The following is a 57,671-nucleotide window of genomic DNA, read 5'->3' on the forward strand; positions in this document are numbered from 1 at the left end:
AGTTGAAGCCCAGTACGAGCAACGCAATCGCGATGCCCGGGAACAGTGTCAGATGGGGCGCATCGTACAAATGCGCCCTCCCCGCATCCAGCATCGTCCCCCAACTCGGGGACGGCGGCTGGACGCCGAGACCGAGAAAACTCAGCGACGCTTCCGCGATGATTGACCCGGCCATGCCGATGGTGGCCTGAACCGTCACGGCCGGCAGTGTGGCTGGAATGACGTGGCGCCACAACACGCGCCACACCGGTGCGCCGAGCGCGCGGGCGGCCTGCACGTACTCCAGCTCGCGGATCTTCAGCACTTGTCCGCGCACGAGCCGGGCGTACCCCACCCATCCAATGACCGTCAGCGCGAGTACCACATTCGTCAGGCTTGGGCCAAGCACCGCCACCAGCGCAATGGCCAGCAGGATGCCCGGGAATGCCATGAGGACGTCCATCACGCGGCCCACGATGTTGTCCACGCGCCCACCGGCGTACCCGGCCGTCGCACCAATCGCGATGCCGAGTGCGGCGGACACCGTCACAACCGACAGGCCGACGAACAGAGAGATGCGCGCACCCATGAGCAGGCGGGCAAACACGTCGCGGCCCAGCTCATCGAGGCCAAGTGGATGGGTCCACGAGGGGCCGGCCAGCCGCTGCGCCAGCAACTGCACGTTGGGATCGTGCGGCACGAGCCACGGGCCTGCGATTGCGCCAAACGCCGTCAGGCCGATGATCCAGAGACCGAGGCGACGAGTCATTCGTACCGGATCCTCGGATCAAGCCAGCCATAGGCGAGATCCACCAGCAGGTTGACGATCACATACGTCAACGCAATAAAAAGAATGCACCCCTGCACCAGGGGGTAGTCGCGAAAGTTAATCGCCTGGATCAGCAGTCGGCCGACGCCAGGCCACGCGAAGATGGTCTCGGTGATGATGGTGCCGGTGAGTACGGCGCCACACTGCAATCCGAGAATAGTCACGACCGGAATCAGGCTGTTGCGCAATGCATGTGCGATGACAGCCCGCGTCTTCGAAATGCCACGCGCGCGAGCGGCGAGGACGTAGAGTTCGCGCAGTTCTTCAATGAGGCTCGCGCGTGTCATGCGCGCCAACACCGCCGCCAGCGCCGCACCCAGCGTGACCGCCGGCAGGACGAGGTGCTTCCATGTGCCGGTGCCGGACACCGGCAACCAGCCCAGCGAGACCGCGAAGACGATGGCCAGGACCGGGCCGAGCCAGAAATTGGGCATGGAGATGCCCATCAACGAAACGGTCATGGCGGCCTGGTCGATGGCCGTGCCCCGGAACAACGCACCAATGACCCCGAGCGGAATGGCCAGGCAGACGGCAACGACGATGGCCGCGGCGGCCAACTCCATCGTGCGCGGCAGCCGCTGTCCGATTTCCTTCGCCACCGGCGTGCCGTAGCGGAATGAGGTGCCCAGGTCGCCGCGCGCAAGGCCGGCGACAAACGCGCCGTACTGGACGGGCAACGGCCGGTCCAACCCCAGGCGCTCGCGCAGCTCACCCACATCACTCGCTGACGCCGACTCGCCGAGCATCGCCAGCGCCGGGTCGCCTGGCACAAGGTGCAACAAGGAGAACACGAGCGTCGCGACACCGAACAGGACCGGCAGGGTCAGCAGCAGACGACGGATCGTGAAACGCAGCACTGCTGCCGATGATAATGGCGAAGCGGCGCGCGCGCCTAGGCTCCTTTCGAGACGTCGAGCCGCGCAATGAGCTTGGCGAGTCCTTGTCGGGACACACCTAGCTCTCGGGCTGCCGCCGCACAGTGGCCTGCGTGGCGTGCGAGCGAGGAAGCCACCACCCGGCGATCGCTGAGCCCACGCGCGGCGGCGAGCGACAGCGGAGGATCCAGAGGGCCGTCCACCGCACGGTCCGCCAGCACCGCCGCCACTTGCCGTGCGCCGATACGTCCGCGGGTCGGCCCTGACACCGCAAGCATGGCAATGACGTTCTGCAGTTCCCGGACATTGCCAGGCCACCCGTACCGGCACAGTGCGGCAAGGGCATCAGGCGCAAGCATCGCGCCCGTAGAGACCCGCGCGGCGGCGGCGCGCCAGAAGGAATGCGCCAACAGAGGAATGTCTTCGATGCGATCGCGGAGCGGTGGCACTTTCAGGCGTATGACGGCAAGGCGAAAGACCAGATCTTCGCGGTAGCTTCCCTGCCGGGCGGCCTCGGCGAGCGGACGATTGGTGGCCGTCACTAGTCTCACGTCCACCCGCCTCGACGCGTTTTCGCCGACGCGCCGAATCTCGCCCTCCTGAAGCACTCGCAGGAGCTTGGCCTGAGCGCGAGGGGACAACTCCGCCACTTCGTCCAGGAACAACGTGCCCTCATGCGCATCCTCGAGCAGGCCCACGCGCGGCCCCATCGCACCGGTGAACGCGCCGCGCACATGACCGAACAATTCGGCTTCGAGCAGTTCATCAGTGAGCGCGGCGCAATTGATGGCCGCCCAGCGCCGGTCGCGCCGCGGGCTCAAACGGTGAACGGCGCGTGCCACCAGTTCCTTGCCGGTGCCGCTCTCGCCTTCGATCAGCACGGGGAACGAGGAGCCCGCAGCGCGAGCCACCGCATCCCGAAGCGCGCGCATGACCGGACTCACACCGAGCAGGTCGGCGGCCAAGGCCTCCCCTGCACCCGAGAGCAACAGGTCGTCGAGCCGCGCCCGCAGCGCCGGTGCACACGCGGTGGCCAGCGCGTTCGCGATCGCCTGGACTTCGCCCTCATCCCGCGCGTGGCCCCGCAGCACGACGCTGCCGATACGGACGCCACCGTATCGGATGGCCGTCACCCTGGTGCCGTCTGTGAGCGGCATCGTGCTGCGGCGGTCGTCGGGATCACACGCGATCACTGTGGCGTGGTCGTGAGTCACGATCGCGACCACGTCGAGCCCCGTGTACTCCCGCGCCCACCGGCAACCGCGCCGCAACGCGGTGGCCGGGTCGTCGGCCTCATGCACTTGCTCCAACAGCGACGACACCCCCGCCCATGCCTGCATGTCCTGCCTCCCCATCCCCCACCGCCGAATGCCCTCAGCCCCACACCTGCGAATCTCCGCGAGCACCGGCTGCATCCGCATTGCACCGGCCTTTCCACTCGCCCACCGCCACAGAAGCTGCTCGGTTGGTCCACGCGGACGGACCTGCACGGTTTCCACCCAGCGCCGCGCGTCCTCGTCTGCGCCCGCCATCCTCAGTCCTTCAAGGACAAGCGTGTCGCGCCAACGCTGTGGCCCCCCACCCGCGCCGAGGCGCTTCAAGGCGTCAACCGCACCGGCGCGGTCGCCGGCGATGGCGCGAGACAGCAAACCCAGCACGGCACCCCACTCGGGGTGTGAGTCCCCGACCGCCGACGCGGCCAGATGAACCGTGGGCCAATCGCGCCGCCCCAGCGCGGCGACCGCACGCCACCCGGGATGCGCCGCAGCACGCGCCCAACGGTCCGCATCTCCCCACCGCCCCTGCCAGCACGCCAGCTCGCTCTGGGCGGCGCGAATCCAGGGTGGTATTTCAATCCCCGCAAGGGTGCATTCCACATCCACCGCTGAAAGAGCGGCTGCCGCTGCCTCCAACTCACCAATTTCCAGCCATGCATCGGCAAGAACGGACACCACGTGGCTCCTGGGTTCCAGGTCTTGAAGGTCTGCCAGCAGGCGGCGGCCTCGCGCGATCAGCGCGTCGGCCTGCGCCGCCGTGGACAGCGCCCCGAGTTGTACCAAGGCGGCGGCCGCTCCAACCTCGTCCGCTGAACGGCGCGCCCGCTCCACCTCGGCACACGTCCATCGTTGCGCCGCCAGCTGGCGGCCACGACGCTGAAACCGCAGCGCGCGTTGGGCCAGCACGCCGGCAGCAACGGGCGGCAGCGTGCCGAACGCCCGCACGTATGCGGCTGTGCCCTCACGCGCGCGGTCCGGCTGACCGGCCACCGCAACAACCGCGTGTGCGCGTGGACTCGCGTGCGCCAGTTCGCGAATCCAGCGCGCGCTGACGGGCGTCACCTCACCCCGGTGAATCAACACCACATGTCGATGCCAGAACGTTCGCCGCTGCTCTGGCGGAAGATCCGCCTTGGCGTCGACGACGATGTACCCAAGGCGTACAGCGCGAGCGGCGACGTCCTCCAGCACCTCGTCGGCCACATCGGCCGGCGCCTGCGCCACGATCCGAATTCCGGCGCCGCTTGCGTGCTCGATCGCCGCGTACCAGTTGAGCGAATCAATCTCGGGAATCGCCATGGGCCAGTTGGGTGTGCAAGAAGCAGGCCCGGTCGAAACTGGGCCATGTATGAGGCCTCGAGCACGGGACATTGCAGGAATTTCGATAGAATGACGCGGCGATGATTCGTTTTTTGACAGCAGGTGAATCACACGGCCAGGTGCTGGTCGTGGTGCTCGACGGCGTACCCGCCGGTCTCGCGCTGTCGGAGTCCACGATCAACGTCGACCTGGCTCGCCGCCAACTCGGCTACGGCCGGGGCCGCCGCATGGTCATCGAACAGGATCAGGTGGAGATCCTTTCAGGGGTGCGTGGCGGATTCACCATCGGCAGCCCCATCGCACTGCAGATTCGCAATCGCGACTGGGTCAACTGGCAGTTCACGATGAGCCCGGCCCTCGAACCCGATCCCGCGTTACCTGGTGCGCGACGCGCGGCGGTCACGCGGCCCCGCCCCGGTCATGCCGACCTTGCGGGTGGACTGAAGTACCAGCGCGCCGACATGCGCGACATTCTCGAACGCGCAAGCGCCCGTGAAACCGCCGCGCGCGTGGCCGCCGGCGCCGTGGCCCGTGCCCTCCTGGCCGCCACGGGCATCCAGGTGGCCAGCCACGTCACCGCCATTGGTGGCGCAGCGGTCGCCGATCCGCTGGCCTACGACTTCGCCCTCATCGCCGCCCTCACAGACGACGACGGGGTGCGGTGTGCGGACACGGCGGTGGGAGCTGAGATGCGCGGCCGCGTGGATGCCGCGCGGGAAAAGGGCGACACCGTTGGAGGCGCATTCGAAGTGATCGCGCACGGCGTTCCCGCAGGCCTGGGGAGTCACGCCCAGTGGGATCGCAAGCTCGACGGTCTGCTGGCCCAGTCGCTCATGTCCATCCAGGCCATCAAGGGCGTGGGGATTGGCCGAGGCCCGGATGCCGCGCACCTGCCCGGCTCGGAGGTTCACGACGAAATCCTTCTCGCGGACGGCGTCCCCTCCGGGACATTGCCCACCTTGCGACGGCCCACCAACCGCGCCGGGGGACTCGAGGGCGGCATCACCAACGGCGAAGACCTGCGGGTCTCGGCCTGGATGAAACCCATCTCCACCCTGATGGAGCCGCTGCGGTCGGTGGACCTCACCTCGATGCAGGAAGAGCCGGCCACGATTGAACGCAGCGATGTGTGCGCGGTGCCGGCGGCCGCAGTGGTCGGCGAAGCCATGGTGTGTCTGGTGCTCGCCAATGCCGTGGTCGAGAAGTTCGGCGGCGACACCATGGACGAGATCATCCGCGCGGCGCGCGACTGGGAGCGGGTGATCGCGGCGCGCCTTTCGAAGGCGCCTCGCTGATGTTGCGCCCGATCGTGAAACACGGCGAGCGCGTGCTCCAGACGCCTGCGCTGCCGGTGACACAGTTTGACGAATCGCTGCACACCCTCGTGGACGACATGTTGCAGACCATGTACGCCGCACCCGGCATCGGCCTGGCCGCGCCGCAGATCGACGTGCCTCTGCGGGTGTGCGTGATCGATCTCACCGTGGGCAAACGTGGCGGCGAGGTGATCACGCTGGTTAATCCCGTCTTCGTCGAGCGCGACGGCATGCAGCTGGAAGAAGAGGGTTGCCTGAGCGTTCCCGGATTCCAGGCCACCGTGCCGCGGCCCTCGCGCGTGGTCGTCAAGGGGCAGGACATCCACGGCAAGGAGGTTGTGGTGGAAGGCACCGGCCTGCTGGCCCGCGCGCTTCAGCACGAACTCGATCATCTCGATGGGCGCCTCTTCCTCGATCGCCTCCGCGCCCTCCAGCGCGATCTCATCGTCAAGAAGATTCGCAAGTTGCGGCGCGTCGGAAAGTGGTGAGCCCGATGCGTGTGGTGTTTTTCGGTACTCCTCAGTTCGCGGTTCCTTCACTGGCTGCCCTGCTCGATGCACATGACGTGGCGGCGGTGGTCACGCGCCCCGATCGACCACACGGGCGTGGCCAGAAGGTCAGTCCCAATCCTGTCAAGGCGCTGGCTGCCGCGCGCGGCATCCCCGTCTTGCAGCCGACGCGGCTCGACGACCCGGACTGGTTGGCGCAGATCGAAGCGCTGGGCGCAGACCTCGCGGTGGTGGTGGCCTACGGTCGGTTGCTGCCGCAGCGCCTGCTCGATATGCCGCGACTCGGATTCATCAACGTGCATGCATCGCTGCTGCCACGGTGGCGCGGCGCCGCGCCCATCCACCGCGCCGTGCTCGCAGGTGATGCCCAGACCGGTGTCACGATCATGCGGGTGGTTCTCGCACTCGATGCCGGGCCGGCTTTCGCTTCAGCCTCAACACCGATTGGTCCGACCGATACCAGCGACCTGCTCGAAACACGGCTGGCCACTCTGGGTGCCGAGCTGCTGGTGGCGACCATCGCCAACATGGCAAGCGGTGCGGTCGCTGAAATACCGCAGGATGAGTCAGGGGTGACCTACGCCGCACGGCTCGAGCGGAGCGAGAGCCAGATCGACTGGACCAGGCCTGCCGTGGAGATCGACCGGCAGATTCGGGGGTTACAACCGTGGCCCCTGGCAGCGGCGATCGTGGAAGGCCGGCGCGTCGCGTTCCTGAAGTCCTCTGTTGTGGATGCCGACTCGCCCGCCACCACGCCCGGCCAAATTCTGGAAGCCGGTGACAACGGCCTTGTGATCGCCTGCGGCACTGGCGCCGTTCGCATCACCGAAGTGCTTCCTGAAGGACGCCGCGCCATGCCGGCTTCTGCGTTCCTCCGAGGCACGCCGGTGAAAGTCGGGACCGTGGTCGCGGCCCTTCCGGAGCGGCCGGTCCAGGACGGCACGCGGTGACCAACGTCCGCGTGCTCGCAGCACGCGTGTTGCTTGGTGTACACCACGGTCGCTCCACATTGGCGACCGAGATCGACCGGGCACGGCGCAGCCTGACGGATGAACGCGACCGCGGCCTCCTCCTTGAACTGACGGCAGGCGTGTGCCGCTGGCGCGCCGAACTGGACGCGTGCCTTGAGCCGTTCAGCCAGCGCCCGCTCGACGAGATCGACCCGCCGCTCCTGGCCACACTCCGCGTGGCGATGTATCAACTTCGGCACCTCGATCGCGTGCCGGCACACGCCGTGGTCCACGAATCCGTCGAAGCGGCCCGCACCCTGGGCAATCCGCGGGCGGCGGGCTTCGTCAACGGCATTCTCCGCGCGTACCTGCGCGCGGCCGACACCGTCGCGTTGCCTCCGCGGCCCCAGGCCGAGTCCACACGCCGGCAACACCTGGCCTATCTGAGCACCACGCTTTCGCACCCTCGGTGGCTGGTGGCACGATGGCTCGATCGCTACGGGTTCGATGACACCGAGCGTTGGTGCCAGTTCAACAATTCCGCACCGGAGGTGACGGTTCGCGCGCGCCTGGCCGACTTGGATGCACTGACATTGGTGCAGGATGCCGGCGTCGCCGCCACCCGAGGACACTATGCCGCTGAGGTGGCGCGCCTCGCACCAGGACTGCTCGGCTCACTCGCACCTGACCTGCGCAAGGATCTGGTGGTGCAGGATGAGGGCTCGATCGCGGTGGCCCACGCGGTTGGAGCGAGACCCGGTGAACGGGTGCTCGACGTGTGTTCAGCGCCCGGCGGCAAAACGGTGATTCTTTGGAACGACATGGCGCATCAGGGCTGCCTGATCGCCACCGACGCGCGTGCGCCGCGGGTGCAGGTGCTGCGGCAGGTGCTGCAGGACGCCGCGGTGCCGGAGCGGATCGCCGTGGTGGACGCCACAAATCCGCTGCCGTTCGGAGATGTGTTTGACCGCGTGTTTGTGGACGTCCCCTGCTCCGGTCTCGGCACGTTGCGTCGCGACCCGGATGTGAAATGGGCGGTCACCCTCGAGTCTCTGCCCGGCCTCGCCGCGACCCAGCGCCGGATCCTGGCACATGCCGCCGCAGCGGTGCGTCCCGGGGGCACGCTGGTGTACGCCACGTGCTCTAGCGAGCCCGAAGAAAACGACGATGTGGTGGACGAATTTCTGGCGTCGAGCCCGACTTTCCACGAGCAGGCGCTCACCGGTGAACTGGCCGACGACCGCGGCCGGCTGCGCACCACGCCGACCCGCCATGGCCTCGACGCATTTTTCGCGGCGCGGTTGGTCCGGCACGAAGGCGCGTAGTACACTTTTTTCTCGTGCCCACTGCCCCGCGCCCCCTGCCATCGCCTCACGGTTCCCTGCGATCGCGCGTCTGGACTGCCGGACGATGGGCGTTGCTGCTGGCGGGGCTGGCCGCAACCTACGGAGTGTTCCTGCTCACTTCCATGCGCATCGCCATCAAAGTGCGCGAAGTGACGGTGCCAGACGTCCGTGGGCAGGCTGTGGACACGGCGTCGCAGACGCTGGAGGATCTGGGCCTGACCGTGGTGCTCGATCCCCTGCGGCGTCCCGATGCGGTGGTGCCGGCCGACCATATCTGGGCGCAGGATCCGGTGGCGGGCACTGTCATCAGGCGCCAACGCCCGGTGCGGATTCGTGTGAGCGACGGCATGCAAGCCGCGGCGGTGCCGGCCGTGATTGGAGAATCCGAACGGTCGGCGCAGATCCTGCTCGCGCAGGATCGCATTAGCCTGACGCAGACATCAGACATCAATAGTGCCGACTACGCTCCGGGCGTGGTCGTGGCCCAGGACCCGCCGGCCAAGAGCCAGGCGCCCGGGGTGGCACTGCTGGTGAACCGGGGCGAAGATGGCCTGACGTACGTGATGCCGGACCTGATTGGGACGTCCGGCGCCCGCGTGGCCGAGATCCTCAGACGCCGCCTCTTTCGCGTGACCATCGTCGGCGAGGTGCCGTACCCGGACCTGCCGTCGGGCACGGTCGTGCGACAGTCGCCGCAAGCCGGATTTCAACTCGCGCCGGGCGACCCGATCACGCTCGAGATCAGTCGATGAGTGTCCGTATTGCCCCGTCAATTCTGGCGGCGGACTTCGCGCGTCTGGGCGAACAGGTGTTGTCGGCGATCAGTGGCGGCGCCGGGCTCATTCATATCGACGTGATGGATGGCCACTTTGTGCCGAACATCACCATGGGTCCGCTCGTGGTGGCGGCGGTCAAGCGGGTCACTCCCCTGCCGCTCGATGTGCACCTGATGATCACCGACCCCGATCGGTATCTCGATGCGTTTGCGCGCGCCGGCGCCACGACCATCACGGTGCATGTGGAAGCCGCGCCCGATCTGCGCAAGACGCTGGCGCGCATTCGGGAACTCGGCATACGGGCAGGTGCGGCCATCAATCCCGACACGCCGGTCCACACACTCAGCGGCGTGGTGGACGTACTCGATCACGTCATCGTGATGTCCGTGCATCCGGGGTTCGGAGGGCAGGCCTTCATTCCGGGAAGCCTCGACAAAGTGCGCGCGGTGCGTGACCTTGTGGCCGGCGCCGGGCACGTGGTGGATATTGAGGTGGACGGCGGCGTGGACCTGACAAACGCTGCGGTGCTGGCGCAAGCGGGCGCGACGATTCTGGTGGCGGGAGCTTCCGTCTTCGGCACTCCGGACCCGGCCATCGCGACGCAGGCGCTGCTGAAAGCGGCCCGGGCCGGAGTTGCCTCCGCCTGATGCGCACGTCCACGACCACACTGCGCGTCCGCTACGCTGAAACGGATCAGATGGGCGTGGTCTATCACGCCAACTATCTGGTGTGGTTCGAGGTAGGGCGGACAGACCTGCTGCGGCAGCTGGGATGGACCTACCGGGAGATGGAAAAGACGGGCGTACGGCTGCCCGTGATTGAGGTCGAGTGCACGTACCGCAGCCCGGCGCGTTACGATGATGAGATTGAGGTGCGCACCACGGGACGGCTGTTGTCCGGTGTGCGCGTGGAATTCACGTACGAAGCGGTGGTGACGCCTGGGGGCATTTCCTCGGCCGTGGGCGTGACCCGGCATGCGGCGGTGAATTTGGATGGCCGGCCGTGTCGCCTGCCCGAACGTATTCGAGAGGCGTTTTTGTGAAGGCACTTGTGACCGGCGCCGCCGGGTTTATTGGATCGACGCTCGCCGACGCGCTCACCACGCGCGGAGTGGACGTGCTGGGCCTGGACTGTTTCACCGACTATTACGCCCGCGACATCAAGGAGGGGAATCTCGCGCCTCTGCGCGCGCGGCCGAACTTCGAGTTTGTCGAGGACACACTACAGACCGTTCCGCTCGATCCGCTCCTCGACGGTGTGACCCACGTGTTCCACCTGGCGGCACAAGCCGGGGTGCGCAAAAGCTGGGGCCGCGACTTCCTGACGTACACGACGAACAATGTGGACGCCACGCAGCGGCTGCTTGAGGCGGTGAAGGACCGGCGCCTCGAAAAATTCGTGTATGCGTCGAGTTCATCGGTCTACGGCGACAAGGCCCCCATTCCGATGCGCGAAGACGCCATGGTGCAGCCCGTCTCGCCGTATGGCGTGACCAAACTCGCCGCCGAGCACTTGTGCCTGCTCTACACGGCGAACTACGGGGTGCCTACCTCGTCGCTGCGTTTCTTCACGGTGTACGGGCCGAAACAACGCCCCGACATGGGGTTCCACCGCTTCATTCGGGCCGCGCTCACCGGCCAGCCCATCACGTTATACGGCGACGGCGAGCAGACACGCGATTTTACGTTTGTGGACGACATTGTGACGGCGCTGATTGCCGCCGGCGAGCGTGGACTGCCGGGCAGTGTCTACAACATCGGCGGCGGCAGCCGGGTGTCCATCAACCAGGTTTTGTCACTGATCCAGACCATTACCGGACGGCAGCTCGATATCCGGCGCGAGGCCAGCCAGAAGGGCGACATGCGCGACACCTTCGCCGATACGTCCAGAGCTAAGGCTGAATTGGGCTTTGTGCCGTCTACAACTCTGGAGCGAGGTCTCCAGGCCGAGGCCGAGTGGCTCTCGGCCCTGCTGGGCACGCCGCTCAGGTAAGATTGATTTCCTGCATGTTCATCCGCGCCGCTGTTGCCCGTCTTGTTTCCCCGGCCGTAGTCCTGCTTCTGGCAGTCGCGGTGTCTTCAACCGCCTGCGGCACGTCACAGGTGCTGCCCCCGGCTGGCCTCATGTCGGCCGACCAGTGGTTGTTTGAGCGTGCCACCGAGGCCCTCACCGACCGGAAGTGGTTCGCCTCACGCGAATATTTCCGCCGGCTGGTTGACGGGTATCCCCAGAGCGAACATCGTGAAGCCGCCAAACTCGGCGTCGGCGACACGTACATCGGCGAAAACTCGATCGAATCAAACATCCTCGCGATTAATGAATTCCGCGAGTTCCTGACGTTTTTCCCAGTCTCCCCGAGGGCCGATTACGCCCAGTACCGCATCGGGCTGGCGTACTCGCGCCAGATGCTGTCGCCGCAGCGCGACCAGACGGCCACCAAAGAAGCGCTTCGCGAACTTGAAGTCTTTCTCCAGCGGTACCCGGGCAGCAAGTACAAGCCGGACGTGGAAACCCTGGAGCGCGCCGCGCGCGACCGGCTGTCACAGTCGGAATACGAAATCGGCTATTTCTACGCCCGCTACAACCTCTGCGCCGGCGCCGTGGATCGCTTCCGCGCCGTGCTCGTCGCCGACCCGGCGTTCTCAGGGCGCGACGGCGTCTACTTCCACATGGGCGAGTGCCTGCTCAAGATGGGCACCCCGGCCGAAGCCCTGCCGTGGTACGAGCGCCTGATGGTGGAATTCGAGAAGAGCCTCTTCATCGAGCGCGCCAAGAAGCGCGTGGCCGAGATCAAGGGCAGCGTCACGCGCTAGCGTGTCGCCGGGTCTAAAGACCCGGCCTCCTTCCGGATGGAGGCCGGACCTTCAGGTCCGGCGACATTGTTCAGCTGCCGGTGGACGCGCGGGCCGGTGGGAACCGGCGGTAGTAGTCAATGCCAGACACCAGCGCGGCGATGGTGGCCACCCACAGGGCGATCTGGCCCAACACATAAAATTCGCGCATGTGCCCCTGGCCCAGAATCAGCACCAGGATGGCCACCACCTGCGCGACCAGTTTGATCTTCCCCAGGGGTGATGCCGGCAGCGCCTGGCCGCGTGCGTGGACGATGGTGCGGAGGATCGTCACGGCGAATTCGCGCCCGAGGATCACGGCCACCATCCAGGCCGGCGCCAACCCCATCTGCACCAGCGAGACCAGCGCGGCGGTGACCAGCAGTTTGTCTGCAAGCGGGTCCATCCACTGGCCGAATTCGGTGACCTGGCCGCGCCGCCTGGCGATGAAGCCATCGAGCCAGTCGGTCAACGAGGCAATACCGAAGATCGCGGCGCCGAGAATTTCCTTGCTGACGCCAAAGAACTGCCATGCATCCCATGAGGTCGATCTGTTAGGCGACTGGTCCGCAAGCAGGACCACGACAAGGATCGGCACGAGGAAGATCCGGCCAATCGTGAGGGCGTTGGGCAGGTTCACTGGCGGCCCCATTTTAGGACATTTCGCCATTTGTGGCATTTCGGCCATTTGGCCATTACGCAGATCTTGTACAGTGGGTGGTTGATATGAAGGCCATCCTCCTTGCGGGCGGCCAGGGTTCGCGACTACGGCCCCTGACCCTCAATACCCCCAAACCCATCGTCCCCATCTTCGACCGGCCGTTCCTCAGGTACCAGATTGAGCTGCTCAAGCAGGTGCCCGAGATCGATGAAATCGTGCTGAGCCTCAACTACCAGCCAAAGCGCATCGAAGAGGTCTTCGGTGATGGCAGCAGTCTTGGCGTGCAGATTCGGTATGTGGTGGAGCCCCAACCGCTGGGCACAGGTGGCGCCATCAAGTTTGCCGCCGGCCCGAAGCCATCCGGCCCGGTGGTGGTGTTCAACGGCGACGTCCTGACATCGGTGGACCTTCAGGCGGTGCTTGCGTTGCACCGGGAACGGAAGGCGCGCGCGACGATTGTCCTAACGCCAGTGCCCAACCCGTCGGCCTACGGACTGGTCGAGACTGACAACAACGGCAACATCAAGGCGTTCCTCGAAAAGCCGTCTGCCGATCAGATCACATGCGACACCATCAATGCCGGCATCTACGTGATCGAAGGCGAGACGCTCGACAGAATTCCCGAAGACACGAACTACTCGATCGAACGGGGCTACTTCCCTTCACTCATCGAGCGCCATGAGACGTTCGTGGCACACACCTATCGCGGCTACTGGATCGACATCGGCACGCGCGAAAAGTACCAGCAGGTCCATACCGACATCATGAACGGCACGTTTGTGGCGCCGCCGTTCGACACGGCGCCTGGAACGGCCGTCATTTCACCGGACGCGCGCATCGAACCGGGCGCCGTCATTGAAGGTCCGTGTTTCATTGATGCCGGTGCGGTTGTCAAGGAGGGCGCTCATGTCGGCCCGCTCAGCGTCATCGGCGCCAACTGTCACGTCGGCGAAGGCGCCCGTATTTCCGGCAGCATCCTGTGGCCGCATACCTGGGTAGACCGGCATGCCACGCTTGGTCCGCTTGTGGCCGGCCGGCATTGCCAGTTTGGCCGCAACGTCGAAGTCAGCGGCGCAGCGCTGCTCGGCGACAATTCAGTGGTGACAGACTTCTCACGCCTATGACTATTGACCCATCCATCTTCAAGGCGTACGACGTGCGTGCGCTCTACCCGTCCGAACTGAACGAACCGGCGGCATACCTCATCGGCCGCGCGTATGTGGCGTACCTCGAGTCGCAGGCCGGCCCTGCGGCCGCGCCGCTGCGTATTGCCGTGTGCAGAGACATGCGGCTGTCGTCGCCGTCGCTCACGCAGTCGTTCATCGACGGCGCACGCGACCAGGGCGCCGACATCACCGACTTCGGTATGGCCGCCACCGACATGATGTACTTCGCCGTCGCGAGCAAGGGCTTTGACGGCGGCGTGCAGGTCACCGCGTCGCACAACCCGAAGCAATACAACGGCATGAAGATGGTGCGGCGCGATGCGGTGCCGCTGTCGGGCGATGCCGGCATCGGCGAGATCCGGGAGATGGTCGTCGGCGGAACCATTCCCACGGCCTCACGCCCGAAGGGCCGCTACGAGACGGACGAGATGCTCGACGCGTACGTGGAGCGCGTCATGGGCTTCATCGACCCCGCGGTTATCCGGCCATTCAAGGTAGTCCTCGATGCCGGCAGCGGCATGGCGGGCCTTGTCGCCCCCAGACTCTTTGACCGGCTCCCCTGCCAGACCACCCGCCTCTGTTTCACCGTGGACGGCACGTTCCCCAACCACGAAGCCAATCCCCTCATCGAGGAAAACCGCCGCGACATCGTCGAACGCGTGATCGCGGACAAGGCGGACATCGGCATCGCGTGGGACGGCGACGCCGATCGGTGTTTCTTCATCGACGGTACCGGCGAGTTCATCGCGGGCGATTTTGTGACGGCACTTCTGGCCGAGAGTTTTCTCATGAAGACGCCGGGTGAGCCTATCGTCTATGACGTGCGTGCCAGTTACGCGGTCAAGGACACTGTGGCGAAGTACGGCGGCACGGCGCTCATGAACCGCGTGGGCCATGCCTTCATCAAGGGACGCATGCGTGCCGAAAATGCCGTGTTCGGCGGCGAAGTCACGGGCCACTACTACTTCCGCGACTATTTCTTCGCCGACAACGGCTTCATCCCGGCGCTGCTGATCCTCGAGTTGATGTCACGCAAAGGGCAGACCCTGGCGGAACTCCTGGCCCCCCTGCGCGCGAAGTACTTCATCTCGGGCGAGATCAACACCAAGGTCGCGAGCATGGACCTGATCGACGGACGGCTGAAGGCCCTTGCAGACAAATACGCCGACGCCCACACCTACACCGTAGATGGCTTCTCGGCCGAATACCCGGACTGGCACTTCAACGTGCGTGCGTCAAACACGGAGCCGCTGCTGCGCTTGAATCTGGAAGGGCTGACGCCCGAGATCATGGAGTCACGGCGCGACGAGGTGCTCGCGATTATCCGTGCGTGATATCGTAAATCTCACCCTGAGCGCGGGCTTAGCATAGTGGTAATGTCCTGGCTTCCCAAGCCAGTCAGACGGGTTCGATTCCCGTAGCCCGCTCCAGCCTTCGCCAATCGCTCGCTTCGCGAGCGGCTACGGCTAGGCGAGCCCAGAGAGCACACTGCGAAGGCTGCCCCGCCATAGCCAGGAGCGTAGCGACTGTCCGGCGACGGCGGGCACTATCGAACAGCGAATTGTATTTCGTTGGATTCCAACCCCGCGCTGGTCACGGTAAGGTCCCACACGCCTGCACTGCCCAGCATCACTGTCGCCGTGAACGTGGTCGGCGACTGGACTGTGATTGCGCTGCCCTGATACGTCGTCCACACGCCGTTGGGCGCGTCCAGCAGAATGCTGAGGCCGCTGGCGAAGCGTTCGCCGGTCACGGTAATTGTTTGCGCGGTGCCGCTCGCGGTCGGCGAGCCTGGCGACAGCGACACGATGCGCGGCGCGTTGGGATTGCTGGGATTGCTCGGCGACGTGGGGTTGTCATCGCCGCACGCAGTGGTCAATCCAAGCCCGACAACGAGTGCGCTTGCAGCAAGAAACGTCTTCCGTGACATGGCCATGTCTACTCCTCACCGCGCGGCAGCGGCGCTACCAGTATGAAAATTGCGAGGACACGTTTCACGAGTAGCTCCTGCAGAAATAGAGCAGCAACGTGCCCAACAACAAGCTTGGCGCGTGATCAGGACCGCCGTCTGTACCTAAACGCACAAGCTCATGAATACACGTGAAGGCCGAGGGGCGTAGCGACTATTCGGCGACGGCGGGCCTAACCCCCGGCCCGAATCCCGTTGTAGTCTCACTCATGAGCACACTCCCGGATCCGCCCGAGTACCAGACCCTCGAGAACATCCCGGACGCCGTGGGAAAGTTCCGGGCCATCGGTTGTTCGCTCGTCATAGGCGGGGACAATTACACCGGTGGCGTGGACACCGACGCAGGCGGCCGGCGCCTCTCGCGGGACCTGAGGGAACTAGAGAGAGACCCGATCAGGGATCGGCTCACCACGCTGGCTCGGCTTGAAGAGCTCTACAACTACGCCCTTCAATGTCAGTACCAGAACACGCTTCCGACGACCAAGCCGAAGGGGAAATGCCGCCTGGTGGTCAGGTTCTCACCTGACGACGGCTCGATCGAGAGCTACGATTTTAATCGGTGAAACCGCGGCCTTGAGATCCTGCCCCGCCATAGCTAGGCGGGTACACGGCCTCGTACGACCCGTCGCTCGCCTCGAAGACGGCGTACTGGATGCCCTTGATGGTCTCCGTCGTGAACGCGACCGGGCCGCCGTTGCGCGTGAGGCTCGCGAGCGCGTCGCCACGTGCCGAGAAACGCGGCAGGAGCGCACGCAGCCCGTTCGAGCCCGCGCCGCCCGCGATCGTAAAGGTGAGCCGGTCGGTCGCCCACGCGAGCGCGCCGAACACGGAGGAGTTGCGGCCGTCGAGCCAGACGAGCATCTGCCGCGCCGACACGACCGGCACGCTGCGCGCCAGAGCGGACGCCACGGTGGCGTCGGACTGCGACGACGGCGAGCGGTCGGTGTGGTGGTTGGTGGTGAACGCCCCGTAGTAGCCGAGCGCGCCGATGGCGTTATCCAGGAGCACGTTCGGGTTGAAGGGGTGCGACTGTCCCGACTCGTCGGTCAGCTGCGTCGCCGCCTGGTAGACGTCGATCATTGAGCCGTCGAGAGCCGCGAAGCGCATCGGCATGCCGGAGCCGGTAAACATGCCGGGCCGGTCGAGGATCCAGCGCGGCGGCCAATAGTAGTAGTTGGTGTCGAGCCTAATCCCTTTGGCCAGCTCGACGCTCGCGTGCGTCGACCAGTCCTGCCACCCGATGCAGTGCATGCGCTGAGTCGTCGGCGCCGGAAGGCTCGGGAACTGGGCCGCGAACGTGGCCAGCTGGCTGTTGAACAACGTGAGCGGCGTGCCACCCGGCCAGGCGAGCGTGCAGCCGCTCTCGACGTGGACGCCGAGCTCGAAGCCCTGGTTGTGCCACGAAAGGGCCAGCGCGTCTGTGAGACCGCCGCCGGGGTAAATGTAGGAGGTGGCTCGCACGCACTCCCAGTCGGCGACGGAGCAGCCGGGCGGGCTCTGGCTGACGTACGTGGTGAAGCGCCCAACGGTCGAGCCGCAGCAGCCGTGGTGGTCGCCGGTCATGATGACCACGGCGCGCTCCATGCGCGGGAAATACCAGAAGCGCGGGATCGGGATGCGGTCGAGTCCCATGTGCACGATCAGATTCGCCAGCAGCCGCTGCTGTTCGTCCGCCTGGGGGATCGCCACCTTGTCCAGGTTGATCCAGTCGGGGAAGTACATGTCGCTGGCACGAATCCCCACCTCGCCGTCACGCTCCTGGCCCGCCCAGGCCGGATTCCCCTGGCGCGTGTAGACGACGGAGCGGGCGAGGTCGTAGGCGAAGGCAGCCGCCTGGCCACCCTTCGAGCCGACGCTCACCAGCGTCACCGCCGGGTGCTGGGTGGGCGTGGTCGCATTACTGTGAAGCATAGCCACGGCCGTGGCCCCGTTCGGTGAGTAGAGGTCGGCCGTGCCGTGGAACTGGATCGTCTGCCCGACGATACCGACCCCGGGGCCAGCCCCTGTGTTCACCAGGAGATAGCCCTCCGCCAGCACACCCGGTGTGTCCTTGAGCCCAAGGAGCCTCGAGAGCTGCGGATCTGGCCGCATCGCGATGAGGTTCCCGCCGGCGTTCACCCAGCTCGTGAGCATCGCCACCTGCGCCCCGGTCAGCGCCATCTCGCCAAGCACGGCGACGTCGTATGCCGCCAGCGTCGCGGCGTTGAGCGAGCCGATCTCCGCGACGGCGAAGGCGTTCAGCCCCTCGGCACGGAGAATCTCGGCGTAGTAGCGCGTGAACGGGTTCGCCGGCGAGGTGACAACGAGCACGGGACCGCCCGGTCCCTGATCAGGGTTCGGCTGTGCATGAGCGACGCTCGCGGTCAGTACGAGGAGGGAGAGAGTTCGCAGTATCCGCATTGCAGGCGTCATCGTAGCCCTTTACCGGCAAGCCGACAGGCCGCGTTGAGGGCTGCAGGCCGCGACGTTCTGGGCCTAACTCCCGACGCGGATACCGACGAGCCGGGTCTCGGTCGTGGTGCCAATGGTGGCAGTGACTTCGATCACGTAGTCGCCTGGCGCCAGCGGCGCGAGCAGCGCGTCGAGTCCCAGCATCAGACGCCCGTCCACCTCACGCTCGGTCAGCGTGATATTGACCGCGATCGGCTGGCCGTTGCGGCCAAGCAGGCGCGCTTCTCGCCGATCCAGTGGCCCGGTGATGGGCCAGTCCACATGCACGCGTTCCGTCCGGCGGAAATCGAAACCCGCCACCGGCAGCAGCGGAGAGCGCGACGAGGGGGTGGCGCGATAGATCAGTGGGCCGCCGATCACGGCGCCGGTATCGCGCGTCACATCCGTCCGCGCGAGAAACGTCAGCGGCACCGCGCGGAGCATCACCGAGACATTGGCCTGGGTGGTCCCTGGCGGCACGTCCATGACGACGACCCCACCGCGTGACGTGGCCATTACTCCGACCTGCCCCTTGGCCAGTTCCGCTCCACCGGCGCCGGTGACCGTCACATCAAGCGTGCCGCCACGCTGCAACGCCCCGCGCTCCAGTTGCGGGCCACTGACCTCGGCCACCACCGTCAGCTTCCCCGTCGGCCCTGCTCCCAGCGTCGCATGGACAAATAGCTCCGACGATGGACGAATGCGCGAGAGCGCATCAAGCGCCGCCTCAACCGGCGACGGGCCTGTGGGCCCAGCAGGAGCAGACGCCGCCGCAGATCGGGCCGAGCGCTCGGCTTCGGTGGGCGCCGTGTAGCCGCGACGCGCCTTCACGTCGATGCCCGGCTGCTTCACCTTCACCGAAATCCGGCGCGCCTTGCCATCAAACTTGCGGTTCGACGAGTAGTAACCCAACAAGTAATACGCCTTGAGCTGATCGCTGACGCGCAACAACCCCGCCTTCAAGTCGTTGGTGTTCACCACGGCCAGTCCGTCGGTGTTCTCCGCCAGCGTCTGCATCGACGAACTTCGGTTGCTGATGTTCTCGCTGTTCTGACGGAGCACGGAGTCGCCGATATTTCCGGTCCCCATCAGCCGCTGTGAGATAGGCACATCAAACGTCGCGAGTCCCGCGGGGTTCACAGGGTAAAACGTCACGTTCGATCGGTTGGCTCTCGCCATGATTTCGCGGAAGCGTGACTGCAGATTGATGTTGGCGTACCGCACCAGATACTGATCACACACCGGCGGCCGCTGCCGGCCTGTCAACCCCATCAATCCGCCGTCGTCGTTAAAAAGCCGCCACCCTTCGGTGAAAAGGATGACGGACGTGCGGCCTTCGCGAATCTGACCGAGGTAGATGACGAAGTCCTCGAGATGCTGGAGCGTCTGCTCTTCGCGCGCTCTGTCGATGATCACGTCAGCCGCGGGACGCATCGACGAGCCATCACGAATCCATCCCTCCCGCCCCTGGTTATCGGCAGGGAAACACTGCTCGATCTCCTGCTCAGCCGGCGTCCGGACCAGCGAGTTCCGGGTGCCCCAGGCCCAGTGGCGCGTCAGCATGCCTTCAGCCGACACCAGCTTGCGGGCAAACGCCATAGTGTGCGGCGGCTGGTTCGGCGTGGTGACCGCAAAGAGGTCGTTCTCACCAATCAGCGCGTTCAGCATCGTCACCAGCGGCCCGCGCGTGGCGCGCGCGCCTTCGATCGACACATGGGGCACATCGAGATACACGACAAAGGCACGTGTGCGGGCATCGGCCGCGATCAGCATCGACTCCCGCACCGTGTTCGGGTCGCGTCTGGCGGCTTCGGCCGGCACCTCGGTGCCGGTGATGAACTCGAAGTTTTCGATCGCTTGCGGCTGCCCGTCTTCTTCCACGGTAAAGTCCGCGGCCGTCAGCCCCTCAACCACTTTGCCGTCGCGCAGCGGATACGCGTCAACGGTCACAAAATGCGCATCCGACCGAAATACCGGGAGTTGCTGTGTGGGCTGCTGCGCGGCCACTGGCACAAGCAGACCGAGTGCCGCTGCAAGCAACACGGCAACTAACAGACCTTGGCGAAGCATGGCCTACGGTACCACCCGGAATGCCACGAGCGCGACCTTTGAACCGGACGCAGACGATACCCGCAACTCCACCACGTAGTCGCCCGGCGCGAGGGGGCCGAGCGCCGCATCGGCGACGATCAACGGGCCGGACGCACCGGCGCGTTCGGTGAGCGTCACCGCCACAGCCAGCGGCTGACCGTTGCGCCCGAGTAGACGGGCAGATCGTTCGGTCAACGGCTCATGCACCGGCCACTCCACGTGCAGCCGTTCCTGGCGGGTAAAGGCAGGCGCCGTGACGGGCACGATCGGCGAGCGCGGCGACGGCGTGGCCCGGAACACGGCCGGCACACCAAGCACCGGCGCAGCATCGGCTTTCAGATAGCGGCTCACATTGAACGTGCGGTCATCGGCCGAACGGAGTCCCGACAACACATCGAGCGCCAGTTGAACCGGCGAGGGCCCTGACGCGGCAACAGGGTTGGCCCGCGCGATCCGTTCCTCTTCGGTCGGCGCCCGGTAACTGCGCCGCGCCCGCACTTCGAGGTCGCCCGCCTTCACGCGGATGCGGCGCACGCGACCGTCGAACGTGCGATTTGTCGAGTAGTAACCCAGCAGATAAAACGACCGTAGTTCCTCGGTGACGCGACGCAGGCCGGCGCGCAGGTCGTTGTTCCCCACGACGGCCACACCGTCGGTGTTGTCAGCGAGTGTGCGCAAGCCGTCAGACCTGGTGGTCACGCGCTCGAAGTCGTCGCCCATCGATGAGTTTGCATTCGGCGCCAGGACCACGACCTCAGACGCCGGACTGTCAAACACCACCAACCCAGCCGGATTCACGGGAAAGAAGGACACGTTGCGGCTGTTCGCTCTCTGGATCAGCTCCCGCATCCGCGCGCGCGGGTCTTCGCGGGCAATTCGTTGCCCCATCAGGATGCACGCGCCGCGATGACCCTCCGTCACGGTGTCAAACATTGTCAGACGCCCCCCGACGTTCGCGGGCGCAGGAGGCTGCATCCCCTGGGTGTCTTCGATTTCCCGGATCAGCGCCGGGTCCGGAGGTTGCAGGCGCCAGCCCTCCGTGACAATCACAATGGACGTCTGCCCTTCGCGGAGATGGCCGGCATACTCAACCAGATCATCAAGGTGATCCAGCACTTTCAGCTCGCGGTGGCGCTCGATGATCACGTCGGGCAGCTTGCGCATGCGGGCGCCGTCCTGCACCACCCGTTCCACCGGCCCCTGCTGCGTGAGTTTGTACGCGAAGCAATCGACGATGCCGCGTTCGTCTTCGTCTTTCAATGCGCTGTCGCGCGTGCCCCAGGCCCAGTAGCGGCTGAGCATGTCGTCGGTCGTGACGACCTTGCGTCCGAAGGTCAGCGTGCCGGGCGTGTGTTTGGTGGTGGTGACGCCGAACAGATCGTTGGGCGACAGCATCTGGTTCAGCATCTGGACCAGAGGCACCCGTATGCGGTGGGCCCCGGCCACCGAGACGTGATCGATGTCGAGGTCTACGATGAAGGCACGGTTGCGCGGGTCGGCCACCAGCGCACGAGACTCGGCCAGCGAATTCGGATCGCGCCTGGCACTCTCGGGTTCCGCCGCCCCGCCGGCGACGAACTCGAATGTGTCGATGGCCTGTGCCACGCCTTCTTCAGTGATGGCGAAGTCGGCGGCCGTCAGTCCTTCAACGACCTTCCCGTCTCGCAAGGGATACGCGTCAACGATGACAAACTGCGCGTCGGAGCGAAAAACGGGGCGCTGTTGGGCCAGCGGAGCGTGCACGACCGCCGCGCACACGATGGACACCAGACCGAGTCGAACGGCCGTTCTGAACATGGCACCTCACCCGGACGCTGGCGCCACCCAGATTACATCAAGGTCCTACCCGGCAACAGCCAGCAGTTGAATCTCAAAGATCAGCGTCGCGTTCCCTGGAATGACGTTTCCGGAACCGGCGGCCCCGTACCCAAGCTCGGGCGGAATAATGAGGAGGCGCTTTCCGCCCACCTTCATGCCCGGCAGGCCCTGATGCCAGCCCTGAATCACGGACGTGACGCCGATAGTGAACTCGTACCCGAGCCCGGCGATGTTGGCGTCGAACTGAGTGCCTTTGTTATCGGTGGCAGTGGTCGAATACAGCCACCCCGTGTAATAGACCCGAACGGTCTTGCCCGTGGCCGCCGTCGAACCGGTCCCAACCGTGATGTCGGTCGCCGAAAACGGAATGCCGAGGCTCGGGGCCAGCGGATTGTCGTCGCCACAGCCCGCAGCAAGCAGCAGGCCGGAGAACAAGAGAACATTCGCAAATTTCATAATCCCTGACATTCTAGCCATTCCGCCATTCGGCCATTGCAGACATTTCGCCATTTCGGTCATTTGTGACATTTCGCCATTAAGACCGGCCCGCTGGTACAATGGCCGGTTGATGATCTCTGTCGCCAATGTTTCCATGCGTTATGGCTCGAAGGTGCTCTTCGATGACGTGACCACCACGTTCTCGCCGGGCCGCCGGTACGGCCTGACCGGCCCCAACGGGTCGGGCAAGTCCACCTTCATGAAGCTCCTGACCGGTGAGCTGACACCCCAGAAGGGGTCGGTCTCGCGGCCACCCAAGCTCGGCGTCCTCTCCCAGGACCAGTTCGCCTACGACGCCTTCCGCGTGGTGGACACGGTCATCATGGGCAACAAGCGCCTGTGGGACACCCTCCAGGAACGCGAGCGCCTCTACAACCTGCCGTCGATGACCGACGCCCAGGGCATGCGCCTCGGCGAACTCGAGGGCATCGTCGGCGAAGAAGACGGGTATTCAGCCGAAAGCGACGCAGCTGTGCTGCTGCAGGGCCTCGACATTCCCAACGAGGTGCACGAACGCACCATGGCGGAGCTGCAAGGCGGCCAGAAGGTGCGTGTGCTGCTGGCGCAGGCGCTGTTCGGCAACCCGCAGGCCCTGCTGCTCGACGAACCGACGAACCATCTGGACCTCGACTCGATCCACTGGCTCGAAACCTTCCTCGAGCGTTACGACGGCACGCTGATCGTGATCTCGCACGATCGCCACTTCCTGAACGCGGTGTGTACGCACACGGCGGACATCGACTACCAGACGATCATCACCTACACCGGCGGCTACGACGACATGGTGCTGGCCAAGATGCAGATCCGCTCGCGCATTGAAAGCGAAAACGCGCAACGCGAAAAGAAGATCGACCAGCTCAACGACTTCATCGCCCGATTTTCGGCCGGCACCCGCGCGTCGCAGGTGGCCTCGCGACGCAAGGAAGTGGAACGGCTCCAGACAACGGACCTGGCGCGATCGAACATCCAACGTCCGTACATCAAGTTCACCATGAACCGGCCATCGGGTCGCGTCGCCCTGGAGTTCGAGCATGTGCGCAAGGCTCACGGCTCACTCAAGGTCATCAAGGACTTCAGCGCGGTTGTGACGCGCGGCGAGAAGATTGTGCTGGTGGGCCGTAACGGCGTGGGCAAAACCACCATGCTCAAGGCGCTTCTGGCGGAGGGGCCTGGTCAGCCGGCGTCACCGGATGACATTGACAGCGGCATGGTTCGCTGGGGGCACGAGGCATCGATCGGGTACTTCTCACAGGACCACACCGGCGCCATCCAAAAGGGAATGACTGCCGTGGAGTGGCTCCATCAATTCGACCCCGATCTGTCGCGACAGGACATCCACGGTCTACTGGGCCAGATGCTGTTCCGCGGCGAGGAAGGGCTCAAACCCACCGAAGCGCTCTCGGGCGGCGAGACGGCGCGGCTCCTGTTCTGCCGAATCATGCTGCAGAAGCCCAACGTTCTGGTCTTCGACGAACCCACCAACCACCTGGACCTCGAGTCCATCAACGCCCTCAACGTGGGCTTGCAGAAGTTTGAGGGCACCGTGCTGCTGGTCACCCATGACCAGGACCTGCTCGAAGAAGTGGGCACGCGTGTCTGGAACTTCGCCAACGGCGAGATCGAGGACTTTAAAGGACCGCATGAGGAGTTTGAAGCGGTCCTCGCGCAGCGATGACATTCGGGCATTCCCGCCATTCGGGCATTGCAGACATTTCGCCATTTGTGACATTTCGGCCATTTCGCCATTACGCGCAGAGACCGTACCGCGCCAACCTTTCATGCGCGTCTTCCGTCTATGTCTCTGTCACCTATGGCACAGACAGATATCCTCGACCGCGAGCTGAAAAAGGGCTCGGCTGAACTCCTGATTCTTTCGCTCGTGGAGGCCCGAGCCCGGCACGGGTACGAGATCAGCAAGCTGATCGAGTCGCGCTCCCAGGGCCAGCTGAAGTTCCACATCGCGTCCCTGTATCCCCTCCTCTACCGCCTCGAAGAGCGCGGCTGGATTACCGGCACCTGGCTTGAGAAAGCCGGTGAGCGCCGCCGGCGCTTTTATCGGCTGACGCCGATCGGGCGCAAGATCCTGGTGGCTCAGCGTGCCACCTGGAAGGCCTTTGTTGAATCCGTCGCACGCATCACGGAAGGCGAACATGCCTGAAGCCACTCCGACCTGGACCGCCGATATCCGCGCGCGCCTCTTATCCCTGGCCTTGGCGCCCGAGCGCGAGGCCGAGATCGTCGAAGAGCTTTCGCTCCACCTCGACGAACGGTATCGCGAGCTTGTCAACGAGGGCCTGAGCCCGGCAGACGCCCGGATGACCGCGCTGGCAGACCTCCGGGAACCCGATTTGCTGGCGCGATACATGCGGCCCCTGCGGCAGTCGTCCTCTCCCACTCCGATGGTACCTGGAGAGCCCCGCCGGGCGTGGTTCGGCGACCTGTGGCGCGACCTTCGGTACGCCGCGCGAGTACTTCGGCGCCAGCCGGGCTTCACCACCGCCGCCATCCTCACACTCGCCCTCGGCATTGGCGCCAACACGGCGGTGTTCAGCGTGATCCAGCACGTTCTGCTGTCGCCACTGCCCTACAGCGAACCCGATCGAGTGGGTGTGATCTGGAGCAAGTGGACGGGCTACGACAAGACCTGGGTGTCAGACGCAGAAGTGCGCGACTACCAGACCCGCGCAAGTGTGTTCGAGGCCGTCGGCGCGTGGTCGGTCGGCCAGGCGAACCTGAACGGCGAGGGGGAGCCTGCGCGCGTGGGAGGTGCGGCGGTCACAGCCAACCTGTTCGACGTGCTCGGCGTGAAGCCCCTGCTGGGACGGACGTTCACGCCGGACGAAGTCACCGATGCGGGCACGGCAGCCGTCGTCCTCAGTTATTCGCTGTGGCAAAGCCGGTACGGCGGCGACCCTGCCATTCTGGGCCGAACCATCCTCATCAACGGAACAGCCACGCCGGTCGTGGGTGTGATGCCAGAGCGGTTCCGATTGCCAACTGACTACGTGCAGGATGCCGAAGAGCCCACCGTCCTCTGGACGCCGTACCTGCTGGCGAACGACAACCGCGGCAGCCACGGCCTTCACGCCGCCGCCCGCCTCAAGCCCGGCGTCACGATGGCCCAGGCGAATGCCGACCTGCTCAACATCACCACCGCGCTGAGGAAGGAAGGCCTGTACCCCGCCGGCTTCGACTTCTCCGCGTTCATTGTCAGCACCACCGATGAAGCGTTTGCCACGGTGCGGCAGCCGCTGTGGCTGGTATTCGGCGCCGTCGGGTGCCTCCTGCTCATCGCCTGCGCCAATGTCGCCAACCTCCTGCTGGTCAGGGCCGAGTCCCGAGCCCGTGAACTCGCCGTGCGAAGCGCGCTGGGAGCGGACCGGTTCCGTCTGGTGCGCCAGTTGCTGGGCGAAGGACTTTGGCTCGCCGTCGGCGCAGCAGTGATCGGTGTCGGCATCGCGTTCGCGGCGGTCAAAGTCATCGGCCTCTCGGGCCTCGCGGGTGTGCCCCGCGCCCAGGAGATCACGCTGGATGCACCGGTTCTTCTATTTTCCGTGGCACTCACCATGGTGACGCTGCTCGTGTTCAGCCTGGCGCCGGCGCTGCGCGCGGCACGGGTGGACCTGACGGATGCGCTCAAGGACGGGTCGCAAAGTGCGACGACCGGCGGCCAGCGGCTGCGGATGCGTCACGCACTGGTGGTTGGCGAAACGGCGATGGCGGTGATCCTGCTGGTCGGCGCGTTGCTCCTCACCCGAAGCATCTGGCAACTGCAGAAGATTGACCTCGGCTTCAACCCGAATGGCGTGCTCACGATGCGCCTGTCGTTGCCTGCGAGCGTGTACGACACACCGGAGAAGGTCGTCGGATTCTACGACCAGCTGCTGCGCGAGGCGCGCGCCACACCCGGTGTGTCGGAGGCGGGCCTCATGCGTGTGCTGCCGCTGGCTGCTCTCATCGGCGACTGGGGCCTGCGCGTGGATGGCTATACGCCTCAGCCCGGCGTTGGCACGCCCGGCGACTGGCAGGTGGCCTCGGACGGCGCACTTGCCGCGCTGGGCGAACGGCTCGTCGAGGGCCGCGACCTGGCACCGGGCGACACGATCGGCACCGAGCAAGTCGCGCTCGTGAACGTCGCGATGGCGCGCAAGTACTGGGAGGGCCGCAACGCGGTCGGCGGTCGATTCAAGATGGGTGGCAATCCCCACGCCCCCTGGATCACCGTCGTCGGCATCGTTGACAACGTCACGCACAACGGCATCACCACGAACATCAAACCCAAGTTCTATCGACCCGTCGGACAGTTCCACCAATCCGTCCCCGGCGGATCGCCTGCGCGCAACATGACGTTGATCGTGAGGACCGCGGGCGAGCCGATGGCCCTGGCGCGTCCGCTGCGCGATCGCATTCGTCGTATCGATCCGCTGTTGCCCGTCGCGGCCATTCGCACGATGGACGAAGTGGTGGGGACTTCGATCGCGACGCCGCGACTGACGGGACGCGTGCTGCTGCTCTTTGCCGCGCTCGCGCTGCTCCTGGCCGGCATCGGCATCTACAGCGTCTTGTCCTATGTCGTGAACCTGCGGCGCCAGGAGATCGGCATTCGGCTCGCCATCGGCGCAGCGCCCTCGCAAGTCCGCGGCCAGGTGCTGGCCAGCGGAATGCGGCTCACGCTGATCGGCGTCGCGCTCGGACTGCTGCTCGCCGCAGCGGTCACGCCGTTCCTCGCGCCCCTGCTGCACGAGGTCGGGCCCACCGACACGGTCACGTTCGCGGCGGTTGCCGGCGTGTTACTCGTCGTGGCCGCCGCCGCGTCACTCGTGCCCGCATGGCGGGCATCCCGAGTGGATCCGCTCACTGCCCTGCGGCAGTGACGTCCTACGACGGATCACAGGAGCACACGGAGATAAGGAGGCTTCTGCGGTCACGACGAATCACAGGAGGACACGGAGACAAGGAGGCTTCTGCGGTCACGACGGATCACAGGAGCGCACGGAGACAGGGAGCTTCTTTGAATCCTATGATCCGGCGTAACCCGAGGACTCCCGCCCTCCTTTTCTCCTGTAATCCGTCGTCCCTCCCCATCTCCTCAGCTCCTGTTATCCGTCGTGGCGGAGCGCGACGATCGGATCAACGCGCGCCGCCCGGAGTGCCGGGACCAGCGCGGCGAGAAGACCGGTGAAGACCAACAGCCCGCCGGCAGCAGCAAACACGACAGGGTCGTGCGGCGTGACGCCAAACAGGAACGACTGAACCAGGCCCGCGGCCGCCCATGCCCCGGCGAGACCCAGGAACAGCCCTCCGAGCATCACCACAGACGCCCGGCCGAGGACCATCGCCATCACCCGATGTGGCATGGCGCCGAGCGCCATGCGCACGCCAATCTCCTGAGTCTGCTGGGCCACTGCGTACGCCATGACGCCGTAGATGCCCGCACTCGCGATGACGAGCGCGAGTGCACCAAATGCCCCGACGAGCAGCATGTTGAATCGGCGCTGCTCCGTTTGGGCGCGCAGGGACTCTTCCAGGGACTCCTGGTGCACCGGCACCCCCGGTACCGACGCCAGCACCGCGGCTCGAATCGCGGACGCGGTGGCGCCCGATGTGTCGCGCGTGCGCGTGAGCACGCTCGCACCAATCGACGGCTCTTGCGCCAGGGCAAAATACACACCGGGACTGATGGGTTCTTCCGGGCCCACCAGGTGAACGTTACCCACCACGCCAATGACCACGCGTTCGACTTTGTCGATCGCAATCCGCTGTCCTACCGGGTCAGCGCCGGCAAAGTATCGAGCGGCCGCTTCCTCATTCACCACCGCCACAGCAGGCGCTCCGGCACCATCGCGCCCGTCGATCACACGCCCCCGGCGGAGCGGTTGCCGCACAACGTCGAAGTATCCTGGTGAGACTTCCTGAATCTGTACCTGATCCTCTTCGCGCGTAAACTCACGGCCCCCGACGACGGCCAACAAGTTCGTTTTATAACTCCCCGACAGTGGAGAACCACCCGCCACTGCCGCCGCGGCCTCAACGCCGGGAAGCGCCTGCACGCGGGCCATGACGTCGGCGAGCGCCGTAGTCGAGCGTGCGCGCGCGTCCGCCAAACCGGCGTCGTCGAGTTGGGTGATGCGGGGATTCACGTTGGTCGACAACACATCACGGTGATCAATGCCGAGATCGACGGTCACGAGCCGGATGAAACTTGAGACAAAGAGTCCCGCACCGACGACAAGCATGACCGCGAGCGCCACCTCGGCCACCACGAGGGCCGAGCGCACGCGGTGTTTCATCCGGCCTCCGGTGGCTGACCGTCCACCATCCCGAAGCGATGCCTGCAGGTTTGGTCGCGACAATTGCAGCGCGGGAATCACCCCACAAAGAAGGCCCGTCACGACCGCCGCCATCGCGGCCACGAGAAGGACGCGTAAATCCAGACCAACAGTCGCGAGCCGGGGCAGGTCGTCCGGTATCGAGGCGCGCAGCACGCTCACGCCCCACAGCGCGATGAGCAGTGCCACCGCGAGTCCGGCGATCGACAACACCAGACTCTCCACCAACAAACTTCGAGCGATGCGCCACCGGCTGGCCCCAAGGGCGGCACGCACCGACATCTCCCTCGATCGATTCGCGGCTCTGACCAGCATCAGGTTGGCCACGTTGGCGCAGGCGATCAGGAGAACGCAGCCCACGGCACCCAGGAGCAACACCATCCAGTTCCGCGTGCGTCCGACCGTGGCCTCATGCAGTGGCGCTGCGGCCCAGGTCCTGTCCTCAAACCAGTCTGGATACTTCGCTTCGAGGGCAGACGTGATTCTCTCCATCTCACCCCGTACCTGCTCCATCGTCGTGCCGTCTTTAAGGCGCCCCACCACGCGCAAGCTGTATGTACGCCCCGTCTGGTTTCGGTTTCGAATGCGCTCCCTGGCGGTTGGCGCGTAGGGCGCGACGATGTCGGTGGGTTTGAGGGCGCCGACGGGATACGCGAAGTGTGCGGGCAGCACGCCGACGATTTGCCACACACCGCTGTCGAACGTCATGGTCTTGCCGACGATGCCGGGATCGGCATCAAAGCGGCGCCGCCAGAGGCTGTCGCTGATCAGGAGGACCCGATCGCGCCCCTCTGTTTCGTTGTCTGCCGTGAAGGCCTGCCCTCGTTGCGGTCGCACCCGCAAGACGTCGAACAGACTGGCCGTGGCACGAATCGCCGTCAGATCCTCGGGTTCGCCGCTGTCTCGCACCGTAAAGCCCCGCCCGCCCACGCTCGCGGCGATCGACTCGAACACCGTCAGCATATCCAGCCAGTCGCGGTAGTTCTGTGACGCCGCGGAGCCCACAAACCAGGCCGGCACCGGGCGGTTCCTGTCTTTCTCGCCGACCGCGACCAACCGATCGGCACGTTCAAACGGCAGGTCGCGCAGCAGAACCGCGTCAACCACCGAGAAGATCGCGGTGCCGGCACCGATGCCAAGTGCCAGGACAAACACCGCCACCGCCGTGAAGCCCGGGGCGGCGCGGAGTGCGCGGACCGACATTCGAACGTCCTGCCAGATCCCATCACCCAGATGTCCCCGGCCACGAGTGGGATGCGACGCGCGAGCTTCTTTGCGCAGGGCGATAACCAACGTCAGCGCGGCAGCCACCGACCACAGGGCGCCCGATGGCCGGCCAGTGGCACGCCGACGGGCTCGCTCCTCAAGGAGATCCCCCTCGAGCGATTCGCGCCACTCGGCGGGGGCAAGGCGGTTCAGCACCCAGCGCGCGGCCCTCATCGGACGCTCCGCGCGGGCTTGGCGTCGCGCATCCGCGCCAGGGCCGACTCGGCAGCCGCCAGCGCACGGCGGCCTGCGGAGGTGATGCGGAAACACCGCTTGGCCTTCCCGCCCCGCTCAGCCGTAGGCTCGCCCATCCACGAGGTGACGTACCCCTTGCGGTCCAGCCGGTCGAGCGTCACATATACGCTGCTCCGTCCCAGGGCGATCCCGGTGCGCGCCTCAATTTCGTCGCGAATCGACACGGCGTACGCGTCGGTCGGCTGATTCATGACCGCCAGCAGCACCAGCTGTTCCAACTCGCCCAGGAGTCCCTTTTCTGAGAATGACGACATATTGGACATTATGACGTAGACGGCGACGCCAGGTTAGCCGATCGCGATCAGATCACGACCGGATCACAGGAGACACGGAGGATCCGAGGACTCGGAGAAGACGGCCGTCGGGCCTGGCGGCCGCCTTCGGCGGCCGGATGAGCGGGCAGACTCTCACGGACGAGCGAACGTGGCTGAGCCCCTCCCGTTCGTTCGTCCGTGAGAGTCTGCTCGCCCATCACGCCCGGCGTAGCCGGGCCTCCAGACCCGACGGCAGGACTCCCTTTGGTCTTTGCCCTTCGCCTGTTGCCTTTGCCTTTGCCTTTGCCTTTGCCTTTGCCTTTGCCTTTGCCTTTGCCTTTGCCTTTGCCTTTGCCTTTGCCTTTGCCTTTGAAAGTATCCTCGGCGTCTCTGCGTCTCCTGTGATCCTTCGTGACGCGGCTGTTAGAATTGGGACGTCTTGTCCAATGCAGTCGCCACGCCCGGCAACGGGGCGCCGGAACCGCCTCGCAGTTGGGCTGGGCGCGTCGCGGGCGCACTCGCCCACCGCGACTTCCGGCTTGTCTGGTTCGCGGCGCTCGGGTCCACCATCGGCACCTGGATGCAGAAGTTCGCCCAGAGCCTGTTGGTGCTGGACCTCACGGGATCGAACTTCTACCTTGGGCTCGATGACTTCCTGTCGCAGCTCCCGATCCTGCTCTTCATCCTGATCGGCGGCGTGGTGGCCGATCGGTATGACCGGCGCCGCTTGCTGACCGGGTCGCAACTGATACAGGCCTTTTCGGCGTTCGCACTGGCGGCTCTGGTCTTCTGGAACCAGATCACCATCTGGCATGTGCTGACGCTCTCGTTCATTTCCGGGCTCGGCCAGGCCTTCGGTGGTCCGGCCTACCAGTCGTTGCTGCCCTCGCTCGTGCCGCGACGCGACCTGCCGAACGCCATTGCGCTCAACTCGACGCAGTTCAACCTGTCGCGGATCCTCGGCCCCATGGGTGGAACCGCGGTCCTGCTCTCACTGGGAACGGCCGCCTGCTTCCTTCTCAACGGCCTGTCGTTCTTCCTGGTGGTGGTCGCGTTGATGCTGATCAAGGTCCCCCTGCCGGTGCCGCACGAGGGACCGCGCCGGCGCATCATGACCGACCTCCGGCACGGGCTGTCCTATGTTCGCAGCCAGCGTCTCATCATGACGCTCATCGCGCTTGTGGTGGTCAGCATGTTCCTGGCCATGCCGATCGTGACCTTTCTGCCCACCGTGGCGCGCACGGTGCTCGCACCCACTGGTGGCTCCGCTGAGACGCAACTGTTTTTCCTCATGGCCTGCCAGGGTTTTGGGGCAGTCACTGGAGCGTTGCTCATCGGCACGGCAGGCGGGCGATTTCAGCATATGGGCCGCATGCTGCTCATCGTCCAGTTCCTGATGGGCCTCGTCATTGTGGCGTTCGGCTTCTCCACTACGCCCGCCATCAGCTACATCCTGATCTTCCTGGGCGGCATCGCGTTCATGGCGCTGTTCTCGATGAGCTTTTCCATCGTCCAGCTCGTCGTCCCCGATGAACTGCGCGGCCGTGTGGTCAGCATCTACATGGTCGCGCTTCGCGGCGGCGGTCCGCTCGGGGCGCTGGTTTCGGGCTATTTCGCCGACATCTACTCCGCTCCAACCGTCATGATCGTCAATGGCGCGCTCCTCTCGCTCATCACCCTGGGCGTGGTGCTCTCCGGCAAGGCGTCGAGCCTGAAAACGATTTAGGACGCTACAATGACGCCCGTGGCCCGGATCCTTGTCGTTGAAGATAGCCAGGACATTGCGGACCTCATCGCGCACTACCTGCAGGGCGCGGGCTACACCACGACCATGGCAGCCAACGGGAGCGAGGGGTTGAAGCTCGCTCGCGCGACAACGCCAGACGCGATCATTCTGGACCTGATGCTGCCGGGCATGGACGGGCTCCACATCTGCCAGGCGCTGCGAGGCGAACCGGCCACCGCAGCCATTCCCATCATCATGCTGACGGCGCGTGGTGAAGAATCCGATCGCGTCCGTGGTCTGGAGTTTGGCGCAGACGACTACGTCACCAAGCCGTTCAGTCCCAAGGAACTGGTGGCGCGGGTGGGCGCGCTCCTCCGCCGCATTCAGCGGCCGGTGGCAGCCGGCAAAGTGTTGGCCTACGGCCCCCTGACGATCGACATCGACAAACACGTCGTCCGCGTACAGGGCGAGGAACTGCGCCTGACGGCCAAGGAGTTTATGCTCCTGCGCTACCTCATCGAACACCGCGGTCGCGTCCTTTCGCGCGACCTGCTCCTGACCGACGTGTGGAGTTACCAATACACAGGCGGCACGCGTACGGTGGATGTGCACATCCGGCGACTGCGAGAGAAGGTGCCGTTCCTCGGCAACGCCATCAGCACCATCAAACAGTTCGGGTACAAACTCGAAGACCCCGCGCCCGCATCGTGACGTTTCGCACACGGACGTTTGCCGCCATCCTCGTCGCCAGCTCGCTGGCGCTCGCGGCCTCGACCGCGCTTGTGACCACCTCCCTGCGCCGCGCGATGCTGGCCGATATCGAGGCGTCCCTCGTGAAACAGGTCAGGCTTGCGGCCGAGTTACTGTCTGACCGCGGCAGTCTGTCCAGTCCCGACGACGAAGCCGCGGTGATCGCACGGCTCATCGGCTCGCGTGTGACGTTCATGCGCGCCGATGGCGTGGTCATTGGGGATTCGGACGTCGCAGCCAACGATCTGGACAAGGTGGACAACCACCTGGCGCGCGAAGAAGTGCAGGAGGCCCTCGCGGATGGCGTCGGCGCGGCGGTGCGCCAGAGCCGCACCACCGGCGAAGACACCATGTATGCGGCCGCCGCCGTCCGTCAGGGCGCTGTGGCTTTCGTCCGGGTCGGCTTGCCGCTGACCTCGGTTCGCGAGCAGCTCGCGGAAACCCGCCGGCATGCCTGGGTGGGCCTTGGCGCGGGATTTCTGGCTGCACTCATTCTCACCTGGGCCACCTCGGCGTGGCTCAGCCGCCGGGTCAAGGCCATCGGCGGCGCTCGCCGCGCGGTACCGCCAGGGCGACTTCACGAGACCAGCCACGGACCTGGGACGCGACGAAATCGGTACCGTGGCACGGGTGCTCGACGAAACCGCGCGCGACCTGGGCGCCCGGTTGACCGATGTGGCTCGCGAACGGGCCCACATGGACGCCGTCCTGCAAGGCATGGCCGAGGGCGCAGTCCTCGTGGACCGTGGTGGCCGGCTCGTCATCAGCAACACGGCGATTCGCGAGATGCTCCGCCTGCCAGACGACCCCGAGGGCCGCCACTTCATCGAAGTGGTGCGCCATCCCGAAGTGGCCGGCCAACTCTCTGCCGCGCTCACCGGCGCGCGCCCCACGCCGGCCGAGGTTCAGCTTGACCACGGATCAAGGCGCGCCTTTGTGGCTCGAGCTGTGCCGGTGGAGGCCGACCGCGGCGGTGGCGCGGTGCTCGTGCTGCACGACGTCACGGAGTTGCGTCAGGCCGATCAAGTGCGGCGCGACTTCGTGGCGAATGTGTCTCATGAGTTGCGCACGCCTCTCACCGCCATTCGCGGCTACGTGGAGGCGTTGCTCGACTCTCCACTGGACCGCGATCAGACGCAGAAGTTCCTCGCCATCATTGCCCGTCACGCCGCACGTATGGAGCGGCTCGTGACCGACCTGCTCCGGTTGGCCCGGCTCGATGCGAGACAAGAGACGCTCGACCAGACGTTGTGCCAGACAAGTCCCCTCCTCGCCGCAGTGGTCGCCGAGATGGACAGCGCGATTGAAGCGCGCGATCTGCGCGTCACCACGCGTGTCAGTGCCGATGCCGACGCCGTGTTTGGTGACCCGGCCAAACTGCACGACGTCTTTCGCAACCTGCTTGAGAATGCGATCAACTACAGCCCTCAGGGTGGCGAGATCGAGGTGGCCGCCACACGCGAGGGCGAATCGGTCGACGTGTCGGTGAGCGACTCGGGGCCCGGCATTCCTGCCGGCGAACTGCATCGCATCTTTGAACGCTTCTATCGGGTGGACCGCTCCCGCACGCGCGACCCTGGCGGCACCGGATTGGGCCTGTCGATCGTCAGGCATCTGGTGGAACTTCACGGCGGTCGCGTGTGGGCACTCAACCGCGAGGGCGGCGGCGCTGTCGTGCACGTTCGCCTGCCTGACCGACCGCCCTCCTCCACGCCAACTGGCTGAGGCGGACGTGGATCCCCTGTTTGTTGCGTACCTCTCGCTGACGGCGGCGCTGGTCGTCACGCCGGGCGCCACCACCGCCGTCGTGGTGCGCAACACGCTGGCCTCCGGATGGCGTGGCGGACTGGCTGCCGCACTGGGAGCCGCCGCCGGCAACGCGGCCCATGCCACGGCCGCCGGCCTGGGGCTGGCCGTCGTCATCGCACGGAACCCGGCACTGCTCCTGGCCATTCAACTGGCCGGCGGGCTCTACTTGGCGTGGCTCGGGTTCGCCAGTGCGGGGCGACTCATCCGCGGAGAGGCCTTGCCCATCTCAGGCGAGATCCTCGATGCTCACGCCACCACTGAGCATCATCACGCCGTGCGAGAGGGCGTCACGGTCAATCTCCTCAACCCTGCCATCGCGACGTTTTACCTCGCGGTGGTCCCGTCGTTCCTGCCGGCCGGCGCACCGCGCGGCTACTACGTGCAACTTGCAGCGGCGCATGTGGGCATGGCGTTTGTGTGCCACAGCCTCTGGGCGTTTGGATTGGATCGACTCCGCCACCTGCTCGTGAGACCATCCGCGCGCCGGGCCCTCGAAGGCCTCACCGCCGCCGCGCTGCTACTCCTCGCCGCGCGCGTACTCGCCTCATCGAACTGGTAGGCCCGTGGACCCTGGACCCTGGACCCTGGACTCTAGAGTTCCGGCCCGAAGTAGTGAAGGACGTAGAAACTGATCGCCCCGATGAAGGCCGACGCTGGGATCGTGAGGATCCACGCCCAGACGATTTGCCGCGCCACGCCCCACCGCACGGCCGACAGGCGGCGTGTCGCGCCAACGCCGATGATGGCGCCCGTGATGGTGTGCGTCGTGCTGATGCCCACTCCCAGCGCCGTGGCCGTGTAGATCGCCACGGCCGCGCCCGTCTCCGCCGCGAACCCGCCGACGGGCTGCAACTTGGTGATCTTGGACCCCATCGTCTTGATGATGCGCCACCCCCCGGTCAGCGTGCCGAGGCCAATGGCGCCGTGTGCGGCCATCACCACCCAGAACGGCACCACAAACGTCGTGAGGTATCCCCCGGTAACCAGCGCGCCGGTAATGATGCCCATCGTCTTCTGCGCGTCATTGGCGCCGTGCATGAGACTGAACGCCGCCGCCGACGTCAGCTGCAAGCGTCGAAACCAGCGGTCCACACGTGTAGGTGTTGTGTTGCGGCACGTCCAGAAAATGGCCGTCATCAACATCAGGCCGACCGCCAACCCAATCAGCGGCGCCACCACAATGAAGATCAGCGTCTTGGTCCAGCCCGACACGATGATGGCCGAGAACCCCGCCTTGGCGACCGCGGCTCCGGCGTATCCCCCGAACAGCGCATGCGAAGAACTGGTGGGCAGTCCCCAATACCAGGTGATCAGGTTCCAGACGATTGCCCCCGTCAGGCCCGCCAGGATCACACCGTAGGTGACGATATTGAGGTCCACCATGCCCTGGCCGACCGTCTTCGCCACCGCCGTGCCAAAGAAGAAGGCCGCGATGAAATTAAAAAACGCCGCCCACACCACCGCCTGGCCCGGTGACAACACGCGTGTGGAGACCACCGTGGCGATGGAGTTCGCCGCGTCGTGAAAACCGTTGATGTAGTCGAAAATCAGCGCAACGACCACCACCACGACGATCGTTACGAGTGCCGCATCCATGACGGCCCTACCCGTGTTTCACGACGATGCTCTCGATGACGTTGGCCACGTCTTCGCAGCAGTCGGTGATCTGCTCGAGCACATCCAGCAAGTCCTTGGACTTGATGAGGCTGATGGGATCCGTTTCGGTCTCGAACAACTTCTGGATCGCCACCTGATAGGCGCGGTCCGCCTCATTTTCGAGCCTGTTGATCTCGACGGTGTGTGGCTGGATCGGCGCCTTGGTGGAGAGCGCCTCCATGGCGGCGTGCAGCCGTTCGGCCGACTGGGTCACGATGTGCGCCAGTTCGCGCGCCCCCTTGGGGATGATTTTGATGTGGTAGTTGCGCACCAGTGACGCCGAGTGGTCGATGGCGTCCATCACGTTGTCGAGCGACGTCGCCATGGCATAGAGATCTTCGCGATCGAATGGCGTGATGAACGTGCGGTGCAGACGCTGGATGGTGTCGTGCGTCAGGGTGTCGCAGCGATGTTCGGCGTCCCTGATGACATCAACCTTGGCGTCGTCGGGCGGGTCGGCCTCGAGCATCTGTTTCAGATGCCCGGCGGCGGCCTTAATCTCGGCCGTCGTCGCCATATACAGCGTAAAGAACTGCTCTTCCCTGGGAATCAGACTGAAACGAAAGCCCACAAGCCCCCCGGACTGCCGAATCCGCGGGACGCGCGGCGTTCAGGCAACGGCATTGTAACAGCGATGTAACGGCCGGCCGATGGGCACAAGACCGTAACGCCGAATTAACCGCCTTGACACGTCAGGGAAATCGCATCTCCCTATCCTCAATCCCAGAGATGTTGATGCCAGCCCCTGCGCCGACCCGGATTCTCGTGGTGGACGACGAAAGTGATATCGCCGGCCTCATCAAACACACGCTTGAGCGGTCGGGCGACGTGGAGGTCACAATCGTGGGTACTGGCGATGCCGCCCTGAAATCGGTATTCGACAGCCCTCCGGACCTGATGATTCTCGACCTCAACCTGCCGGTGCTGAGCGGGTCGGAAGTCTGCCGGTTGCTGCGCGCCAAGCCGGCCACCGCCCAGTTGCCCATCATCATGCTGACGGCTCGCACGGGAGAATCCGACCGTGTGTCGGGTCTGGATTTGGGTGCCGACGACTACATCACCAAGCCCTTCAGTGTGCGCGAACTGGCCGCGCGGGTGCGCGCCGTTCTGCGGCGCAAACAAGGCGGCGCCGAGCCGCCGCCACAGGTGTACCAGATGGGAAGATTGTTTGCGGACTTTGACGCGGTGATGGTGAGTGTCGACGGCGATCCCGTGCGGCTGACCCGGCGTGAATTTGAACTGTTGAAATGCCTGGTGGAGAACCGCAACCGGGTGCTGTCGCGCGACCGCCTCCTGGAGCGCGTCTGGGGCTACGACCACTACGTGGAAACGCGGTCGGTTGACGTGCATGTGGGGCGGCTTCGCTCCAAACTCCGCACCGTCGGGCGCCAGATCGAGACCGTCGTGGGTCTCGGCTACCGATTCGTCGAAGAGACCCCGGGGAATTAACGGCGCCGTAACGCAGCCGTCGTGCCTGCATCACAGGCCGTTCGTACGCTGTCCCTCATGTTCACACTTCCGCACTCGCGGCCGTGTTTTGGAGGGATTCACATGATGAAGATGTTGTACCGGGTGGGCCTGACGCTGGCCTGCCTCGCCCTGGGGACGGCAAGCGCAGCGGCGCAGGCTCGAACGGGCAAGGTCACCGGCCGTGTGCTGGATGCCATTAACGCGTCGCCACTGCCGGGCGTCACCGTGGAGGTGGTCGGCACCGCGCAGACGACATTCACCGACCTGGATGGCAAATACTCGCTGGACCTGCCTGTCGGCAAACACCAGATCAAGGTCACCCTGTCGGGATTTGTGGACCGTGTCCTGTCGATCGACCTGACCGCGACCAGCCCGCGCACCGTGGATGTGACACTGGCGCTGGCCGGGTTCTCTGAGCAGATGACGGTGGTCGGTCAGATTACCGACGCGGAGACCACCAGCACGGCCGTGCAGCTGCTTGAGCGCCGGCGCGCCACCACCATCAACGACAACATGGGCAGCCAGGAAATGAAGTCCAACGCCGATAGCAACGCCGCCTCGGCCTTGCAGCGCGTCACGGGCCTCTCGGTTGTGGACAACTCCTATGTGTTCGTGCGCGGCCTTGGTGAGCGGTATTCGAACACCACACTGGGCGGTGCGGTCCTCCCCTCCACCGAGCCCGATCGCAAAGTCGTTGCGCTCGATATGTTCCCGGCCGGGATGCTCGACAACGTGTCTGTCATCAAGTCGTTCACACCCGACCGCTCTGCCGAGTTTGCGGGCGGCCTCGTGGAACTCAACATGTCCAAGCTCCCCAACAAGATGATGCTTGACGTGTCGTACACGTACGGCGCCAACAGTCTGGTGCAGGGCAAGAGCGTGCTTGATCACACCTCAGGCGACCGCGACTGGCTGGGCCTCACCAACAAGAGCCGTGCTCTGCCTTCCGCATTCCCCAACCGTCGAGTGATTCGCGGCGGCATCTACACTCCGGAAGTCGGCGTCGACGCGGCGACGCTCGAAACGCTCGGCGAATCGCTCGTAAACGCGTGGAGCCCGCAGCGTGTCGATGGCGCACCGAACCAGGGCTTCAGCGTGGCCTTTGGCAACCGATACGGCCGTCTCGGCGTGTCGGCCAGCCTCACGCAGTCGCAAAAGTCGGACTACCAGGAAGAATCGCTCGTCTTCTACTCGGCTGAAGGCGGCACCACCCTGACGCCATTCTCCACCTATGACTATCAGGTGGGCGCCACGCGTGGATCGTTGGCTGGCCTTGCGAACCTGGCCTATCAGCTCAACAACAACCATCGCCTGTCGGTGCAGGGCTTCTCCACCAACAAAGGCAAGCGCGAGACGCGCACATTCCAGGGTTACAACGACGACTCGGGCAAAGACTTCCGCAACGCCCGGCTGCTGTGGGAAGAAGAGAGCCTGCAGACCGTTCAGGTGACCGGCGAACACTTCTTTCCGACGATTTCGAGCAGCCGGCTCGACTGGCGCGCCACGGTCGGCCGCAGCAACCGCGACGAGCCGGACATCCGCGAAACGCTCTACGAGAAGCTCCCGGCGGGCACGGTCTACACCATCTCCGATGAATCGCAGAGCGGTCTGCGGATGTGGAACGACCTCGACGAAGACTCGATCGACCTTGGTGCGAACTGGAGCGTGGCCTTCAGCGGGCCCAGGGGCCTGCCGGGCATGATCAAGTTCGGTCCTTCCTACACCGAGCGAACCCGTAACTTCGACTCCCGGCGTTTCCGTTTCGTGCCGCTCGCCGGCATCCCGAACGTGCCAGGCGTGCCGACGTTTGACCTGAGCCAGTCGCCCGAAAACCTCTTCTCGGCAGCCAACATCGGGTCGCGATACGAACTGCGCGAAGAAACCCGGACGACCGACTCGTATGACGCGGAACAGCGCGTGGTCGCCGGCTACGGCATGCTGGACCTGTCGCTGACCAACCGCAGCCGTCTCATCCTGGGCGCCCGTATTGAGAACTTCCGCCAGACGGTGGATACGTTCGACCTGTTCGACACCAACCTGGATGGCACCACCGAGTCCATCCGAGCCGAGATCAAGAAGACCGATATCTTCCCGGCTGTGAATTTCGTCCAGGCCCTCTCGGCCAGCCAGAACCTGCGCGTGGGCTTCAGCCAGACCGTCAACCGCCCCGAGTTCCGGGAAGTGGCGCCGTTCGAGTTCACCGACATCGTTGGCGGACGCGCGGTGGTGGGCAACCCTGAACTCGAGCGTTCACTCATTCAGAACTTCGACGTGCGGTGGGAGTGGTTCGGCGGCGCCGAAGAAGTGCTCGCCGCCACGGCCTACTTCAAGCGGTTCGACAAGCCCATTGAGCGCATTGTTGAAGCGACATCTGCCCTGCGCACGTCGTTCCTGAACGCCAAGTCGGCCCGTAACGCCGGCGTGGAACTGGAAATGCGCAAACGGTTGACGTCACGATTCCTGGCGGGCGTCAACTACACGTTCGTGGACTCGAGCATTTCGCTGAACACGACGCAGACCACCACGTTGACCTCGCTCGAGCGTCCGCTCTCCGGGACGTCGAAGCACATCTTCAACGGCATGTTGGAGGCGAGGCTGCCGTTTGTGACAGCACGTGTCCTCTACAACAGCTTCAGCGACCGCATCGCCGACGTCGGTTCATTTGGCCTGCCGGACATCTTTGAGGAAGGCCGCAGCACTGTCGACGTGGCCCTCTCGGCCAACATCAAGCGACTGCGGATCCGTGTGTCGGGCGAGAACCTGAACAACACCGAAGTCCGCTTCCTCCAGGGCGCCGGCAACAAGCAGCGTGTCTACAGCCTTGGACGCACCTGGGCGGTCCAGTTCGGCATTTCCGCTTTCTAACTCAGTCGTGTGTGAAGAGACGATTCCTATGAGAACCATCATCAAGACTCTGACAACCCTCACCGCGGCGGTGGCCATCGCATGGACGATGGCGCCGGCGCCGGTGTATACGCAGCAGGCCGGCGTCATCGGCAGCCCGGTCACTGTCGCCGGTATCGACAAGCCGGTGCGCGTCATCAAAGGACGCTTCACCAGCGACGTGACGCTGACCAACGACACCTACTGGGTGTTGCGCGGCGCCGTGTTCATCGGTGAACCCGCCCGTCTCACCATCGCCGCCGGCACGCGGATTATCGGGGAAACGGCCACGCGCGGCACACTCGTGATCGAGCGCGGCGGACAAATCATCGCAAACGGCACGGCCCTCGCGCCCATCGTCATGACATCGGACCAACCGGTTGGCACCCGATTCCGCGGCGACTGGGGTGGCTTGGTCATCAACGGACGCGCGCCCCTGAACCTCCCCGGCGGCACCGCCATCGGCGAAGGGTCAACCGGCGTGTATGGCGGCACCAACCCTGCCGACAACTCGGGCATCCTCCGCTACGTGCGCGTCGAGTTCGCCGGCATCGAGTTCAGCCCCGACAACGAGCTGAATGGCATCGCCTTCCAGGGCGTGGGTAACGGCACGATCGTCGAGAACATCCAGATCCACTACAACAAGGACGACGGGATCGAGATGTTCGGCGGCACGGTGAACATCAAGCGCGTGGTGCTCACCAACATCGGCGACGACAACATCGACTGGACCTGGGGATGGACCGGCAAGCTGCAGTTCGCGGTGGTGCAGCAGCGCGGCGACGACACCGACCAGGGTATTGAAGCGGACAACCACAGCACCCAGCAGAACCTGCTGCCGCGGTCAGCGCCGCAGATTTACAACATCACCCTCATCGGCGACCCGAACTCCACCATCGGCCCCGAGAGCACCAACGGCATGCGACTGCGGGTCGGTACCGCCGGGATCATCCGCAACTTCATTGTCATGGGCTTCAAGGCACAGGGCATCGACGTGCGCGACGCTTCGACTGTCGCGGGTATTGCGAGCGGAGCCCTGTCAGTCACCGAGGGTATCCTGTTCCAGAACGGCCGCGGGGTGAACGCCACGGGCTCAACCGTGAACTGGGCGACGAACGCCACCACGGTTCCCTTGCGGACGGCCGCGGGCACCAGAGTGGCCGAGACGGATCCGATGCTGGTAGACCCGTTCAATCGGCTGGCTCCGGATTGGCGCCCAAAGGTGGGATCGCCGGCCCTCGTGCTGACGCCGGCGGTGCCGCCCAACGATGGGTTTTTCGAAGTCGCCCTGTTCCGCGGCGCGCTGGGGCCGGACCTGGCCACGGATTGGACCAAGGGCTGGACCTACTACGGCCGGTGATCTCACCCTTCAGGCGCTACGATAGCGCGATGCACCACTCATGCGCCCGGGCCGGTCATCAGACCGGCCCGGGCCTTTTTGTCAGGGGTCTGGTTCGCGGGCTGGTCGTCCTGGCTATCGGCATCGCCGGTCCTGTCGGATGCGGGAAGTCCTCCACGCCGATCGCCTTCGAGCCGGCGTTCACCAGCAAGGACGCCGTCGTGGAGGCCGCCCTCCGGGCGATTGCGGCCCGAGACGGCTCCACTCTGGCGAGCCTGGCCGTCTCGGAGAGCGAGTTCCGCAAACACATCTGGCCCGGTCTGCCGGCCAGCGACCCGAAGGTCGGTATGCCACTCGACTACGTGTGGGCCGACACGTCACAAAAGAATGAGAACTACATGGCGCAACTGCTGGCAGAGCACGGCGGTCGCGACTACCGGTTGATTGCCGTGACCTTCGGCGGTGAGACCACTGACTACGGTGCCTTCCGGGTGCATCGCAAGACGACGCTCGACGTGCGTGGCCCGGCCGGCCCTGTGACGGTGAGACTCTTTGGCTCGCTCGTGGAATCGGGCGGGCGCTGGAAGATTTATAGCTTCGTGGTTGACTAGACCTCGGTTTTCAAGCCCCACGTGTCTCTTACAGCATAAAACCGGCCGCGCTTGCCATGCTTGAATATTGATGGAGGCGTTATGACCGTAGTGCGTGTATTCGATCCAGCGATGTGTTGTTCGACTGGTGTGTGCGGTCCGTCGGTCGACCCCGATCTGGCGAGGTTCTCGGCGAACCTCGACTGGCTCAAGTCGCAAGGCGTCTCGGTCGAACGATTCAACCTCGCCCAACAGCCCGCGATGTTTGCCGACGATGACCAGGTGAAGGGTGTATTGCAGGCGAAGGGTCCCCAAGGCCTGCCCATCGTGATGGTGAACGGTGAGGTGAAGAGCACCGGCGTGTATCCGACGCGCGTGGACCTGGCGGGTTGGGCCGGCGTCGAAGCCAAGGTCTCACTCGGCAAGCCGATCATCCTCACCAACACCAACACCTCTGGCTGCTGTTGACCCGCATCCTGTTCTTCACCGGCAAAGGCGGTGTCGGCAAGACATCGTCAGCCTGCGCGACGGCGATAGAACTGGCCGACGCCGGCCGCCGCGTCCTCTTGGTCAGCACCGACCCGGCATCGAACCTCGACGAAGTGCTGGGAGTGACGCTCTCGTCCACACCAACAGCCGTGCCCGGAGTGCCCGGGCTGTCGGCGTTGAACATCGATCCGATGCGGGCGGCGGAGGCGTACCGCGAGCGCGTCGTGGGACCCTATCGTGGCGTGTTGCCCGAAGCGGCGGTCGCGAGCATCGAGGAGCAGTTGTCGGGCGCATGCACCGTCGAGATTGCCGCCTTTGACGAGTTCTCGAAACTGCTCGGCGACCCGGGTACCACGCGCGATTTTGATCACGTCATCTTCGATACCGCGCCAACGGGTCACACCCTGCGGCTGCTTGAGTTGCCGGCGGCCTGGTCGACATTCATCGACGCGAACGTCGGCGGCACGTCATGCCTTGGGCCGCTCTCGGGCCTGCAGGCGCAACAGGCCTTGTACGCCGCGTCGCACGCCGCGTTGCGTGACGGCAATACGACCACTCTGGTGCTGGTGGCGCGCCCGGAAGAACCATCACTGCGGGAAGCCGAGCGCACGCGGGCAGAACTCGCCACCCTCGGCATGCAGCACGTGCAGTTGATCCTCAACGGCCTGTTCACCGCGAGTGATCGATCAGATCCCATCGCGGTGTCGATGGACGCCCGTGCGCGGCACGCAGTGGACTCGATGCCCGAAGGGCTGCGTGTGCTTCCACGTACGGAGATTCCGTTGTTGCCGTTCGGCCTTGTCGGCATCGACGCCCTGCGCCGCATGCGGGCCGACGGCCTGAACGAACCGATGGAAGATGAAAGTCTGGACGCTCTGGTCACCGACATCGCCCGCTTTGGTTCGGGCGTGGTGATGACGATGGGCAAGGGCGGTGTGGGCAAGACGACCATCGCGGTCCGGGTGGCGACGCAACTGGCGCGCGGCGGTGCGCGAGTGCTGCTGACGACGACCGACCCGGCGGCGCATGTGGAGGCCGCCGCGACGGAACGGCCGGCCACACTTCAGGTCACGCGAATCGATCCGGCGGTCGAGACACGGCGCTATACGGAAGAGGTGCTCGCCACAGCGGGAGACGGCCTCGACGCCCAGGGGCGGGCATTGCTCGAAGAAGATCTGCGGTCGCCCTGCACTGAGGAGATTGCGGTGTTCCGCGCATTTGCCGAGGCCGTGGCTCACGGTGAAGAGCAGTTTGTGGTGATCGACACGGCGCCCACCGGCCACACGTTGTTGCTGCTCGATGCGGCCGAGGCCTATCACCGCGAGGTACTCAGGAAAAGCAGCGGCACCCCTGAGGCGGTGCAGCGCCTGCTCCCCCGGCTGCGCGATCCACGGTTCACGCACGTGTTGCTGGTGACACTGCCGGAAGCGACGCCGATCCACGAGGCCATGCAACTTGAACGCGATCTGGCGCGCGCAGATATTCATCCGTACGCGTGGGTCGTCAATCAGTGCCTGAGCCCGCTGTCGGTCACCGACCCTGTCCTGCGCGCGCGCCGCCGGCAGGAGGCGACCCATCTCGCTGAAGTGGCCCGCCATGCGGGGCGGCTCGTGATCGAACCCTGGCACGCCACGGAGGCGGGGCGGATGATCGAAGCTCTACAGCTTCGTGATTGACGGAATTGAGCCCGCGACGGCCATGGCCTCGCTGAGTTCAAACACGAGCACTGCGCGCTCAACCCTGTGCCAATCGGAATAGCGCTTGGTGCGAACGACCGCGCTGTCGCGGGTCTCACGCACCTCCCATCCCTGTGCGCTGCTTCTGACCTCAAGGAGGTCTGTGTGGCCGTCTGTCGTGCGGGTGTGGGTTTCCATGTAGTCGCGTCCTTCTGTACTCACGCTAGTTATGTCAGGTTCGCGGCCCGGCGCACGTAAACTCTTCGTAACACGGGGCGGTTATCTGGGCGCAATCCGGGCCCAGTCAAACAACGCGAAGTTTTTGGGCCCGCTATTCATCGCCACCAGCAGCCCCTGAGGAAATCCAGGCAAAGAGGCCGTAGAGACCTCAATGCCGTCTGTTTCGTCGGCCGAGGTCCTGATTTCCTGAAGTACGGTGTGGGTATGCGGCGCACCTGGCTCCCCTTCCCGCCGGTACAGCTTAAACACCGAACCGCCCTGAATCTGGTCCGTTGATACAAGGAAACCGCTGCCGCCGGGGCGCGAATAAATCGCCAGGCCTTCGCGATCACCCTGGTAGCCGGTCAAACCAAACGCAGCCAGTTCCTGCCCGGCGGCCGGATGGTCGGGGTTTGCGTGCCACTTGCGCACCGCGTACCGCTCGTCCGAGTAATAGACGTAGCCCAACTCATCGTCCACGACGATGGCTTCGATCTCGCCGGCCTCGCCGGGCGCGGCTCCAACGCCGCTGAAGTTCCCGAACCGGCGCACGAGCGTCCCCTTCACGCCGCGCGCGCCGTCGGCGTCGAGGCGATACTGCCAGAGGTAGTTCGTGGCGCCGCCGAGTTTCGGCGCGACAATCGCAAACACTGCGCCGTCTGAGGGCCGTTTGTAGAGGCCAATGCCCATCGGCTCGGAACGGTCGGCGGTCTCGCCGGCGAGGACGGGTACCGAGCCCAGCTCCGACAGCCCACTACCGTCGGCCTGAATCGAGAAGACCCGCAGGCGGTGCTGCAGGCGCTCAGCCACCACCGCGATGTCGAGAGTGCGGTCGCCCAGACGCACGCCCTGCTCGATGTCGACGTTGTTCGGCCGGTCAATGCCGGCAATGACCTGGCGAATCGCGCCATCCAGTCCGAAGACGACCACGGCCCCATGCGGCGCGGCGACCTTGTTGGTGCCGATAATCAGGCTCCTGGACGGGTCGGTGGGATGAATCCAGATGGCAGGGTCATCCGGGTCGTCGGGGACCGACGCCGTGGTGAGCGTGGGACCGAGTGGCGCGGACGGCGGTGGTTCTGAAACGACCTCCCCCCCGCCGCACGAGGCGGCGAGGGTGAGGCACACGATCAGGCTGTAACGGTTTACCAATTGATCTTGACGCCGAACTGCGTCCACCAGCGGTAGTACTCCTGCTGAATCGGACGATTCGTGTTGCCAATGTAGTAGCGCAGTGGGGCGTTTGTCAGGTTCAGTGCGTCAGCATAGATCTTGATGCGTTTCATCAGCTGCTGGCTGACGCTGATGTCGAGCTGCGTGTGGTTGTCGTAGTAGACGTCCTCGAGGGCGTCGCCACCCACGGCATCGATGTACTTGCCGTGGAAGTTCAATGAGGTCTTGGCCGAAAAACCGTGCTTCTCGTACCAGAGGGCCACGTTGCCCAGGTGCTTCGACTGGCCCGGCAGCGTGGAGTCTGTCGTCCGGTCCGGATACCGCGCGTTGGAGTCCGTCCACGTGTAGTTCGCATAGATGCCGAGACCGTCAAAGGGCGCGGGCAGGAACCGCAACTGGTTCTGAACGGCAAGCTCCACGCCCCAGAGCGTGGCGGTGTCGCCGTTCTTCGGCTGCGAAATGGCGTAGAGGTCACCGAACGCCTGTTCCTGGAAACGGAAGTTGAAGATGTAGTCGCTCATCCGCTTGTAGAACACACCGCCTGAGACCACGCCGATGGACTTGAAGTACCGTTCCGCCAGCACATCGAGGTTGTCCGACGTGGTTGGCTTCAGGGCGGAGTTGCCACGCGCAATTTCGGCATCCTCTTGGAAGACCAGCTGGTAGGGCACCAGGTCCACGTAGTTCGGCCGCGCGATGGTGCGGGTGTAGGCCGCGCGCAGGTTCGTCTCGCCGCTCAGCGCGTAACGCAGATGCAGGCCAGGCAGCACCTGCGTGTAGGTGTCGCCACCGGTGACAGCCCGCGTCGACACATAGTCGCCGCCATCGTCATACAACACTTCATAGCCCGTGTAGTCCACCTTGGTGGACTCCACGCGCACGCCCGGCAGCAGCGTCAACTTGGGCCCGAGGAAGAGCTCGGCCATCGCGTAACCCGCCAGGACGCGCTCCTTCGCGTCGTAGTTCTCTGCATCACCTTCGGGGTCCACCTGGTAGCGGCCCGCCGGCAGCGCATTGAACATGGCGCGTGAAGCGTCCGCGTTGATCCCGGGGAACTTCGCGTACGTGGCCGGAAAGAAATCAAGGAAGCGGCTGTTGTCGTACGCGGTGTCCTGCAACGCCGGAAAGTTCACCGTGGTCAGCGGTGAGGCTGCGCCTATCTCGAAGTTGCGCGTCTTGCGCTTGTCCTTGACCTTGGCGCCAAACTTCAGGAACCGGGCACCGTCGGTGCTTGCGCCCATCGGGACGCGCAGGTTGAACGAGCCCGTCCAGTCGCGGTCCTGGGTGTCGAAGATCTCCGTTTCCCAGGCGTTCAGTCGCGCGTTGGCCGAGACGTCGGCTGAAGGATTCGGCTGGATGTTCTCCGGGTCGCTGATATCAGGCGAGAAGTTGATGTTGGTCTGCCGGAAGATCGTGTCGAGCCGATCGGGCTGGATCTCTTCGGCGAACGCGTACGCCAGCCGATAGTCGAGGAAGGCACCGGTGCCCAGCAGATGATTCGCGCCGGCGGAAAACGACCGGATGTTCTGGTTCTGGTTCCGGTTCTTCAGCACGTGCTCGATCCGCCGGTTCCCCGGGCGATACCGGATGCGGTTGTTGACTTCGTAGTCTTCAAACCGGTTCACAATCGCGCGCAGGTTGATGGTGCTCGTGTCGCTGAGGCGGAGATCGCCTGAACCGTTGAACCCGTAACGGTTGCGCTCGATCTGATAGTCGCGGAGTTGCATGTCGGCCATCGTGTTGCCGGCATAGTCCACTTCGAAGTTCTCCGACCCACGGGTGAGCTGCGTCGCGCTGAATCCCGCCAGCAGGCCCACACGACCGCCGTTGACGCGGCGCCCGACCGTGCCGGACGCGTACTTCTGGCCTGCGGAACGCTGAAGCGCGTTATAACCACCGGCGATCGACGCCAGCATCGTGGGCTTGTTTGCCGCCTGCCTCGTAATCAGATTGACCGCGCCGCCGATGGAATCGGCGTCCATGTCGGGCGTCACGGCCTTGGACACTTCGATGGACTGCAACTGGTCGGCAGGAATCGCGTCGAGCGCCACCTGGCGGGCGCCGCCTTCGGGCGCCGGGATGCGCTCGCCGTCGATCTGCATCGAATTCAGCCGCGCCTCGGTGCCGCGCACGAGCACGTACCGGCCCTCACCCTGGTCACGCGCAATGGACACGCCCGGAATGCGCGAGGCCGCTTCGGCCGCGTTCGGGTCGGGGAAGCTGCCAATCTGGTCGGCCGCCACGACGTTGGTGATGTTGAGCGCGGTGCGCTGCTGATTGAGCGCGCGGGCCTGGCCCTCCTGGATCGACTCGCCGGCCACGGTCACCGTCTCGCTGTACGCGTAGTCCTGTTCGAGCTTGATTTCGATGACCACCGCGGCGGTGGCCGTGACGGTGACGGCCTGGGTGCCGTCACGGCGACCCAGATAGGTCACAAGCAAGGTCTGGTTGCCCAGCGGCACTCCGGTCAGGCGAAAAGCACCCTGACGGTCAGTCGCCGTTGAGACCGCACTCCCCTGCAACTGCACGCGTGCGCCTGGAAGTGCTTCCCCACGCGCAGCGTCCACCACTCGTCCCGTGACCGTTCCGGTCGACGCGGCCTGCGCCGCCAGCATTCCTGATGCCGATACACTTCCGGCCCCGAGAGCCAACGCCGCGACCAGCGCGGCGGCTCTACCTATGTTCATCATCGCGGTTCATCCTCCTCTCCTCCCGGCCAACTGCCGGCAGGATCGGAAGGGATCATCCGCAGCCGTCGTGACGACGGCATGACGAGGCGGTTACGCCGATCGAAAACCGCTTGCCGCGCGTGACACTCGCACCGGGCGCGCATCCAAGGCTAGAATGACCGACGATGCTGGATGTCCTGACGATTGTTCTCGGTGGTGGCCGTGGCACCCGTTTGTTTCCGCTCACCCACCACCGGTCCAAGCCGGCGGTTCCGCTGGGCGGCAAGTACCGGTTGATCGATATTCCGATCAGCAACTGCCTGCACGCCGGGCTCAAGCGCATCTATGTGCTGACGCAGTTCAACTCGGCGTCGCTCAACCGGCACATCTCACAGACCTATCGGCTCGACCTCTTCTCTGAAGGGTTCGTTGAGGTCATCGCCGCGGAACAGACCCCCGAAGGCGAGCGCTGGTTCCAGGGTACGGCCGATGCCGTGCGCCAGGCCGCGCGGCACTTCCAGAACATCGACGCCGAGTACTACCTCATCCTCGCGGGCGATCATGTCTACCGCATGGACTTCACCGAACTCATCGAGTCGCACATCGACCGCGGCGCCGACATCACGATTGCCGCGCAACCGGTGACGGCAGACGAAGCGACCCAGATGGGCATCCTGCGATGTGATTCCGGCAATCAGATTGTCGGATTTGATGAAAAGCCGGGACCTGCACGCCTCGAAGAGTTGCGCGCGCTGTCGCCGTCGGGCCTGGCCATGGCGGGGCTCGGTCCTGACAAACCCTTTGTCGCCTCGATGGGCATCTACGTGTTCTCTCGTGATGTGCTGCATGAAGTGCTGGCGCGGGACCACGCCGTGGACTTCGGCAAGGAGATCATTCCGCACGCGCTCACCACGCACAAAGTGCAGGCGCATTTTTCGCGCGGCTTCTGGGCCGATGTCGGCACGGTCGAGGCGTTTTACGACGTCAACCTCATGCTCACGCGGCGCGGCGCGCCCTTTAATTTTTTTCATCCCACGCGGCCCATTTATACGCGGCCGCGGTTCCTGCCCGCCTCACGCCTGCATCAGTGCGCGATTGACGAGGCGATCGTGGCCGAGGGGTGCTACCTCGACAACTGCGAGGTCAAGGAATCGGTGGTGGGCATCCGGACCTCGATCCATCACAGCGCCAAGGTCACCCGGTCGGTGCTGCTCGGCGCAGACTTCTATGACGACCGGCAGACCGACTTGCCGCTGGGTGTCGGGCGGGGCGCGGTGCTCGACCGCGTGATCGTGGACAAGAATGCCCGCATCGGCGAAGGCGCGCGACTCGTGAATGACCGCGGCCTGCAAGACGTGGACGGCGACGGCTACTACATCCGCAACGGCATCATCATCGTGCCCAAGGGCGCGATCGTCAAACCCGGGACCGTGGTGTAAATAGATTTCTCACCATGAAGCTCCATGAAGCTCCATGAAGATTCACCAATAGTCGTGCCGCGAAGTCTGACAGCGCGTGGTTGAGGGCCCAGCTTCGCTGGGCCAGCGCGATCGAAGGGGAGTCACGCACGAACACACCGAAGAGCTTCAGGCGGTGCGTTCGTGCGTGACTCCCCTTCGATCGTGCATGCCGCCGCAGGCGGCACTCAACCCCGCGCCTTCATGGATCTTCATGGCCCTTCATGGTGAATAAGATCATCGGCCGGCAAGGAGAATTTTTGGAGAGGCCAGCCACACGAGCTGGCCGGCGCGGGTTGGGGGCCAGGCCGGAAGGTCGATCCGGGCCACGCCACCCTTCTTGAACACCAACGGGATGCGGGTCCCAATCACCCACGCGGCGAAGGCGCCCAGGTCGGGCTCGTGGCCCACCACCGCCACGCGCGCTGGGGCCTTGAATTTCCCGAGCGCGGCGGCCGTTGCCGCGGGCGTATGGTCGGGCGCCAGTGCGTCCACGATCGAAACTGCCGGCGACGGCGTCCACACCGCCTTGAGAATCTGTGCGGTTTCAACCGCACGGGTCAACGGACTCGTCAGCACGATTTCGGCCGTTTCATCGAGGGTCACCAGCCGCTCGGCGATCTTCTTCATCCTCGCGGCGCCCTTTGCCGTCAGCGGACGCAGGGTGTCATCGGGCCAGTCCTCGCCTCGTTCCTCCGCAATGGCGTGCCTGATCAAAAACAGTGTGGGCATTTCAGCGCTGCTCCAGTCGTCGTGCCAGTTTCAACCAGGCCGGTGCGTCTGCCACCACCTGCGCGTGCATGGCGCGACACTCGCCCTCCAGTTCCACGCCCATCCGCCGCAGTTGCGCCTGCGTCGCGCGATCGCCGCCGATGTCGCGTCCCAGGCGCCGCAGCCAGTCCTGCAGCATCTGGACGTCGTGGAGCGCGCCCAGTTCTTCCTGCATGCCGGAGAGTGTTTTGATGTCGCGCGCCACCGCGGCCAGCCGTACAGCGCGCTCGGTCTCCAGGCTGTAACGAAGTTTCTTGGCACACAGCCGCACCTCATGCAGGCGATCGGGCACGTACAACGTCCCGAGCGCCTGCAGGGCGTCGGCCAGCGCGCCGGCGCGCTCCCGTCGCCGCTCGGCCAGCGCCTGATGGCAGGCGGCCACACCCCCACGCGCAGCGCCGGCAGCCGACCGCCGCAGGTCACGCAGCAACGCGGGGGTGCCCACGCGACGGAGGGCATCCACCACGTCTTTCTGCCGCTCCAGCCGTGCGCCCTCCAGTTGCTGATGTACGCGCGTCACCACCACCGGATGCCACGCGTGCCGTGTGGCGCGATCGGCCAGCAGGCCGAGGGTGACATCCAGTTCCCGAACCGCACCGAGTGCGGCGGCGACACGGCGCACATCACGGCGTGTGCGACGGGCCCGCGTTTCGTCCGCGGCCGCCACGAGCGGCAACATTTCGCGAATGCGTCTCGACGCCACGCGCCCCTGATGCACGCCGGTGGGATCCCCGCGCCGCGCCCGTCCGAGGGCGCGTGAAAAACGGCGCACCTGCTCAGCCAACGCGTGCGTCAGTCGAAGCGTGCTCACGGTCGCACCTCACCCACCGTGGTAGCTTAGTGCATGCGGATCGCGGCGATCGATATCGGCACGAATTCGGTGCATATGATCGTCGTACGTGTGCGGCCCGACCTGTCGTTTGAAGTCGTGGATCGCGAGAAAGACATGGTGCGGCTCGGGGCGGGCGGACTTGACGGCCGGCGCCTGTCGGACACGGCTGTTACAAACGCGTTACAAACCTTAACCAAGTTCAAGCGCCTCGCGGAGTCGCACGCGGTGGATGAGATCATCGCGTCGGCGACCAGCGCGGTGCGTGAAGCCGAAAATGGCGGGGATTTTGTCACGCGGATTCGCCGGGAAGTGGGCATTCGTGTCCGCACGATTTCCGGCATTGAAGAAGCGCGCCTCATCCACCTGGCGGCGGCCTACGCGGCGGGCGTCGGCGGCCAGGCTGCGGTGGTGATCGACATCGGCGGCGGCAGCGTGGAATTGACGCTCGGCACCGCGGCTCGCATGCAACTGGGCGGCAGCTTCAAGATTGGCGTCATCCGGCTGACCGAGCGGTTCGTCACGAGCGACCCAATTACGGCGGACGAAGAAAAGCGGGTGGAGCGATACGTCCGCCGGCAGACGGCGACACACATTCGCGCGCTCAAGTCGCGTGGCTTTCACCGTGTCATCGGCACGTCAGGCACGATCGCCGCGCTCGGCGCGCTGGCCGTGCGCGACGGCGGCGACCTGCGCAACCGGCGCGTGAGCGCCAAGGCGTTTCGCCGCGTCAGGCGATCGCTCACCGACACGACACTCGAAGATCGTCTGGCGCTCCCCGGCCTGGACCCGCGACGCGCCGACCTCGCGGTGGCCGGCGCCGTGTTGCTCGACACCCTGCTCAGCGCCCTGGGCGCCACCGAGTTGACGCTCTGCGACTTCGCCCTGCGAGAAGGGCTGGTGCTCGACTACATCAAGAAAAACGGCGCGCACATCCGCACCGTCGAACGGGCCCCGATGTCCGTCGGCGCAGCGTCATCGAACTCGCCGAGCGCTGTCACTACATTCCGCGGCATGCCACCCACGTGGCACGCCTGTCGCTCGCGCTGTTCGACGCGACGCAGCACCTGCATGAACTGGGGCCACGCGAACGTGAGTGGCTGGAGTACGCCGCGATCCTGCACGACATCGGCGGCCTCATCAGCTACGAACGGCACCACAAACACTCGCACTATCTCATTCTGCATGGCGATCTTCGGGGCTTCGAGCCCGACGAGATTGTGCTGATGGCCCTGGTGGCGCGATACCACCGCCAGACCGCCCCACGGAAAAGCCATGAGGACTTCAGCGCCCTGCCAGCGCCGCGCCGCCGTATCGTGCGGCTGCTGGCCGCCATGCTGCGCCTGGCCGAAGGTCTGGACCGCGGCCACGCACAATCGATCGGCGGCATTGAGCTCACTGAGACACCCGAGGGCCTTCTCGTGCGCCTTCGGGCGGGTGAAGCGTCCGAACTGGAGCTGTGGGCGGCCCAGCGGCATGCCGAGCCCCTCTCGGACCTGCTGGACCGGCCGATCCGCTTCGAAGTCGCGGTTGGGCGGGGTCGCCGACGGGCCGCCCGGCCCCCGGTCCGCTTGTAACACAGAATTTACACCTCCGAAACCGGCGCGATATTCTCGGCCCATACGCTCGGTCCTATGAGAATTCGCCTTCTGTCCGCTGCCCGCCTCCTGAGCATCATCACGTTGCCCGCCCTTGTCGCTGCTTCGTGCGGTGGTGGCACAGAGCCGGCGCCCTCGTCCACGCCTGCGGCCGTCATCGCCATCGACGGCTCCAGCACGGTCTTTCCGATCTCCGAAGCGGTCGCGGAGGATTTCGGCAAGACCGATGGTTCCGCACCAGTCACAGTCGGGTTTTCGGGAACCGGCGGTGGCTTCAAGAAATTCTGCCGCGGCGAAATCGCGGTGTCTGACGCCTCGCGGCCCATCAGCACCTCCGAACTGGAAGCCTGCGCCCAGGCATCGATCGCCTTCGTTGAACTGCCTGTCGCCTACGACGGCCTCGCTGTGGTCGTGAATCCCAAGAACACCTGGGCCGCTTCGATGACGGTCGCCGAACTCAAGAAGCTGTGGTCGCCCGACGCGCAGGGCAAAATCACGAAGTGGAGCCAGGTCCGCGCGGGCTGGCCCGACAAGACGATTAACCTCTACGGCGCCGGCACCGACTCGGGCACCTTCGACTACTTCACCGAGGCGATTGTGGGCAAGGCCAAGCAGAGCCGCGGCGACTACACGTCGAGCGAAAACGACAACATCCTGGTGCAGGGCGTTTCGGGTGACGAATACGCCCTCGGGTACATGGGCCTCGCCTACTACGAAGAGAACCAGGGCAAGCTCAAGCTCGTGGGCATCGACGACGAGGACCCCACCAACGGGGCGGGCCCCATTCAGCCGTCGTTTGACGTGGTGCGCAACGGCACCTATCGCCCTCTGTCACGGCCCCTGTTCATTTACGTGAGCACCACCGCGATGGCCCGCCCTGAAGTGCAGAAGTTCGCGGACTTCTACCTGGCCAACACCGGCAAGCTCTCGAAGGAAGTCGGGTATGTCTCGCTGACCGACGCCGAACTGGCGCTGGTCAAGGCGCGCCTCGCGGCACGCACCCCCGGCACCATGTTTGCCGACCACGCGGCGCAGTCAACGAAATCCCTGACAGAACTGCTGCAGGGCCGTCAGTAATGACGCTGGCGACCCGGCGGAAAGTCGAGTGGCTGATCGAGCGCGCGCTGTTTGCCTGCGCCGCCGGATCAGTGCTCGTCACCGCCGGGATCATCGGCGTGCTCGTCTTCGAAACGTACGAGTTCTTCCGTGAGGTGCCGATCACGGACTTCCTGTTCGGCACCGTCTGGACGCCGCTCTTCTACGACCCGCAGTTCGGCGTACTCCCCCTTGTGGGCGGCACCATTCTGGTGTCGCTCATCGCCATGCTCGTGGCGATGCCTGCCGGCCTGCTCTCGGCCATCTACCTGAGCGAGTATGCCCCGCCAGGCGTGCGGCGCGTGGTCAAGCCCGTGCTGGAGGTGTTGGCCGGGATTCCCACGGTCGTCTTCGGCTATTTCGCCCTGCTGTTCGTGACTCCGCTGCTGCAAAAGGTCTTCCCCGACCTGGCGCTGTTCAATGCGCTGAGTCCCGGTCTGGTCATGGGCATCATGATCCTCCCGCTGGTGTCGTCGCTGTCGGAAGACGCGTTGCACGCGGTGCCTAACGGGCTACGTGAAGGCGCGTACGCCTTGGGCGCCACCAAGATGCAGGCGGCGTTGCGTGTGGTGGTGCCCGCCGCGCTCTCCGGCATCTCCGCGTCGTTCATCCTCGCCATGTCCCGCGCCATTGGCGAGACGATGATTGTGGCGATCGCGGCGGGACAACAGCCGCGCCTGACCGCCAACCCCATGAATCCGGTGGAGACGATGACCGCCTACATCGTGCAGGTCAGCATGGGCGATACACCGGCGGGATCGATTGCCTTCCGCACCATCTTCGCCGTGGGCATGTTGCTGTTCCTGATGACCTTCGTGCTCAACCTCATCAGCGACTGGCTGCGCCGCCGTTTCCGGGAGCAGTATTCGTGACCTCTGCCTCGCGCCGCATGGCCGGCGATCGCCTGCTGCAGACCATGAGCATCCTCGTGCTCACGCTCTCGCTCGTCGCGCTGCTGGCGCTGCTGTACGACATCTGGTCTGACGGCTGGGCGCGCCTCGACTGGGAGTTCCTCACCAGCATGCCCTCCCGCCGCGCATCGTCGGCGGGCATCTACCCCGCGATTCTCGGCAGCCTCTACATCCTGATGGTGACGGCGGCGTTTGCGCTGCCACTGGGGATCGGCGCCGCGGTGTACCTCGAGGAGTACGGTGGAGGCGGCCGCATGGCCCGCCTCATCGAAATCAATATCGCCAACCTCGCAGGCGTGCCGTCGATCATCTACGGCCTGCTCGGGCTGGGGATCTTCGTGCGGGCGTTTGGGTGGGGCCCGTCGATTCTCTCGGGCGGCGCCACGCTGGGCCTGCTCGCACTGCCCGTGGTCATTCTCTCCACGCGCGAAGCGCTGCGAACCGTGCCGATGTCCGCGCGAGAAGGGTCGTACGCCCTGGGCGCCACCAAGTGGCAGACCATCTGGCATCAGGTGCTTCCCACCGCGTTACCGGGTATCCTGACGGGCCTGATCCTTGCCATGTCTCGCGCCATCGGAGAAACTGCGCCGCTCATCACGATCGGCGCCCTCGCGTACATCGACTTCACGCCGTCGGGCGTCATGTCGCCCTTCACGGTGCTGCCCATCCAGATCTACAACTGGGTTTCCAAACCGCAGGTGGCGTTCGCCGAAAACGCCGCGGCCGGCATCATTGTGCTGCTGGTCCTGCTCCTCTCGATGAATGCCGTGGCCATCGTGCTGCGGGACCGCTTCCAGAAAGCCCGCGCATGACCACCCTCCTTCGACCGCTGTCGACGATGACCACGGGCAACGCTCGCCCAACCACGCCCGTGAAGATCGACGTGCAGGGGATGAATTTCTACTACGGCGCCAAGCAGGCCCTGAGCGACATCACCATCGCGCTCCACGCGAACCTGGTCACGGCGTTCATCGGCCCGTCGGGCTGCGGCAAGAGCACCTTCCTGCGTACGCTCAACCGGATGAACGACATCATCCCGGGCACGCGGGTTGAAGGCCGCGTCCAGATCGACGGCGAGGACATCTACGCCTCATCCACTGACGTGGTGGGACTGCGCCGGCGCGTGGGCATGGTCTTCCAGAAGTCCAACCCCTTTCCGAAATCCATCTTCGAGAACATCGCGTACGGCCTGCGGATCAATGGCCTGACGAAGAACCGCGGCGAGATGGAAGGCCGGGTCGAGGAGAGTCTGAAGGCCGCCGCGATCTGGGATGAGGTCAAGGACCGGCTGACCGAATCGGCACTGATGCTGTCGGGCGGCCAGCAGCAGCGGTTGTGCATCGCCCGTGCCCTGGCCATTCAACCCGAGATCCTGTTGATGGATGAGCCGGCGTCGGCGCTCGACCCGATTGCAACCCAGCGCATCGAGGAACTCATCTACCAGCTCAAGACGTCTTACACGATTGTGATCGTGACGCACAACATGCAGCAGGCGGCGCGCGTGTCCGACCAGACGGCGTTTTTCTGGCTCGGCCGCCTCGTGGAATCGGGCCCCACGGAACAGATTTTCACCAGTCCGACCGAGAAGTTGACGGAAGACTACGTCACCGGTCGCTTCGGTTAACCCGGCAGGATTCAGCTATGGAACGGCACGCACGACACTTTCAGGACGAGCTCGACGAGCTCAAGGGACGACTGCTCGAGATGGGTGGCCTGGCCGAAGAGCGGCTGCGCCTGGCTGTGCGCAGCCTGGTCGATCGTGATGGCCGGATGGTTGAGGCGGTGCTCACCGGCGACGCCGCCATCAACCAGTTGC

The 57,671-nt window shown here is 65.2% G+C and carries 52 protein-coding genes and 1 tRNA gene (2 of these 53 running past the window's edge); 34 read left to right on the forward strand and 19 right to left on the reverse strand.

Annotated features, from left to right (window positions below):
* The 3 genes in view from IPL75_11440 to IPL75_11450 are tightly spaced (at most 35 nt apart) and all read right to left on the reverse strand, a layout consistent with a single transcriptional unit that may run on beyond the window.
* A protein-coding gene (locus IPL75_11440) for an ABC transporter permease (protein ID MBK9240851.1) crosses the window boundary here: on the reverse strand, positions 1 to 748 show its 5' portion. The gene continues 47 nt to the left of window position 1, outside the view; only the first 748 of its 795 coding nucleotides appear in the window; it begins with the start codon at positions 746 to 748; the stop codon falls past the left edge of the window.
* Complete coding sequence (locus IPL75_11445) at positions 745 to 1,665, reverse strand: ABC transporter permease (GenBank protein ID MBK9240852.1); 921 nt, start codon at positions 1,663 to 1,665, stop codon at positions 745 to 747. The genes IPL75_11440 and IPL75_11445 overlap by 4 nt, the downstream gene beginning before the upstream one ends.
* 35 nt (positions 1,666 to 1,700) lie before the next feature.
* A complete protein-coding gene (locus IPL75_11450; GenBank protein ID MBK9240853.1) occupies positions 1,701 to 4,259 on the reverse strand; it encodes a sigma-54-dependent Fis family transcriptional regulator in 2,559 nt (852 codons plus the stop codon).
* A 104-nt stretch (positions 4,260 to 4,363) separates the two neighbouring features.
* Here IPL75_11450 and aroC point away from each other — a divergent pair, with 104 nt between their 5' ends.
* From aroC to bamD, 9 genes are read left to right on the forward strand one after another with little or no spacing between them, the layout of a single operon-like run.
* Positions 4,364 to 5,575, forward strand: a complete 1,212-nt coding sequence (gene aroC, locus IPL75_11455) for a chorismate synthase (protein ID MBK9240854.1) — start codon at positions 4,364 to 4,366, stop codon at positions 5,573 to 5,575.
* Positions 5,575 to 6,084: a peptide deformylase gene (gene def, locus IPL75_11460; GenBank protein MBK9240855.1), complete on the forward strand. Its 510-nt coding sequence runs from the start codon at positions 5,575 to 5,577 to the stop codon at positions 6,082 to 6,084. The genes aroC and def overlap by 1 nt, the downstream gene beginning before the upstream one ends.
* A 5-nt stretch (positions 6,085 to 6,089) precedes the next feature.
* A complete protein-coding gene (locus tag IPL75_11465; GenBank protein MBK9240856.1) occupies positions 6,090 to 7,055 on the forward strand; it encodes a methionyl-tRNA formyltransferase in 966 nt (321 codons plus the stop codon).
* Entirely contained in the window at positions 7,052 to 8,380 is a 1,329-nt protein-coding gene (gene rsmB, locus IPL75_11470) for a 16S rRNA (cytosine(967)-C(5))-methyltransferase RsmB (GenBank protein MBK9240857.1), read from the forward strand. The genes IPL75_11465 and rsmB overlap by 4 nt, the downstream gene beginning before the upstream one ends.
* Positions 8,381 to 8,394: 14 nt before the next feature.
* Positions 8,395 to 9,153: a PASTA domain-containing protein gene (locus tag IPL75_11475; protein ID MBK9240858.1), complete on the forward strand. Its 759-nt coding sequence runs from the start codon at positions 8,395 to 8,397 to the stop codon at positions 9,151 to 9,153.
* Entirely contained in the window at positions 9,150 to 9,824 is a 675-nt protein-coding gene (rpe, locus tag IPL75_11480; GenBank protein ID MBK9240859.1) for a ribulose-phosphate 3-epimerase, read from the forward strand. The genes IPL75_11475 and rpe overlap by 4 nt, the downstream gene beginning before the upstream one ends.
* On the forward strand, positions 9,824 to 10,219 hold the full coding sequence (locus IPL75_11485; GenBank protein ID MBK9240860.1) for an acyl-CoA thioesterase: 396 nt from the start codon (positions 9,824 to 9,826) through the stop codon (positions 10,217 to 10,219). Before rpe ends, IPL75_11485 begins: the two co-directional genes overlap by 1 nt.
* Complete coding sequence (locus IPL75_11490) at positions 10,216 to 11,169, forward strand: NAD-dependent epimerase/dehydratase family protein (GenBank protein MBK9240861.1); 954 nt, start codon at positions 10,216 to 10,218, stop codon at positions 11,167 to 11,169. The genes IPL75_11485 and IPL75_11490 overlap by 4 nt, the downstream gene beginning before the upstream one ends.
* 14 nt (positions 11,170 to 11,183) lie before the next feature.
* A complete protein-coding gene (gene bamD / locus IPL75_11495; GenBank protein MBK9240862.1) occupies positions 11,184 to 11,990 on the forward strand; it encodes an outer membrane protein assembly factor BamD in 807 nt (268 codons plus the stop codon).
* Between the two features lie 70 nt (positions 11,991 to 12,060).
* On the opposite strand, the gene pgsA is transcribed toward bamD, so the two are convergent.
* Positions 12,061 to 12,648, reverse strand: a complete 588-nt coding sequence (gene pgsA / locus IPL75_11500; protein ID MBK9240863.1) for a CDP-diacylglycerol--glycerol-3-phosphate 3-phosphatidyltransferase — start codon at positions 12,646 to 12,648, stop codon at positions 12,061 to 12,063.
* Positions 12,649 to 12,734: 86 nt separating this feature from the next.
* Between pgsA and IPL75_11505 the strand changes: the two genes are divergently transcribed.
* From IPL75_11505 to IPL75_11515, 3 genes are all read left to right on the forward strand, one after another.
* Entirely contained in the window at positions 12,735 to 13,793 is a 1,059-nt protein-coding gene (locus IPL75_11505) for an NDP-sugar synthase (GenBank protein MBK9240864.1), read from the forward strand.
* Complete coding sequence (locus IPL75_11510) at positions 13,790 to 15,169, forward strand: phosphomannomutase/phosphoglucomutase (GenBank protein ID MBK9240865.1); 1,380 nt, start codon at positions 13,790 to 13,792, stop codon at positions 15,167 to 15,169. Before IPL75_11505 ends, IPL75_11510 begins: the two co-directional genes overlap by 4 nt.
* Positions 15,170 to 15,191: 22 nt before the next feature.
* Positions 15,192 to 15,265, forward strand: a tRNA-Gly gene (locus IPL75_11515).
* 116 nt (positions 15,266 to 15,381) lie between these two features.
* On the opposite strand, the gene IPL75_11520 is transcribed toward IPL75_11515, so the two are convergent.
* The gene (locus IPL75_11520; protein ID MBK9240866.1) at positions 15,382 to 15,771 is read right to left on the reverse strand and encodes a hypothetical protein; all 390 of its coding nucleotides are present in this window, start codon (positions 15,769 to 15,771) and stop codon (positions 15,382 to 15,384) included.
* A 242-nt stretch (positions 15,772 to 16,013) separates the two neighbouring features.
* Between IPL75_11520 and IPL75_11525 the strand changes: the two genes are divergently transcribed.
* Positions 16,014 to 16,367: a hypothetical protein gene (locus IPL75_11525; protein MBK9240867.1), complete on the forward strand. Its 354-nt coding sequence runs from the start codon at positions 16,014 to 16,016 to the stop codon at positions 16,365 to 16,367.
* Here IPL75_11525 and IPL75_11530 read toward each other — a convergent pair.
* From IPL75_11530 to IPL75_11545, 4 genes are all read right to left on the reverse strand, one after another.
* Positions 16,357 to 18,204: a hypothetical protein gene (locus tag IPL75_11530; protein ID MBK9240868.1), complete on the reverse strand. Its 1,848-nt coding sequence runs from the start codon at positions 18,202 to 18,204 to the stop codon at positions 16,357 to 16,359. The genes IPL75_11525 and IPL75_11530 overlap by 11 nt on opposite strands.
* A gap of 75 nt (positions 18,205 to 18,279) precedes the next feature.
* The gene (locus tag IPL75_11535; protein MBK9240869.1) at positions 18,280 to 20,304 is read right to left on the reverse strand and encodes a VWA domain-containing protein; all 2,025 of its coding nucleotides are present in this window, start codon (positions 20,302 to 20,304) and stop codon (positions 18,280 to 18,282) included.
* A 3-nt stretch (positions 20,305 to 20,307) separates the two neighbouring features.
* Positions 20,308 to 22,122: a VWA domain-containing protein gene (locus tag IPL75_11540; protein ID MBK9240870.1), complete on the reverse strand. Its 1,815-nt coding sequence runs from the start codon at positions 22,120 to 22,122 to the stop codon at positions 20,308 to 20,310.
* A 45-nt stretch (positions 22,123 to 22,167) separates the two neighbouring features.
* Positions 22,168 to 22,599 carry an FKBP-type peptidyl-prolyl cis-trans isomerase gene (locus IPL75_11545; protein MBK9240871.1) on the reverse strand — a complete coding sequence of 144 codons (432 nt, stop codon included), beginning with the start codon at positions 22,597 to 22,599 and terminating at the stop codon, positions 22,168 to 22,170.
* A 112-nt stretch (positions 22,600 to 22,711) separates the two neighbouring features.
* Between IPL75_11545 and IPL75_11550 the strand changes: the two genes are divergently transcribed.
* The 3 genes from IPL75_11550 (at position 22,712) to IPL75_11560 (ending at position 27,515) form a co-directional block, all read left to right on the forward strand.
* Positions 22,712 to 24,316, forward strand: a complete 1,605-nt coding sequence (locus IPL75_11550) for an ATP-binding cassette domain-containing protein (protein ID MBK9240872.1) — start codon at positions 22,712 to 22,714, stop codon at positions 24,314 to 24,316.
* Positions 24,317 to 24,451: 135 nt separating this feature from the next.
* Positions 24,452 to 24,799: a PadR family transcriptional regulator gene (locus tag IPL75_11555; GenBank protein ID MBK9240873.1), complete on the forward strand. Its 348-nt coding sequence runs from the start codon at positions 24,452 to 24,454 to the stop codon at positions 24,797 to 24,799.
* Positions 24,792 to 27,515 carry an ABC transporter permease gene (locus tag IPL75_11560; protein MBK9240874.1) on the forward strand — a complete coding sequence of 908 codons (2,724 nt, stop codon included), beginning with the start codon at positions 24,792 to 24,794 and terminating at the stop codon, positions 27,513 to 27,515. The genes IPL75_11555 and IPL75_11560 overlap by 8 nt, the downstream gene beginning before the upstream one ends.
* 225 nt (positions 27,516 to 27,740) lie before the next feature.
* Here IPL75_11560 and IPL75_11565 read toward each other — a convergent pair whose 3' ends face one another.
* Positions 27,741 to 30,410 (reverse strand): ABC transporter permease, encoded by a 2,670-nt coding sequence (locus IPL75_11565; protein MBK9240875.1) that lies wholly within the window; start codon positions 30,408 to 30,410, stop codon positions 27,741 to 27,743.
* The gene (locus tag IPL75_11570) at positions 30,407 to 30,745 is read right to left on the reverse strand and encodes a helix-turn-helix transcriptional regulator (GenBank protein MBK9240876.1); all 339 of its coding nucleotides are present in this window, start codon (positions 30,743 to 30,745) and stop codon (positions 30,407 to 30,409) included. Before IPL75_11570 ends, IPL75_11565 begins: the two co-directional genes overlap by 4 nt.
* Before the next feature lie 439 nt (positions 30,746 to 31,184).
* On the opposite strand from IPL75_11570, the gene IPL75_11575 reads away from it, so the two are divergent.
* Positions 31,185 to 32,471: an MFS transporter gene (locus IPL75_11575; protein MBK9240877.1), complete on the forward strand. Its 1,287-nt coding sequence runs from the start codon at positions 31,185 to 31,187 to the stop codon at positions 32,469 to 32,471.
* 18 nt (positions 32,472 to 32,489) lie between these two features.
* Positions 32,490 to 33,182 (forward strand): response regulator transcription factor, encoded by a 693-nt coding sequence (locus tag IPL75_11580; GenBank protein ID MBK9240878.1) that lies wholly within the window; start codon positions 32,490 to 32,492, stop codon positions 33,180 to 33,182.
* A 149-nt stretch (positions 33,183 to 33,331) separates the two neighbouring features.
* Here the strand turns inward: IPL75_11580 and IPL75_11585 are convergent, their stop codons facing one another.
* Positions 33,332 to 33,802, reverse strand: a complete 471-nt coding sequence (locus IPL75_11585; GenBank protein MBK9240879.1) for a hypothetical protein — start codon at positions 33,800 to 33,802, stop codon at positions 33,332 to 33,334.
* Positions 33,803 to 33,842: 40 nt separating this feature from the next.
* On the opposite strand from IPL75_11585, the gene IPL75_11590 reads away from it, so the two are divergent.
* Together IPL75_11590 and IPL75_11595 are read left to right on the forward strand one after the other, a co-directional pair.
* Positions 33,843 to 34,946, forward strand: coding sequence for a PAS domain-containing protein (locus IPL75_11590; GenBank protein MBK9240880.1), 1,104 nt, complete (start codon positions 33,843 to 33,845; stop codon positions 34,944 to 34,946).
* Between the two features lie 7 nt (positions 34,947 to 34,953).
* Positions 34,954 to 35,589 carry a LysE family translocator gene (locus IPL75_11595; GenBank protein MBK9240881.1) on the forward strand — a complete coding sequence of 212 codons (636 nt, stop codon included), beginning with the start codon at positions 34,954 to 34,956 and terminating at the stop codon, positions 35,587 to 35,589.
* A gap of 32 nt (positions 35,590 to 35,621) precedes the next feature.
* Here the strand turns inward: IPL75_11595 and IPL75_11600 are convergent, their stop codons facing one another.
* Positions 35,622 to 36,626, reverse strand: coding sequence for an inorganic phosphate transporter (locus IPL75_11600; protein MBK9240882.1), 1,005 nt, complete (start codon positions 36,624 to 36,626; stop codon positions 35,622 to 35,624).
* A gap of 7 nt (positions 36,627 to 36,633) precedes the next feature.
* Complete coding sequence (locus tag IPL75_11605) at positions 36,634 to 37,257, reverse strand: DUF47 domain-containing protein (protein ID MBK9240883.1); 624 nt, start codon at positions 37,255 to 37,257, stop codon at positions 36,634 to 36,636.
* A 164-nt stretch (positions 37,258 to 37,421) separates the two neighbouring features.
* Here IPL75_11605 and IPL75_11610 point away from each other — a divergent pair, with 164 nt between their 5' ends.
* The 6 genes from IPL75_11610 to arsA all read left to right on the forward strand — a co-directional run bounded on the left by IPL75_11610 (position 37,422) and on the right by arsA (position 45,133).
* Positions 37,422 to 38,135 carry a response regulator transcription factor gene (locus tag IPL75_11610; GenBank protein MBK9240884.1) on the forward strand — a complete coding sequence of 238 codons (714 nt, stop codon included), beginning with the start codon at positions 37,422 to 37,424 and terminating at the stop codon, positions 38,133 to 38,135.
* A gap of 57 nt (positions 38,136 to 38,192) precedes the next feature.
* Positions 38,193 to 41,021 carry a TonB-dependent receptor gene (locus tag IPL75_11615; GenBank protein MBK9240885.1) on the forward strand — a complete coding sequence of 943 codons (2,829 nt, stop codon included), beginning with the start codon at positions 38,193 to 38,195 and terminating at the stop codon, positions 41,019 to 41,021.
* A 28-nt stretch (positions 41,022 to 41,049) separates the two neighbouring features.
* The gene (locus IPL75_11620; GenBank protein ID MBK9240886.1) at positions 41,050 to 42,399 is read left to right on the forward strand and encodes a T9SS C-terminal target domain-containing protein; all 1,350 of its coding nucleotides are present in this window, start codon (positions 41,050 to 41,052) and stop codon (positions 42,397 to 42,399) included.
* Positions 42,400 to 42,428: 29 nt separating this feature from the next.
* Positions 42,429 to 42,989, forward strand: a complete 561-nt coding sequence (locus IPL75_11625; GenBank protein ID MBK9240887.1) for a hypothetical protein — start codon at positions 42,429 to 42,431, stop codon at positions 42,987 to 42,989.
* An 81-nt stretch (positions 42,990 to 43,070) separates the two neighbouring features.
* On the forward strand, positions 43,071 to 43,436 hold the full coding sequence (arsD, locus tag IPL75_11630; protein MBK9240888.1) for an arsenite efflux transporter metallochaperone ArsD: 366 nt from the start codon (positions 43,071 to 43,073) through the stop codon (positions 43,434 to 43,436).
* Positions 43,427 to 45,133 carry an arsenical pump-driving ATPase gene (gene arsA, locus IPL75_11635; protein ID MBK9240889.1) on the forward strand — a complete coding sequence of 569 codons (1,707 nt, stop codon included), beginning with the start codon at positions 43,427 to 43,429 and terminating at the stop codon, positions 45,131 to 45,133. Before arsD ends, arsA begins: the two co-directional genes overlap by 10 nt.
* Here arsA and IPL75_11640 read toward each other — a convergent pair.
* Genes IPL75_11640 through IPL75_11650 form a run of 3 tightly spaced genes read right to left on the reverse strand, consistent with a single transcriptional unit; the run spans position 45,116 to position 49,215 of the window.
* Entirely contained in the window at positions 45,116 to 45,355 is a 240-nt protein-coding gene (locus IPL75_11640; GenBank protein MBK9240890.1) for a hypothetical protein, read from the reverse strand. The two genes, arsA and IPL75_11640, sit on opposite strands and share 18 nt — an antisense overlap.
* Before the next feature lie 57 nt (positions 45,356 to 45,412).
* Entirely contained in the window at positions 45,413 to 46,480 is a 1,068-nt protein-coding gene (locus IPL75_11645; GenBank protein ID MBK9240891.1) for a phytase, read from the reverse strand.
* 17 nt (positions 46,481 to 46,497) lie between these two features.
* A complete protein-coding gene (locus tag IPL75_11650) occupies positions 46,498 to 49,215 on the reverse strand; it encodes a TonB-dependent receptor (GenBank protein ID MBK9240892.1) in 2,718 nt (905 codons plus the stop codon).
* Positions 49,216 to 49,379: 164 nt separating this feature from the next.
* On the opposite strand from IPL75_11650, the gene IPL75_11655 reads away from it, so the two are divergent.
* Positions 49,380 to 50,633: a glucose-1-phosphate adenylyltransferase gene (locus tag IPL75_11655; GenBank protein MBK9240893.1), complete on the forward strand. Its 1,254-nt coding sequence runs from the start codon at positions 49,380 to 49,382 to the stop codon at positions 50,631 to 50,633.
* Positions 50,634 to 50,888: 255 nt separating this feature from the next.
* Here the strand turns inward: IPL75_11655 and sixA are convergent, their stop codons facing one another.
* Entirely contained in the window at positions 50,889 to 51,383 is a 495-nt protein-coding gene (gene sixA / locus IPL75_11660; GenBank protein MBK9240894.1) for a phosphohistidine phosphatase SixA, read from the reverse strand.
* A gap of 1 nt (position 51,384) precedes the next feature.
* Positions 51,385 to 52,233, reverse strand: coding sequence for a CHAD domain-containing protein (locus IPL75_11665; GenBank protein ID MBK9240895.1), 849 nt, complete (start codon positions 52,231 to 52,233; stop codon positions 51,385 to 51,387).
* A 33-nt stretch (positions 52,234 to 52,266) separates the two neighbouring features.
* On the opposite strand from IPL75_11665, the gene IPL75_11670 reads away from it, so the two are divergent.
* The 7 genes in view from IPL75_11670 to phoU are tightly spaced (at most 57 nt apart) and all read left to right on the forward strand, a layout consistent with a single transcriptional unit that may run on beyond the window.
* On the forward strand, positions 52,267 to 53,478 hold the full coding sequence (locus IPL75_11670; protein ID MBK9240896.1) for a Ppx/GppA family phosphatase: 1,212 nt from the start codon (positions 52,267 to 52,269) through the stop codon (positions 53,476 to 53,478).
* Positions 53,478 to 53,828, forward strand: a complete 351-nt coding sequence (locus IPL75_11675) for a hypothetical protein (GenBank protein ID MBK9240897.1) — start codon at positions 53,478 to 53,480, stop codon at positions 53,826 to 53,828. The genes IPL75_11670 and IPL75_11675 overlap by 1 nt, the downstream gene beginning before the upstream one ends.
* A 57-nt stretch (positions 53,829 to 53,885) precedes the next feature.
* Entirely contained in the window at positions 53,886 to 54,926 is a 1,041-nt protein-coding gene (locus IPL75_11680; GenBank protein ID MBK9240898.1) for a PstS family phosphate ABC transporter substrate-binding protein, read from the forward strand.
* On the forward strand, positions 54,926 to 55,816 hold the full coding sequence (gene pstC, locus IPL75_11685; protein ID MBK9240899.1) for a phosphate ABC transporter permease subunit PstC: 891 nt from the start codon (positions 54,926 to 54,928) through the stop codon (positions 55,814 to 55,816). Before IPL75_11680 ends, pstC begins: the two co-directional genes overlap by 1 nt.
* A 17-nt stretch (positions 55,817 to 55,833) precedes the next feature.
* Positions 55,834 to 56,667 carry a phosphate ABC transporter permease PstA gene (gene pstA / locus IPL75_11690; GenBank protein ID MBK9240900.1) on the forward strand — a complete coding sequence of 278 codons (834 nt, stop codon included), beginning with the start codon at positions 55,834 to 55,836 and terminating at the stop codon, positions 56,665 to 56,667.
* A gap of 26 nt (positions 56,668 to 56,693) precedes the next feature.
* Positions 56,694 to 57,479, forward strand: a complete 786-nt coding sequence (locus IPL75_11695) for a phosphate ABC transporter ATP-binding protein (protein MBK9240901.1) — start codon at positions 56,694 to 56,696, stop codon at positions 57,477 to 57,479.
* A gap of 17 nt (positions 57,480 to 57,496) precedes the next feature.
* Positions 57,497 to 57,671 carry the beginning of a phosphate signaling complex protein PhoU gene (gene phoU, locus IPL75_11700; GenBank protein ID MBK9240902.1) on the forward strand. 485 nt of this gene lie beyond the right edge of the window, so only the first 175 of its 660 coding nucleotides appear in the window; the start codon lies at positions 57,497 to 57,499; its stop codon lies off the right edge, out of view.

This window comes from Acidobacteriota bacterium (assembly GCA_016716905.1).
GTDB lineage: Bacteria > Acidobacteriota > Vicinamibacteria > Vicinamibacterales > SCN-69-37 > SYFT01.

Bases quoted from the DNA above. Each gene is read 5' to 3' on its own strand.
- IPL75_11485 (MBK9240860.1), top strand. From the start codon at position 9,824: ATGCGCACGTCCACGACCACACTGCGCGTCCGCTACGCTGAAACGGAT.
- IPL75_11545 (MBK9240871.1), bottom strand. From the start codon at position 22,599: ATGAAATTTGCGAATGTTCTCTTGTTCTCCGGCCTGCTGCTTGCTGCG.
- IPL75_11560 (MBK9240874.1), top strand. From the start codon at position 24,792: ATGCCTGAAGCCACTCCGACCTGGACCGCCGATATCCGCGCGCGCCTC.
- IPL75_11550 (MBK9240872.1), top strand. From the start codon at position 22,712: ATGATCTCTGTCGCCAATGTTTCCATGCGTTATGGCTCGAAGGTGCTC.
- pstA (MBK9240900.1), top strand. From the start codon at position 55,834: ATGGCCGGCGATCGCCTGCTGCAGACCATGAGCATCCTCGTGCTCACG.
- sixA (MBK9240894.1), bottom strand. From the start codon at position 51,383: ATGCCCACACTGTTTTTGATCAGGCACGCCATTGCGGAGGAACGAGGC.
- IPL75_11465 (MBK9240856.1), top strand. From the start codon at position 6,090: ATGCGTGTGGTGTTTTTCGGTACTCCTCAGTTCGCGGTTCCTTCACTG.
- IPL75_11450 (MBK9240853.1), bottom strand. From the start codon at position 4,259: ATGGCGATTCCCGAGATTGATTCGCTCAACTGGTACGCGGCGATCGAG.
- bamD (MBK9240862.1), top strand. From the start codon at position 11,184: ATGTTCATCCGCGCCGCTGTTGCCCGTCTTGTTTCCCCGGCCGTAGTC.
- rpe (MBK9240859.1), top strand. From the start codon at position 9,150: ATGAGTGTCCGTATTGCCCCGTCAATTCTGGCGGCGGACTTCGCGCGT.
- IPL75_11615 (MBK9240885.1), top strand. From the start codon at position 38,193: ATGTTCACACTTCCGCACTCGCGGCCGTGTTTTGGAGGGATTCACATG.
- IPL75_11555 (MBK9240873.1), top strand. From the start codon at position 24,452: ATGGCACAGACAGATATCCTCGACCGCGAGCTGAAAAAGGGCTCGGCT.
- IPL75_11510 (MBK9240865.1), top strand. From the start codon at position 13,790: ATGACTATTGACCCATCCATCTTCAAGGCGTACGACGTGCGTGCGCTC.
- IPL75_11695 (MBK9240901.1), top strand. From the start codon at position 56,694: ATGACCACGGGCAACGCTCGCCCAACCACGCCCGTGAAGATCGACGTG.
- IPL75_11535 (MBK9240869.1), bottom strand. From the start codon at position 20,304: ATGCTTCGCCAAGGTCTGTTAGTTGCCGTGTTGCTTGCAGCGGCACTC.
- IPL75_11650 (MBK9240892.1), bottom strand. From the start codon at position 49,215: ATGATGAACATAGGTAGAGCCGCCGCGCTGGTCGCGGCGTTGGCTCTC.
- IPL75_11620 (MBK9240886.1), top strand. From the start codon at position 41,050: ATGAGAACCATCATCAAGACTCTGACAACCCTCACCGCGGCGGTGGCC.
- def (MBK9240855.1), top strand. From the start codon at position 5,575: ATGTTGCGCCCGATCGTGAAACACGGCGAGCGCGTGCTCCAGACGCCT.
- IPL75_11505 (MBK9240864.1), top strand. From the start codon at position 12,735: ATGAAGGCCATCCTCCTTGCGGGCGGCCAGGGTTCGCGACTACGGCCC.
- arsD (MBK9240888.1), top strand. From the start codon at position 43,071: ATGACCGTAGTGCGTGTATTCGATCCAGCGATGTGTTGTTCGACTGGT.
- IPL75_11655 (MBK9240893.1), top strand. From the start codon at position 49,380: ATGCTGGATGTCCTGACGATTGTTCTCGGTGGTGGCCGTGGCACCCGT.
- IPL75_11565 (MBK9240875.1), bottom strand. From the start codon at position 30,410: ATGAGGGCCGCGCGCTGGGTGCTGAACCGCCTTGCCCCCGCCGAGTGG.
- IPL75_11680 (MBK9240898.1), top strand. From the start codon at position 53,886: ATGAGAATTCGCCTTCTGTCCGCTGCCCGCCTCCTGAGCATCATCACG.
- pstC (MBK9240899.1), top strand. From the start codon at position 54,926: ATGACGCTGGCGACCCGGCGGAAAGTCGAGTGGCTGATCGAGCGCGCG.
- IPL75_11520 (MBK9240866.1), bottom strand. From the start codon at position 15,771: ATGGCCATGTCACGGAAGACGTTTCTTGCTGCAAGCGCACTCGTTGTC.
- IPL75_11625 (MBK9240887.1), top strand. From the start codon at position 42,429: ATGCACCACTCATGCGCCCGGGCCGGTCATCAGACCGGCCCGGGCCTT.
- IPL75_11530 (MBK9240868.1), bottom strand. From the start codon at position 18,204: ATGCGGATACTGCGAACTCTCTCCCTCCTCGTACTGACCGCGAGCGTC.
- IPL75_11570 (MBK9240876.1), bottom strand. From the start codon at position 30,745: ATGTCGTCATTCTCAGAAAAGGGACTCCTGGGCGAGTTGGAACAGCTG.
- IPL75_11670 (MBK9240896.1), top strand. From the start codon at position 52,267: ATGCGGATCGCGGCGATCGATATCGGCACGAATTCGGTGCATATGATC.
- IPL75_11675 (MBK9240897.1), top strand. From the start codon at position 53,478: ATGGCCCTGGTGGCGCGATACCACCGCCAGACCGCCCCACGGAAAAGC.
- IPL75_11610 (MBK9240884.1), top strand. From the start codon at position 37,422: ATGCCAGCCCCTGCGCCGACCCGGATTCTCGTGGTGGACGACGAAAGT.
- IPL75_11600 (MBK9240882.1), bottom strand. From the start codon at position 36,626: ATGGATGCGGCACTCGTAACGATCGTCGTGGTGGTGGTCGTTGCGCTG.
- IPL75_11525 (MBK9240867.1), top strand. From the start codon at position 16,014: ATGAGCACACTCCCGGATCCGCCCGAGTACCAGACCCTCGAGAACATC.
- IPL75_11540 (MBK9240870.1), bottom strand. From the start codon at position 22,122: ATGTTCAGAACGGCCGTTCGACTCGGTCTGGTGTCCATCGTGTGCGCG.